The organism is Candidatus Nanopelagicales bacterium, assembly GCA_028687755.1.
Taxonomy (GTDB): domain Bacteria; phylum Actinomycetota; class Actinomycetes; order S36-B12; family S36-B12; genus UBA11398.
Genome location: JAQTZL010000007.1, coordinates 62,672 through 105,552 on the forward strand (window position 1 = coordinate 62,672; position 42,881 = coordinate 105,552).

The following is a 42,881-nucleotide window of genomic DNA, read 5'->3' on the forward strand; positions in this document are numbered from 1 at the left end:
CAACAAAACACAAAGTCATCAGCCGTGATGTGGCCTACCACGGAACTCCGCATGGAGCTTTATCTCTCACTGGCATTGCTGCTGCGAAGATTCCATTCGAACCACTTGTTCCAAGCTCTATTCGAGTACCCAATACGAATTTCTATAGAGCACCCGATCATGTCGCGCATGATCTCTTTGCCTTTGGTCAGTATGCAGCCAACCGCATCGCTGAAGCGATTGAGTTTGAAGGCCCTGACAGTGTTGCTGCCGTCATTCTCGAACCAGTTCAAAACTCAGGCGGATGTTTTGCTCCCCCACCAGGCTATCTCGAGCGTGTGCGCGAAATTTGCGATGAGTACGACGTGCTGCTCATAGCTGATGAAACGATTACTTCGTTTGGTCGCATTGGCGATTACTTCGCGATGAGCCGTTTTGGTGTTACTCCTGACATCATCACCTGCGCTAAGGGTTTAACCTCTGGCTATTCACCACTGGGCGCGATGATCGCACACGAGCGGCTCTTCGAACCGTTCAAGCATGGAACAAATACGTTCTTGCACGGCTTCACATGGGGAGGGCATCCAACATCGGCTGCCGTAGCAATGGCGAACCTAGATATTTTTGAACGCGAAGGCCTCAATCAACGTGTACGCGACAATGAGGATCTGTTCTTGAAGCACCTCGACACACTTCGAGATTTGCCTATCGTCGGTGACGTACGCGGCATGGGCTATTTCTACGGAATTGAACTCGTCAAAGACAAGACCACCAAGGAAACCTTTACTGAGGAAGAATCCGAGCGCCTCCTACGTGGATTTGTTTCCAAGGCCATGTTTGCAAATGGTCTTTACTGTCGCTCAGATGATCGTGGCGACCCAGTAGTTCAGGTGGCTCCTGCACTTATCGCTGGTGAAGAACAATTTGAAGAGATGACGCAGATTCTCCGCAGTGTGCTCACTGAAGCGTGGAGCATCATTTAACGCTCGTCAGTTTTCACACTCTTGAGTAGCGGCGTGATCGCATCAAGCACACGAACATCTTCAATGGTTCCTGGCACAGACTCAGGGCGACCATCCGCAATTGCCCGCATGGTGCGCCGCAAAATCTTGCCGGAACGCGTTTTAGGTAGGGCTTGCACCACGACTACCTCTTTGAGTGCGGCAACCGCACCAATTTCATGTCGAATTGATTGCACGATTTCCTGCTCAAGCACGCTTGGATCAATATCTGCTCCGGCCTTCAATACTACAAAGGCCCGTGGAATTTGACCCTTGAGTTGATCCTGAACACCGATGACGGCACATTCGGCCACTAACGGATGCGAGGCAACAACCGCTTCCATGGAACCGGTTGAAAGGCGATGACCTGCCACATTGATGACGTCGTCTGTTCGACCCAACACGAAGACATAACCATCTTCATCGATCATTCCGCCATCACCAGTGGTGTAGTAACCGTCGAAAGTGGTCAGATACGAATCGATATAGCGCTGATCGTCTCCCCATAAGGTGGGCAACGTGCCAGGAGGCATGGGAAGCATGATCACAATTGAGCCTTCAACTCCTGCGTCAACCTGATTGCCTTCACCATCTACTACGTGCACGTTAAATCCTGGTACTGCAACCGTTGGCGAACCTGCCTTGATCGGCATTGGCTCTAATCCACGTAGGTTTGCTGCGATTGGCCAACCAGTCTCTGTTTGCCACCAGTTATCGATAACAGGAACCTTCAAGTGCTCAGTGGCCCAGTAATAGGTATCTGGATCGAGCCGCTCGCCTGCTTGGAACAGTGCTTTTAACGAACTCAAGTCATACTTTGTGATGAATGCGCCTTCATGATCTTCGCGCTTAATTGCGCGGATGGCAGTGGGCGCACAGAACAATGCGTTGACCTTATATTCCTCGATCATTCGCCAAAAGGCTCCTGCGTCAGGCGTTCCCACAGGCTTGCCTTCGTACATCACGGTAGTTGCCCCCGCAATGAGTGGTGCATAAACGATGTAGGAGTGCCCAACGACCCAGCCCACATCGGAAGCTGCCCAAAAGACTTCACCGGGGCCAATGTCATACACATTTCCAAGTGACCATTGCATGGCAACGGCATGACCACCGTTATCGCGAACAACGCCCTTTGGTTTTCCTGTGGTTCCTGATGTGTACAGAATGTAGAGAGGATCAGTGGCGTGCACACTCACACACTCATGTGGATGAGCATCCTTCATCAGGGTTAACCAATCGTGATCACCATCATGTAACTCAGCTGTGAGTTCGGGGCGCTGGAAGACGACGGTGGCAAAAGGTTTGTGCTGACTTGACGCTATAGCCTCGTCAACCAAAGGCTTATAAGCAATCGTGCGGCTTGGCTCAATTCCGCAAGATGCGGCCACGATAACTTTTGGCGCGGCGTCATCAATGCGCGCCGCCAATTCTGCTGGTGCAAATCCGCCAAACACCACTGAATGCACTGCACCAAGGCGGGCAGTGGCCAGCATTGCTACAACGGCTTCAGGAATCATCGGCATGTAAATGACGACGCGGTCACCCTTGCTCACACCAAGTGCTGACAAGACCCCGGCAAATCGACTGACATCGTCTTGTAACTCTGAGTAGGAAACCCTGCGCTTGGTGTTAGTTACGGGGCTGTCATAAATAATTGCATCGCGATCACCGTGGCCGGCCAGAACATGACGATCTACAGCGTTGAAACAAGTATTGAGCTCACCGTCGGGAAACCAGCGATATAACGGCGCCTGAGAGGAGTCAAGTGCGTGCTTTGGGAAGACATCCCAACTGATTCCACGCGCAGCCGAAAGCCAAAAATACTCCGGATCCGTTTCGGCAAGTCGATATGCAGCTTCATAGGAACCCATGTACGAAGTCTATGACTGAGTACTTTCCGAATCAGGCTTGGAAGATTTGCGAGCAAGAATTGATTTTTGCGCCGTTGAGGACACCACTTTGAGCATCACCGCAATGAAACCGATATCTATGGCCATTTGCAGCATGCAGGCCAGGCGCGCGCCATCACTTACCGGAGTGATGTCACCAAAACCGACTGTGGCCAAGACAGTGAGTGCGAAGTAGAAGGCTGTGAAATGATCCAGAGGCTCGGTAAATGAAGCTGCATTTGATGCAGACTGCATTACATACACAGCGGCGAATACCGCCAAGAAGGCTGCAGCAATCAGCACCATTGCCTCAATCGCGCGGAGGCTTGGGAATCGCGCATGTTGAATTTTGTGAATTTGGCGTCGAAAAATATAGATGTAGACAACGATGCCAATGCATAAAACAACAATGGGTAAAGCAATAGAGCCATCTACTTGTTCAGGCACTAAGGACAGTGCCCACAGGATCACTGCTATTCCAAGAGCCGCACGAACTATCGAACCGAAAATGATTCCAAACAGTTGCCATTTCGAGATATGAGCAAACGCTGGTGTTTGGGTCATGATCTATGCCTCTCAGACAGAACTATTCAACCGTTGCGGCAGCAAGTTGACCGCAAGCGCCATCAATCTCGCGCCCGCGAGTGTCGCGCACAGTTACCCGGACGCCACGATTTCGCAGAATTCGAACAAAGGCCGCTTCATCTCGGGGAAGCGACGCAGTCCATTGTGAACCAGGTGTTGGGTTTAACGGGATGAGATTCACGTGGACGAGTTCACCTTCAAGCAGGCGCGCTAACTTCTCTGCTCGGAAGGCTTGATCGTTGACGCCCTTGATCAGCGCATATTCAATGCTGAGTCGACGATGGGTCTTGTCAACATATTCCCAACATGCATCAAGTACTTCGGCGATCGGATAGCGAGTATTGATGGGTACCAAGGTGTCGCGTAATTCATCGTCTGGCGCATGCAATGACAACGCGAGTGTTACAGCCATGCCTTCGTTGGCCAAGTCACGGATACGAGGCACCAAACCTACGGTTGACACGGTGATACCTCGAGCGCCAATTCCCATACCTGCGGGCGCAGGATCATTAATGCGATGTAATGAATCAACAACTGACTTGTAGTTTGCTAGTGGCTCGCCCATACCCATAAACACAATATTCGAGACTCGTCCAGGTCCCCCAGCAATTTCATCCCGCTCGAGTGCTCGTGCGCCAGCAAGGACTTGCTCGACAATCTCACCAGTTGAAAGGTTGCGCTGAAGTCCACCTTGGCCTGTTGCGCAGAATGGGCAATTCATCCCGCAGCCCGCTTGACTTGAAATACACATAGTCACGCGATCTGGGTATCGCATCAACACACTCTCGATGAGAGCACCATCATGAAGACGCCACAGCGTTTTTACTGTTTGACCTTCATCGCATGCAATCGTGCGAACAGGGGTCAAAAGAGTCGGCAGTAGAGCATCAGTAACTGTGGAGCGTGCATCAGCAGGTAAATCGGTCCACTCTTCTGGTTTATCAGACAACCGATTCAACCATTGACGGGAAACCTGGTCAGCACGAAAACCTGGGAGGCCTAACTCCTTGAATGCCTCTTTGCGCTCTGCAAGATCAAGATCCATGAGGTGCTTGGCTGGCTTACCGCGACGAGGTGCTTCAAGAACTAACTCGCCGGGCAGTGGTGGGGTTGTCATACCGATCCTAAGAACAACGTAAATAACGCCCACGAGGTGAAGGCGTTGGGAATAAGGGAATCAAGGCGATCCATGATGCCACCATGACCTGGTAATAATCGACCCATGTCTTTGATGCCCATATCGCGTTTCACTGCTGACTCGGCAAAGTCGCCTGCGGTTGCAGTAATCGTCAGCACGATGCCAGCAATCGCACCTTGCCACCAGCTCGCATCCAATAGCCACACAAAGCCCGCGACACCCAGTGCAATCTGCAGAACAAAGGAACCAGCAAGACCTTCCCAAGATTTCTTGGGACTAATTGACGGAGCGATGGGGTGCTTGCCGAAGAACACACCCGCTACATATCCGCCAACATCATTTCCAACCGTTAATGCAACAAACACTAAAACGCGCAGTGGCCCATTGTCAGCCGACAAGGTCAACATCAGGAAGCTGGCCATAAACGGAAGGTAAGCCGCGACAAACAAACTTGCCGTTACGTCCTTCACATACCCTTCGCTGCCCCGAGGAATGCGTACAAAGATCACTGCCAGAACAGTGATACCCATGACCACTGTCTGACCGGTGAGGCCAAACCAAAATGCAGCCAGTGGCATCACTGCAGCAGCCAGAGCAACGGTCACGCGTTCTAAACGAATGCCAGCTTGTTTAAACGCATTGCTGAATTCAAGAACCGCTATCACCATCGCGATCGAAACAAGTACGCCGAAAGTCCAGCGATAGGTGAATAGCGTGAGACAAATTAAGGCGATCAACCCAACGCCAGTGGCAATTGCGGCAGGCAAGTTCCGTCCGGCCCGCGGCTTGCGGACTGGAGCCGACGAGCCGACCGGGTCAGACACCATTACACCTCGAGCAGTTCTGTTTCTTTGTGCTTCAAGATTTCATCGATGTGCTCGACATGCTTATGAGTGACTTCGTCGAGATGCTTCTCTGCGCGACGAACATCGTCTTCTCCAACATGACCATCTTTTTGAAGTTTGTCGAGCTGATCCTTGGCCGAGCGACGCACATTGCGAATTGAGATGCGCGCGTCTTCGGCTTTGTTCTTGGCCACCTTGATGAATTCCTTGCGGCGATCTTCACTCAACTGTGGCAACGACACGCGAATCACATTGCCATCTGACGTTGGGTTAATGCCGAGATCACTGTCGCGCAGAGCTTTTTCGATTTCAGCAAACGCACCTTTGTCGTAAGGCGTGATGATGATCATTCGCGCCTCTGGAATTGCAATTGAAGCTAGTTGCGCCACTGGCGTGTAAGCACCGTAGTAATCCACCACAACCTTGTTGAACATAGATGAATTTGCGCGGCCGGTGCGCACGGTCGCAAAGTCTTCACGGGCAGCAGAAATAGCCTTATCCATACGCTCTTCAGCATCCATCAGGATCTCGTCAATTTGCTCGCTCATGTAATGCTCCTAGATTCAAACGTTGGATAAAAAAATTAGTAAGTCGAGACCAAAGTGCCGATGGTTTCACCGCGAACAGCACGGGCGATGTTGCCTTCAACGAGCAGGTTAAACACAACGAGCGGCAAATCGTTATCGCGGCACAAACTGATAGCGGTTGCGTCTGCAACTTTGAGGTTTTGGGTCAACACATCATCATGCGTCAAGGTTTCATAACGTTTGGCATTTGGATTCGTGCGTGGATCGTCGTCGTACACCCCGTCAACGCCCTTAGCCATCAGCACCACTTCAGCGCCAACCTCAAGTGCACGCTGAGCTGCAGTGGTGTCGGTTGAGAAGTACGGCTGACCTAGGCCGGCGCCGAAGATTACGACGCGTCCTTTTGAAAGGTGGCGCATGGCCTTACGTGGAATATACGGCTCAGCTACCTGACCCATCGTGATGGCAGTTTGTACGCGCGTTTCAATTCCTGCTTTTTCACAGAAATCTTGAAGGGCGAGACAGTTCATCACTGTGCCGAGCATGCCCATGTAGTCAGCGCGGGCACGATCCATGCCACGTTCAGAAAGCTGGGCGCCGCGGAAGTAGTTGCCGCCACCAATCACTACGGCAACTTCAGTGCCGGTATTAACCACGTCAGCGATTTGTCGAGCAATTGAAGCGACCACATCGGGGTCAACCCCAAGGCCTCCGCCACCAGCGAAGGCTTCACCTGAAAGTTTGAGGAGAACCCGGCTCCAACCACCCACAGGGACCGAGGGCCAGGTCGAGATAGTTCCATCAAGGGACGGTTGGACGGCTCCTGAACCTGAAGTGTGAGCCATCGCTGTTGTCCCTTCCCTATCCCGACCTGACCTTACCGGGCTTTTATTGACCAATCTCGATTCGAGCGAATCCGGTGACCTCTGTGCCTGCTTCTTTCAGCACTGCTGCCACGGTCTTCTTCTGCTCAACCACGCTTGCCTGCTCCAGCAGGACATTGTCCTTGAAGAAGCTGTTCACGCGGCCTTCGATGATCTTTGGCATCGCAGCCTCTGGCTTGCCTTCTTCCTTGGCAGTTGCCTCAGCAATGCGACGCTCTGTTTCAACGGTTTCCGCTGGAACTTCTTCGCGAGTCAAGTACGAAGGACGCATTGCAGCGATCTGCATTGCGGTAGCACGAGCAGCATCTTCGCTACCCGTGTAGGAAACGAGAACGCCAACCTGAGCTGGAAGGTCAGCTGAACGACGATGCATGTAAACGGTGACGGGAGCTGGAAGAACAGCAACGCGGCCAATCTCCAACTTTTCACCAATCACGCCAGCCATCTCACCAATTGCATCAGCTGCAACGCGGCCATCAGCAATCTTGACTGCCTTTGCGCCTTCAGCATCGGTGACGTTGTTTGCAACCACTGCTTGTGCAATTGCGTTTGCAAGGGTGAGGAAGTCTTCGTTCTTTGCTACGAAGTCAGTCTCGCAAAGAAGTTCAACAAGCACGTTGTCGATGTTGACGACAAGGCCGTTTGATGCTTCGCGTTCTGCTCCACGCTTTGCTGCCTTTGCAGCACCTGAAACGCGCAGGATTTCAACAGCTGCGTCGAAGTCGCCATTAGCTTCTTCTAGAGCCTTCTTGCATTCCATCATGCCAGCGGCAGTGTGGTCGCGAAGCTTCTTTACGTCAGCGGCAGTGATATTCGCCATGAGGTGTAAGTCCTTATGTTGTGTGGTCAGTTCATGTTTCAGTGGCTGCTCGAAGATTCGAGCAGCCACTGAAATGAGTTATGCGGTTGGTGCCTGCGTTGCAGCCTCAGCTGCGTCTACGGCTGCTGCAGCTTCGGTAGCTGCTGCTTCTGCGCCAGCAAGAAGTTCGCGCTCCCACTCAGCAAGAGGCTCTACTGCAGCCTCGGTGTTACCGCTGGCGCGATTAGCGCGAGCCAACAGGCCTTCTGCGACTGCGTCGGCAATGACGCGAGTCAACAAAGCAACTGAGCGGATTGCATCGTCGTTCCCTGGGATTGGGTAATCAACTTCGTCTGGATCACAGTTGGTGTCGAGCATTGCGATAACTGGGATACCAAGCTTGTGCGCTTCGCCAACAGCGATGTGCTCCTTCTTGGTGTCAACAACCCAAAGTGCTGATGGGGTCTTGCCCATTTCACGGATGCCACCAAGGGTCTTTGAGAGCTTGTCCTTCTCGCGACGCATCATGAGAAGTTCCTTCTTGGTGAAACCTGAGCCAGCAACCTTGTGCAGGTCCATGGTCTCAAGTTCCTTCAAGCGCTGAATTCGCTTTGACACGGTTTGGAAGTTGGTGAGCATGCCACCCAACCAACGCTCGTTGACATATGGCATGCCCACGCGAGTTGCTTGTTCAGCAATTGCATCGTGACCCTGCTTCTTGGTGCCAACGAACATGATGGTTCCACCGTGAGCAACGGTTTCCTTCACGTATTCGTAAGCAGCATCAATGAAGCCAAGTGACTGCTGCAAGTCAATAATGTAGATGCCATTACGTTCAGTCAGAATGAAACGCTTCATCTTTGGATTCCAACGACGGGTCTGATGCCCGAAGTGAACGCCGCTATCAAGTAGCTGGCGCATGGTTACAACTGCCATGACGGCACTCCTTTAGCGCGCAAGCTTTCGCTTACGCATCGGTTCTTGGCTCAAGCCGGTTGGCTTTTGCCCCTGACGATCCACCGACCTGCACCTACCGAAGTAGGACCGAGCAGGACGTCTGCACCACTGGGTGCAGCACGGGATCGTGCGAATTCCTCATTGCTGAGGTGGATTCATTCTAGGGCCTGGTGCCCCATGCTCCATCCACAGGCTGGAGTGCCCCTGGGTTGCCATCCACAGATTGGGTTTCGAGGTGGATTGAGGCCCAATTCAGGCGCAGGATCAACAGATGAATCTCATCGCGGTGGCACTGGCGACTGCCACCTGGCTAGCACCCATCCCTGACGCCTTGGTTGAGCAGGATTTCGATCCCCCAACCAAGGCGTGGGGTGCTGGTCATCGTGGGGTGGATTTTGAAGCCGATCCAGGCACCGAGGTCTTGGCCATCGGCGCTGGCACCGTCACCTTCGTCGGGGAAATTGCCGGAAAGTCCGTGGTGGTCGTGGAGCACGCAACCCTTGGCCTTCGTTCCACCTATGAGCCGGTGATCGCAATCGTTGAAGTTGGTCAGGTGGTCGCGGCCGGCGATCCTCTTGGCGAAACAGCGGAAATTGGCGGACATTGCGCAGGCCACTGCTTGCACCTAGGACTCAAAGGGCCGGGCAAGAGTGATTACCGCAACCCCTTGTCGGTCATCCACCGCGGCCTCGCGGTCTTGAAGGCACCCACGGTCTAGTTGTCAGCAGCTCTTGGATGCGCCTGATCAAAAGCCGTGCGTAAGCGATCAACGGACACGTGGGTATAGCGCTGAGTGGTTGCTAATGACGCATGCCCGAGTAATTCTTGAACTGCCCGCAAATCCGCTCCACCTTCAAGAACGTGAGTTGCAGCCGAATGGCGCAGACCATGCGGAGCCAATGTGGGCACATCTGCCGAACCGGTGAGTCGCACGACAACCATCCGGGCAGTACGAGGATCTAGCCGAGCACCACGCACGCCTATAAAGAACGCGTCACCAGATTGTTCTTGCACCAAGTTTTTTCGCGCTGAATTCCACGCAACGAGTGCTACTTGGGCTGGAATTCCAAAAGGTACAACGCGTTCTTTTCGTCCTTTGCCCAATACACGCAACGTGCGCGAACTCCACTGCACATCCTTGAGATCAAGTGAACACAGTTCAGAAACGCGAATTCCCGTTCCGTACAGCAATTCCAGAATTGCGCGATCGCGCACGGCCACTGGGTCACCCTCGGCGCTTAGCTCTGCTGCGAGATCCATTACTCGCGCTGCTTGAGCAACGTCTAACACCGTTGGCAGCTTCTGCTGCACCTGTGGACTTTTCAATCGTCGTCCAGGATCAATCTCAATGAGCCCTCGACGTTCACACCAAGAGGTGAATGCGCGAACCGATGCTGCTCTACGTGCGATGGTGCTGCGAGCATGGCCAGCCGCATGCTGCTCACCAAGCCAACTACGTAAGAGCGATAAGTCAATCTGGCTGACGTGTTCGCACTGATGCTTAGTCGCATAGCTCAACATGTCAGTCACGTCGGATGAATACGCCCTGACTGTGTGCTCACTGCGATCACGCTCCAACGTCAGGAAGCGCACGAAGCCCTGCAATGCATCAGCTAATGCTGGCGCTATCGATTGATCTTCGGACTCCATGTGCCCATGGTGGCAAACGAATGGGCGTAGAGCGGCTCAGGCGCGCACAAGCCGCCACACTTGCGCGTCTTGGTACACGAATCCCCCCACTTCAAGGAAACTCAAGGCGCTCAATACCTCGCGCAGTGAAAGCCCGGTAGCAATCATGAGGTCTTCAGCTGATTTGCCTTTTCGTATCGGAACGGCATCTAGGACCTGTTGTTGCTCGAATGAAAGTCCATCCATTGGGCGCTGTTCAGTTTCTTGCACGATCAGTGCCGTCTGTTGATCGCCAAGCATCGCTGCGACTTCACTCCAGTCGGACGCCAGTATTGCTTTGCCGTCATTGATGAGTTGATGGCAACCTGCCGACATTGGCGAGGTGATCGCACCGGGGACAGCAAACAGCGGGCGATTCACTTCGTTGACGAAATTTGCTGTGGACGTGGTGCCCGAACGTAAACCAGCTTCAACCACAACTGTGCCGCGACTCAAGGCAGCAATAATGCGATTGCGCGATAAGAAACGTTGACGCAATGCGGGCGACCCTGGTGGTGATTCAGAGATCAACAAACCACTATCGGCTATTGAAGCCAACAGCGATTCATGGGCACGTGGATATGACACATCAACCCCGCACGCCAAGACGCAAAGCGTGATGCCTTCAACAGAGAGCACTCCCTGATGCGCCGCACCATCAATACCCAGCGCGCCACCGGAAATCACCACCCATCCTTGATCACTGAAGCGCGCACTCCAGTCTCGAGCAATGAAATTTCCGTAGGGAGTACACAGGCGTGCACCAACAATGGAGATTGAACGCAGTGCAGCTAATCGCAAGTCGGGAGTGCCAACAACCCATAATGCGAAGGGGCGCTCATGTTTGAGGTCGTCGAGTTGGGTCGGCCATTCACTTGAATCGCGAAACACTAAACGTGCGCTAGTTCTATCAAGTTCACGTAATGCGGCAGAGAAAGAAAAAGCTCGAAGCCTTGCTTGCAATCCTTCGGTGTCGCGCTTAGGAACTAATCCTCGGCGTATTGCCTCAATACTTTCTATCGGCCCCACACGATCAATGAATAATTGGAGCTTCTCATCATGGGGTTCGATCACATGCGCCAGTACCAAGAGCGCTTCGTTGATGTCCATCAGTCAAAACTTTCCCCGCGCAGGGATAGCGCAAGTGCAATGTGCTCAGCTTGAATCTCTTCCACTCCATCAAGATCCGCGAGCGTCCAGGACATTCGTAAAACTCGGTCACTACCCCTCGGGTTAAGTCCAGCATTTTCAGCATCAGTCAGCAAATCCATCGCCTTGCCAGAAGGCGCATAACGCGTGCGCAAAGCATTGCCATGAGCTTGTGCATTCAGCACCCACGATTCACCACTCCATCGTTTAGCTGAACGTTCACGAGCCATCCGCACCCGTTGAGCGATTACTTCACTACTTTCAACCTCACGCACACGCATATGTGCCTTTGTTGGCCTTGAAAGCGTCAATCGAATATCGATGCGATCCATAAGCGGCCCTGACAACTTTTGCATGTATCTACGTTTCGACGCAGAGTCACATTTACAGTTGCTCCCTGTTCCTGTGGCTTTGCCACATGGACACGGATTGGCTGCAAGGAGTAGTTGAAACTGTGCGGGTGCGACGACGACTTGGCCTACGCGCATCAATGAAAGCGTGCCCAACTCCAACGGTTGCCTCATACCTTCAAGACAAGGCCGCGCAAATTCTGGAGCTTCATCGAGAAAGAGCACACCGTGATTAGCCAAACTCAACGCACCTGGCTGTAACACCCCGCCGCGCACCGATCCGACCATCGCTCCCGCTGAAATGGAATGGTGCGGAGCGACTAACGGTGGTCGCCGAATTAAACCTTGACCCTGACCTATGCGCCCAGCAAGCGAATGCAATGACGTGACATCGAGCGCTTGCTGATGCGTGAGATCAGGAAGAATGCTGACGAATCGTTGAGCCAGCATGGTTTTACCAACGCCGGGCTCACCAATCATCGCAAGGTGGTGACCACCTGCAGCAGCAACTTCAAGAGCGAACCGTGATTGTTCATGCCCGCGCACTTCATCAAAATTGCCGAGCTGATTTAGGACAGTGCAGCTGTCTGCAACGTGTACGTGAACGCCAACATCTTTGCCCGCAAGCACCTGAGCAACATGTTGCAGATTTCGCACGGCAACGACTTCGAGCCCTTCGATCTCACATAATTCCCGAGCATTTTCCACACTGGCCATGATGCGTGTGACACCGTGTCGATGAGCAGCGATACCCACAGCTAGCGCACCTGAGACAGGTTTGATGACGCCGTCAAGCCCCAGCTCCCCTACGAACGAGCTCTCTAGACCCCCTGCGGGTAACTGACCTGAAGCTACGAGAATCCCCACGGCAATCGGGAGATCTAAGGAAGTTCCCGTTTTAGGTAGATCGGCAGGGCTCAGACCAATAGTGATTCGCGAATTTGGCCATGTGAATCCTGAATTAACAATCGCGGATCGCGCGCGCCAGCGCGACTCAGCAACAGAGGCTTGCGCCAGCCCGACAACACCAACCGTAGGCAATCCTTGTGCGACGTCAACCTCAACTCGCACCATCACTCCACTGACGCCTGAGGGGACTGCACCCCACACTTGAGCCAGGCTCATGACAAATTCCGTAGATGCTCAACTACTGGGCCACCCCAGGCAGGTTGCGTGACACTCACTAAATCGATTCGTACATCAGGGATGTACACATGGTGCGCCTCCAGCCATCGATAGGCCAAACCACGAAGCCGCCGTAACTTACGAGGAGTGATGGCTTCTGCCGGCGTACCGATCTGATTGGAGCTGCGGGTTTTCACTTCACAAATAACTAAAGTGCCTGCATCTCTGGCCACGATGTCGATCTCGCCTGCGTTGCATCGCCAATTGCGTTCCAAGATGTGCATGCCTGCCTGCAGTAAGAACTGCTCAGCAAGGTCTTCGCCATATTTGCCTAAAGCTTGATTTCGTCGCATGTCGACCTCCCACAACCAATGTGGGATAAAGGCACCCGAGTTGCCAACGACTCAAGTCAATCTGTGGACAGGATCCACAAACATCTAAGGCTGGGGATAACTAGTGTTCACCCAGTCCAGGAAGCTTCCAACTACGGCGATGTTCTGCGCAGGCTCCATGCTCACCTAGCGCCGCAATATGACCTGGTGATGCGTATCCCTTGTTGTCTTCCCAACCATAGGCAGGATGCTCACTGGACAACTTCACCATGATCGAGTCTCGCTCAACTTTTGCCAGCACACTGGCTGCAGCAACGGATACACACGTTCGATCAGCTTTCACCTTTGTGATGACAGGCGGAACATCGCTCAACACATCACTGCCTAATTCGAGAAAAGACGACTGCTCGGGTGGCGTAAACCAATCATGACTGCCATCAAGCAGCACAACATCGGGTTCCACTGTTAATTGACGAAAGGCTCGATGACCAGCCAATCGCAAAGCGCCAATAATCCCGAAGTCATCAATTTCTTGAGGGCTTGCATGACCAACTGCGCACTCAACAGCCCACTGCCGAATCTTGGGAATGAACGCATTGCGCACTGCCGGAGATAACTCTTTGCTGTCGCGAACACCTTGAAGTGAATTGCGTACTGAACTATCAATAACGACGATGCCAACGCTCACCGGTCCAGCAAGCGAACCTCGGCCAACTTCATCTATTGCAGCAAGGCGGGTGTACCCATCTTTCAAAAGTCCACGTTCGACACGAAGAGTTGGGCCAGTCATCGAAAGCGCTATTGAGTCGAGATCGTAGTTTGGTTATTCAATGCGGGATTGCCAAAAGTTTCCGGAATCGGCAACGTGGTGAATCGATTGATTGGCCACAGCACGACAAATGCGCGACCTACAACGTTGTCAACTGGTACACCACCGCTGTTGACTTCAAGGTGATAACGCGAGTCACGCGAATTTCCACGGTTGTCGCCCATCACAAAGATTGAATCCTTGGGAACGGTGACATCGAACGGAATCTGATTGGTCGGCTGAACAACATACGGTTCATCTAGCGGCACGTCATTCAACACAATTCGTTGTTGAGCGTCGCAGCACACCACGTGATCTCCAGCGATACCGATCGCACGCTTAACAAGATCACTGCCACTATCACTAGGGACTAGACCAATGAAGGTCATCAAGGTGTTGATCGTTCCCCGCAGACCCGTTGGGCCAGGTTCAGGAGCCCCGAGCCAGCCACCTGGATCGCGGAACACCACAACCTCGCCCCGCGAAATTGCGCCGAAGTGCGTCGTGATCTTGGAAGCAACGATGCGGTCGTTGGGCATCAATGTGTTTTCCATTGATTCACTCGGCACATAAAACGCCTGAACCAGAAATGCGCGCACAAGAGCCGACAAGACAAGAGCGCTCACCACGATGACGCCAAATTCACGAACACCGGCAAGGAATCCAGACTTCTTAGATTCCCTGGGTGCTACTACATCATCAATCTGCTCGTCGGTGCTCACTGAGCCACCTTTGCATACGAATCAGGGATTGCCACGCTGCCCCAGTGAGCCGGTGGCCACACAACGGCCATCACTCGACCTACAACCTTTGACGTTGACACCATTCCACCACCCGGATCACCGAGGTGGGCACGCGAATCAGCACTGTTTGACCGGTGGTCACCCATCACCCAAAGCTTGCTTTCAGGAACGACGGCATCGAAGGCGACAGCACTGGGCACATCACCTGGAAACAGATAAGGCTCCTCTAGTGGCTTTCCATTAATGAGCAACCTGCCTTGAACGTCACAACACTGCACATGGTCGCCAGCAACACCCACAACACGCTTCACAAAATCGCTGCCATCGGGTGACACCACACCCAGTGCCTGACCAAGATTGACGAACAAAGCCGAAAGTGGATCGCGAGTTGGAACTGAACTTGCCGGCACGAATGAATCTGTTCCGTCAAAGACCACAACATCGCCCCGCTCAATTGGGCGCGAGTGATAAACCAAACGATTCACAACAACGCGATCACCAATATTGAGCGTGTTCTCCATCGATCCCGATGGAATTGAAAATGGTTTCGCAATAAATGCGGAAACAAGTAATACCAATGCAACCGCACCCAACAGGGTCAGTGGCAGATCCCACCGAGAATGTTTGGGCACAGCGCGAGGACTAGTCCTCTGACTTGGTAGGTGCGTTGTCGCGCTTCTCGCGGATCTTGGCCTTCTTGCCACGAAGATCGCGGAGGTAGTAAAGCTTGGCGCGACGCACATCGCCACGGCTCACCACTTCGATCTTTTCAATGATCGGAGTGTGCAGTGGGAACTTACGCTCAACACCGGTGCCGTATGACACCTTGCGGACCGTGAAAGTCTCGCCGATTCCTGAACCAGAAATGCCGATCACAACGCCCTGGAAAAGCTGGACACGAGTCTTATTGCCTTCAACGACCTTGACGTGCACCTTGAGGGTGTCGCCGGCGCGAAATGCTGGGATGTCGGTGCGCAGGCTGGCTGCGTCAACAATGTCGAGCGTCTTCATGATCATTCACTTCCTGCAGGAGCCACAGGTCTCCCACGGTGGGGTTAGAGGAAATTGCTACCCATGCATCCGAGTCCCCTGTGGCAGAGCACCGGCGCGGTGGGCTCCAGAAGTGTGCCACAACTGGGCTCCAGACCCCAACTCGCCTCACGGCTTGGCCCCTTGCAAGGCTAGGGCCCATCACTCATTGAGGGGAATGCCATGAGCCTGCATCCACGAGCTGGTCAGATCGCCCAAAACGGCGACTTAGCCCTGATCCCCAATTTGATCACGGCGTATTACACGATGCACCCCAATGTCACAGATCCATCCCAGCAAGTCGCCTTTGGCACCTCCGGTCATCGCGGCAGCGCCTTGGCCTCGTCATTCAATGAAGACCACATTGCTGCAATTGCCCAGGCTATTTGCGACCACCGAGCCACCAAAGGCATCGCAGGCCCTCTCTACATGGGCAGTGACCCTCACGCCCTCAGTGCTCCAGCATGGTCGACAGCTATTGGGGTGTTCGCCGCCAATGGCGTGAAGGTGACGGTAGATGCTGAATTCAATTCCGGAATGGGTCACACCCCAACGCCAGCTATTTCCTTGGCGATCCTGATGCACAACAAAGCGCTATCTGCCAATGACCCCGCTCGAGCTGATGGCGTCGTGATCACCCCATCACATAACCCTCCAAAGGACGGTGGCTTCAAATACAACCCACCTCATGGCGGGCCTGCAGGTTCTGACATCACCACCGACATCCAAAACCGCGCTAATGCCTACCTTGCTACTGGGTTGCAAGGTGTGAAAACCATGCATGTGCGATCAGCAATCGCTGCTTCTACTACTGGATTTATTAACTATCGCGAGTTGTATGTCAACGAACTCAAGAATGTCATCGACATGGATGCCATCCGTGGAGCAAATATCCGCATTGCAGCTGATCCACTCGGCGGCGCAAGCGTTGATTACTGGCCACTCATTGCGTCGACTTACGGCATCGACATCACCATTGTGCATCCATACGTTGACCCAACGTGGTCGTTTATGACTTTGGATTGGGATGGGCAGATTCGCATGGACTGTTCCTCGCCACATGCCATGGCTTCACTTATTGATAATCGCTCGAAGTTCGACATTGCAACAGGCAACGACGCCGATTCAGATCGACACGGCATTGTCACACCTGATGGCCTGATGAATCCAAATCATTACCTGGCAGTGAGCATCGACTATTTGTTTAATCATCGCGATGCTTGGTCACCAAATTCTGGTATCGGAAAAACTGTCGTGAGCTCGAGCATGATTGATCGCGTTGCAACGTCACTTGGCCGGCCACTCTTAGAAGTACCCGTTGGATTTAAGTGGTTCGTTGATGGACTTGTTGACGGCAGCCTTGGCTTTGGAGGAGAAGAAAGTGCTGGCGCATCCTTCCTGCGCCGAAATGGCGACGTTTGGACCACAGACAAAGATGGAATTATTGCCGCACTGCTCGCATCAGAAATGCTCGCTGTCACCGGCGTTTCACCTTCACAGCGCTATCTGGAATTAACTGAACAATTTGGCAATCCGGTCTATGAGCGCATCGATGCCCCTGCTACTCGCGAACAAAAAGCCACCCTTGGCAAGTTGGCACCAACCGATGTCACCGCGACAGAGCTTGCAGGTGAAGCAATCACTTCCATTCTGACAAATGCGCCAGGCAATGGTGCAGCAATCGGCGGGCTCAAGGTCACGACAGAGAACGGCTGGTTTGCTGCACGACCGTCAGGCACTGAAGATGTGTACAAGATCTACGCAGAATCATTTCTTGGGGCCGAACATCTCTCTGCGATCCAAAGCCAAGCCCAGACCTTGGTGAACAACACAATCGATTAAAGGTCTGGTCGCATTTCATCCGTGCGTGCCTGCGCTTGTTCACGGCGCCAATGGGCGATTTTTCCGTGATGACCACTCATCAGGACTTCAGGTACTTGAATTCCACGCCACTGTTGGGGTTTGGTGAAAACGGGACCTTCGACAAGTGCGCCATCGTCTGTTAGCGAGAATGAATCGTCGAGCGCACTGATCTGATTTCCCAGCACTCCTGGAATAAGTCGCCCAACTGCTTCAACGATCACCATCGCAGCAACTTCACCACCGGCGAGTACGTAGTCACCGATGGTTACTTCAGCAACACCATTCCAGTCATCTCGAGTTGCGTAGTGCTGCATCACTCGTGAATCAATGCCCTCGTATCGACCACATGCAAAAACTAACCATGGCTCTTGGCTCCAGCTCTGCGCCAACGGTTGGGTAAACCGTGCACCCGAAGGTGTCGGTACTACCAGCTTTGGATTCTCCTCGCCGGTGGCGCGAATCTCATCCAGGGCCAATCCCCAAGGCTCGGCCAACATCACCATCCCCGGGCCACCGCCATAGGGCGTGTCATCAACCGTGTTATGACGGTCATTGGTCCACTCCCGCAGGTCATGCAGTCGTAAATCGATGAGACCCGTCTCAACTGCTTTGCCGATCAATGAAAGTTTGAGTGGAGCGAGGTATTCAGGAAAAATTGAAACAATGTCGATACGCATAACTACTTCGCGATTTCAGTTTCGAGATCTTCAAGTAATCCAGGTGGTGGATCTACCACGATGCGCTTTGCTACCACGTCAACTGTCGGCACAAACTGCCCGATGAATGGAATCAACACTTCCGAAGTGTCTGCTCGCGTGACACTCAACATGTCTTGGCTTGGTAAGTGCACCACTTCAGTTACTAATCCAACGACGCTGCCATCAAGTAATTCAACCTGGCAACCCTCAAGTTGATCGTCATAAAACTCATCGGGATCTTCAGGAAGTTCTGTTGGATCACGATCGATTTCCAGCAAGGTGTTTCGCAGAGATTCAGCCCACGTTCGGTCGTGGATGCCTTCGAACTTGATCAACAACCGGCCGGAATGCCAATGGACCGCTTCAACCGTTAAGAGTTGAAGCGGTCCATCAATAACAAACTGTGCGCCAGGAGCGAATCGCAGATCTGGTTCGTCAGTACGAGGTTCAACGGTTACTTGACCGCGAATCCCGTGTGGCTTACCGATGCGTCCGACAACAACGCGCATGGTCAGTTAGCGCTCAGCTACGTCGAGGAAGTCGATACGCACACCTCGGCCGCCATTGAGGGCAGCCAAGACATTGCGAAGCGCGGTTGCTGTGCGACCGCCACGACCAATGACGCGTCCCATGTCTTCTGGATTCACACTTACATTGAGTGTGGTTCCGCGACGTTGGGACTTTTCTGAAACGTTGACATCCTCAGGATGATCAACGATGCCACGCACGAGGTGGCCTAAGGCCTCTTCGAGCATTAGGCCGAAGTCTCTTCTGCAGCAACTTCTTCAGCTACAACTTCAGCTGTTGTTTCAGCAACTTCTGCCTCAACAACTGCTTCGACTACAGCCTCTGCGACTGCCTCTTCTGCAACAACCTCAGCTGTGACTACTTCAGCCACAACTTCAACGGGTGTTTCCAACTTTGGCTTCTTCACGAGCTTTGGCTCGTTCGCTGCTTCTGCAACCGCGGCTTCGTACACCGAAAGCTTGTTGACCTTTGGAGGAGCAACCTGAAGGGTTCCTTCGCTACCTGGAAGGCCCTTGAACTTCTGCCAGTCACCGGTGACCTTGAGGATGGCTTCTACTGCTGGGGTTGGAAGTGCTCCAACACCGAGCCAGTACTGCACACGCTCACTCTTCACCTGAATGATGCTTGGGTTTTGCAGTGGCTGGTAGATGCCGATCTCTTCGATTGCGCGACCGTTACGTGCGGTGCGTGAGTCAGCAACAACAATGCGGTACTGCGGTGCATGGGTCTTACCCAAGCGCTTCAACTTGATCTTTACGGCCACGGCGGGCTTATCTCCTGTTGTGTAAGGCGGTACAAGTTCACATCTGCGTGGGGACACGTCAGTGAACGAAAACCTTGCGGACTGCTGAGCCTTGGGTTGAGAGGGTCCCTCGGTTCAACAAGTGCTGGCATAGTCTGCCAGATCCTTGGCCCAACCCCGACCACGGCTACCCATACGGGCAGTTACTGGCCTAGGAGCTTCTTCAGCTCTGGTGGCAACGATCCCAAATCTGGTGGGGTCAATTCGCCCGAATCGCCCTCAATAGGACCCAAGCCAGCCCGCTTTGCAGGATTTCCGCTGCGACCTTTGGCGCCCTTGGCTGCTTTTTGCTGCTTGGGCATTTTGCCTTTGGACTTCTTGCCACCGCCCATGCCAAAACCTGGCATTCCTGGCATGGCTGGCATCCCGCCCTTGCCCATCTGCTTCATCATTACTTGAGCTTGGGCAAATCGCTCCATCAACGAGTTGACCTCATGGACCTGTGTTCCAGAGCCTTTGGCAATGCGAGCTCGACGCGAACCATTGAGCACCTTTGGATCCTGGCGTTCTGCCGGCGTCATCGACTGAATGATCGCAGCGACTCGATCGAGATCCTTATCGTTGACCTGATCGAGTTGAGCCTTCATCTCGCCCATACCCGGCAGCATGCCTAGAACCTTGCCCAGCGACCCCATCTTTTTGACTGCCTGCATCTGTTCAAGGAAATCGTCAAGGGTGAAGCTCTCCCCCTTGGCAACCTTGGCAGCCATGCGCTCGGTCTGCTCGGCATCAAAGGCGCGTTCAGCTTGCTCAATAAGGGTGAGTACGTCTCCCATATCCAGAATGCGACTTGCCATGCGCTCTGGATGGAAGGTTTCAAAATCTTCAAGTTTTTCGCCGGTAGAGGCGAACATGATTGGCGCACCGGTGACGTTCTTAACTGACAGAGCCGCACCGCCGCGCGCATCACCGTCAAGCTTGGTGAGCACCACTCCGTCGAAGCCGACACTGTTCATGAACTCTTGCGCAACGCGAACTGCGTCTTGTCCGATCATTGCGTCGACGACGAACAACACTTCATCAGGATTAGCAGCAGCTTTCACCTGACGCAATTGCTCCATCAATTCAGCGTCAATAGCCAGACGGCCTGCGGTGTCAACGATGACTACATCATGAAGTTTTTGTTCTGCGAAGACTCGCGCGTCACGGGTGACTTTGACCGGATCGCCTACGCCACTGCCCGGCTCGGGTGCGAACACAGGAACACCCGCGCGTTCCCCAATGACCTTGAGCTGATCAACGGCGTTTGGCCGCTGCAAGTCCGCGGCCACCAACATTGGCGTGTGGCCTTCACGCTTTAACTGCACTGCTAATTTTCCAGCAAGTGTGGTCTTGCCAGCACCTTGAAGCCCAGCCAACAAAATCACGGTTGGAGGATTCTTTGCGAAGCGAATCGTTCGCGTTTCACCGCCAAGGATCGCCACTAACTCTTCGTGAACAATCTTGACAACTTCTTGCGCAGGGTTTAGCGCGCCAGATGCGGATGCTTCAAGTGCACGGGTTTTTACAGACGCACAGAATTCACGAACGACTGGAAGAGCGACGTCAGCTTCCAACAGCGCAATGCGAATTTCGCGAACGGTTGCATCAACATCAGCTTCAGATAGGCGACCTTTACCGCGCAGACCTTTGAAAGTCGCCGATAGTCGGTCAGATAGGTTGCCAAACACAGGACTCAGGGTAACGGCTGCAGCAATTCGCCCATCACGGTCACCTTGACCGCGGCCGCATGCTGCTCACTCAGAGGATTTCCTTGGCGATCTACGAGGAAAAAGACGTCAACCGCGTCAGAACCCAGCGTAGAAACCCTCGCCCCCGTAATGGCGGCATCCGTAGAGGCTATTGCCCGAGTAACGCGGTACAACAGGCCTGGGGCATCGTGTGCGCGCACCTCAAGAATTGAGGTGTGCTCTGAGGCATTTTCGATTATGTCCACGACAGGAGCGGCGGCTTGCACTGTTGGTCGATATGCCTCATCGCGCTTGCGTAGGCGTTCGGCAATGTCGAATTTTCCGTCGATGGCTTTACGTAACTGCTCTGTGAGTCGGTCCATCTGAGGTAACTCACCAAATATCGGGTGCACATTCCATACCTGCACGGCACGATCGCCAACGGTCATCACTTTGGCTGCCCGTACTTCAAGCTGATGAACAGCGAGAACGCCAGCAACCGTCGCTAACAGACCGATGCGATCAGGTGCCACCAAAGTCAGCTCATGACCATCGGCTACTTCATTCATCACAACCCAAACACCTGGCTGATCGATTGCAATTCGTTGGTCATCTGTCAGTTGGGGTTGTTCCGGAAGCGGGCGACCCGCAATCGCAGCATGCGTGCGTTTCACGAGATCTTTGATCAAACTTTGTCGCCACGTGCTCCACATCGCTGACCCAGTAGCAATTGAATCCGCTTCAGTTAATGCCGCTAAAAGATCCAAAGTCTGCGAATCCATGATTCGTTCGGTCACGAATGCAACGGTTGCCGGATCATCAAGATCACGCCGAGTTGCTGTTTCAGCAAGAAGTAAGTGATGCCGTACCAATGTCACCACTATCGCTATGTCATCTGATTGAAATCCCATACCCTGCAATACACCTTGGACTAGCTGCGCACCCACATCACTGTGGTCACCATCGCGCGCCTTACCAAAATCATGAAACAGAGCAGCCAAAAGTAAGAGATCTGGTCGATCAACTTTGCGCGTGAGCGCACTTGCCTGAATCACGCATTCAACCAAGTGTCGATCTACTGTGTATTTGTGCAAGGCATTGCGTTGCGGAGCTGACCGAAGCACGCTCCAGCCCGGAATCAGGGAACTGATTGCATCAACTTGATCGAGCGCTTCCCACACTGGCAAGGTGGCCGAACCTGCGCCAAGCAATGAAAGAAAGTCATCACGCGCTGATTGATTCCATGGCAACGCCAGCAACGGACCTTCATGTGCGAGACGTGAAACTGCATGGGGCGCCAGAGGTATGCCTGCCTGTGCTGCAGCCGCAGCAGCTCGCAAGAGGAGTCCTGGGTCCTTTTCTGGTCGCGCTTCGATTGCAAGTACGGCTTCACCTGATTCAATGACCACACCGTCGGTGAGTGGAACTCGCTCAGCACTACCCTTCTTGAACACTCGCAATCCAGGTCGACTCGTACGCATCGTTAATCGCTGCACTCGATGCCAGGTGGTATCCGATGTATACGCGATTATTCGTGCAGCGGTGTAGACCTGCCGCAAGAGCTCATCTGCATCACTGAGCCCCATGACTTCGGCAACCGCATCTTGTTCTTGCAACAACAAACGATCACTATTTCGTTGCGTGACTTGGTGCAAGGCATCACGTACATCTTGAAGGAACGTAATTCCTTCTTGCCACTGCATCTGTGTGACATCGGTAATCCATGATGCGGAAAGAGCGCGTAGAACTGTTGCTTCTCGAAGGCCGCCATACGCCTCTTTGAGGTCTGGCTCAAGCATGTTGGCCAACTCACCGAACCGTTCTCGGCGTTGATCGACGAGCGCTCGTAGATCACCAACACGTTTAGCGGCCGTTGCCCGCCAGTCTGCATAAATCGCCTTCTTCAGTTGCTCGGCGATGACTGGGTCCCCGGCAACTACGCGCATATCAAGGAGTCCAAGAATTACTTTGATGTCTTCACTTGCAAGCCTGCGGGCCTCTGCCACCGTGCGCACACTGTGATCAAGAGACAAACCTGAATCCCAAATCGGATACCAAAGTTCTTGTGCAATCGCTGCTGCTCGACGGGGATCGATCCGATGCAAGAGCACCAAATCCAAATCAGAGCCCGGAGCAAGATCTTTACGTCCGTGGCCACCTACAGCCACTAAACACACACCGTCAGCGAGCGGGTGTGAAGCGGAAAAAACTTCTGCTAGCCAAGAGTCTGTGAGATCAGTTAATTCCGTGCGACGCCCTGGACCAAATGGCCCAGGGCGTCGCACGATGGCATTTCGTGCACTGATGAACTCTTCGCTATTGAATGGTTCATCGGCGTTTTTCATTTGCCTATTGAATTACAGAGCGTCCGCGCCGCGTTCGCCGGTACGTACTCGCACAACGGACTCGACTGAGGAAACCCAGACCTTGCCGTCACCAATACGTCCAGTTTGCGCTGCGCCAACAATGGCATCGACCACTCGGTCTGCATCAGCATCGTCAACAACGACTTCAATGCGGACCTTTGGAACGAGGTCGACGGTGTATTCCGCACCGCGGTAAACCTCGGTGTGACCACGCTGGCGACCAAACCCACTTGCCTCTGAGACTGTGAGGCCGTGGATCCCGGCTGCTTCGAGTGCGACTTTTACATCTTCAAGCTTGAACGGCTTGATGATCGCTGTAATGAGCTTCATGATTAGTTCTCCTCACCGCGTGCTGCCAAGTGACCATGACCCATGCCCGCAAAGACACCGCCACCGCCGCTATCGCCGAACTCGTATGCCGATTCAGCATGTTCTGCCAAGTCAACGCCCGTGATTTCATCTTCTTCTGTGACGCGGAAGCCCAGGGTGAACTTAATTGCGTAACCGAGGATGAATGCCACGATGAGTGAGTAGGCAAGTACTGCGAACGCACCAACCGCCTGCTTGCCGAGCTGGTCAGCTCCGCCGCCGTAGAACAAGCCATTGACTGCTGCTGGAGCTGCGTCGGTGGCCAGGAACCCAATAAGCAGTGTTCCAACAATGCCACCAACAAGGTGGACTCCGACTACGTCGAGCGAGTCATCGAACTTGAAGAGGTACTTCAAGCCAACCGCCAAAGCACACACAACGCCGGCGATGATGCCGATGATGATTGCACCGATCGGGGTTACCGCTGAACAAGCAGGAGTGATTGCAACCAAGCCTGCAACGATGCCTGATGCGGCACCAAGTGAAGTTGCGTGTCCGTCACGAATCTTTTCAACAACCAACCAGCCAATGGCTGCTGCGCACGTTGCGATGAAGGTGTTGTAGAACACCACTGCTGAAGTGTTGTTCGCTGCGAGTGCTGATCCTGCGTTGAATCCAAACCAACCGAACCAAAGCAGGCCTGCACCGATCATTACCAATGTGAGGTTATGAGGCTTCATTGGCTGCTTTGGCCAACCGATTCGGCGACCCAAGACGATTGCAAGAGCAAGTGCCGCAGCTCCTGCGTTGATGTGCACCGCGGTGCCACCGGCGAAGTCGATCACGCCAAGCTTGAAGATCCAGCCACTTGATGCCCAAACCCAGTGAGCTACTGGGAAGTACACGAGTGTTGCCCAAAGTGCAGCAAAGAGCATCCAAGGCCAAAAACGAGCGCGGTCTGCAATTGCGCCAGCGATCAGACCAACAGTGATGCATGCGAACATCGCTTGGAAGGCTACGAACGCCATCGCGGGATAGGTCGCTTCTGGGTTATCAGTGATGAGTGACGTCAACCCAATGTTGTCAGAGACGTTGCCTAGCCACTCGTTATCCGTGGTACCAGCCGCATCCGTACCGAATGCCATGCCGTAACCAAAGAATGTCCATAGGACGCCAACGATGAACAACGCGCCCATGACCATCATGAGCATGTTCAGCACTGACTTTTGCCGAACCATGCCTCCATAAAAGAAAGCGAGGCCGGGGATCATTAACAACACCAAAGCCGCTGAGGTCAGCAGCCAGGCGGTGTTGCCTGTATCTAACGCCGATTTCATTTCCAGTCTCCTTTCGAACCACGGAATGTGGCCGGTCGCGTATGTCGACAAGGAGCAGACTGACGTGCAGAGGTTTCCCGGAGTGGCGCGAATGATTACCGTCGCGTCACGAAATCACGACTTAAGTAACGTCTGTGTTAACGAATTGAAGAATCTGGCTCAAACGCGAGTATTTGCAAGCGTGGAATACACCATCGTCGACCACATATCAGCCAAGCGGTGCCGCTGATCATCGTCCATCTGCTCAGGGGACATAGCTGTTGCACCCAAAATCATGCCTAGAGCGATAACGCCGAGCGTCTCGGCTTCCTTACGGTTAAGTACCACACCATCAAAATTCAAAATTGCTTCGGCCATCGCAGTAACCAATTCATAGCGGGCTTGATCAATGCGTTCCGCGATACCTGGATTCATCCGAGCGTGTGCAAGTGCTTCCAGACGCGCCCAACGTACTTGGTCGCGTTCCGCACTAAAAATATCTTTGGCTTGCTCTCGAATTGCAATTCGTAACAACTCAAGATCTGTAGGAAAGTGTGCAATCGCGGCTAGGTCAGTTGCAACCAGACCTTTAAAGATACGCGCATACGCTTCCGCAACCAAATCTTCACGATCGATGAAGTATTTGTAAATGAGCGCCGCGCTGACATCGGCTTCCTTGCAAATATCGGCGATGCGCACCTCATTGCCCGCGTTGAGGCAGGCTTCTGTTGCTATCAGCAGCCGTTCACGACCGGCTGGGCGTACTGCTGCTCCGGTCTTACCCATGAATAATCGCCTCCACAAACTCAACCGCGTCAAAGGGGGCTAGGTCATCAGGGCCTTCGCCCAGACCAACCAACTTGACCGGTACTCCGAGTTCGCGCTGCACCGCGACCACAATTCCACCTCGAGCGGTGCCATCCAATTTGGTCAACACAACCCCAGTGACATCAACCACTTCAGCAAATACCCGCGCTTGAACCAAACCATTTTGGCCAGTGGTTGCATCGAGTACTAATAATACTTCGTCAACAGGCGATTGCTTTTCGATGACTCGCTTCACCTTGCCAAGTTCATCCATCAGGCCAGTTTTAGTATGCAATCGACCTGCAGTATCGATCACTGCGGTGTCGAGCTCGGCTTCTATGGCTGTCGTAACCGCATCAAAAGCCACTGCGGCCGGATCTCCCCCTTCAGGTCCACGCACGACAGGAGCACCCACAAGATCACCCCAAGTTTGCAACTGCTCAGCTGCTGCAGCGCGGAAGGTATCGGCTGCAGCCAACAATACCGTTTGATCCTCAGCAATGAGCAAACGCGCTAACTTGCCGGTGGTGGTGGTCTTGCCGGTTCCATTCACGCCAACAACCAGAACCACCGCTGGCCGACCTTCCACCTTGGTGTTCAGGGTGCGATCGAGATTTGGATTGACCAGCTCAAGCAGACTTGTACGTAGCAATTCAGTGAGTCGCTCTTGGGAAGGATGACCCTCCACTTGCACTGCTGTACGCAAAGTTTCCAACAGTTCCATCGTGGGTGCAACGCCAAGATCCGCAGCCAGCAGCGTCTCTTCGATTTCGTCCCAGGTGTCTGCATCGAGATTATCGCGGCCGAGTAAGCCAAGAAGGCCTTTACCAATTGCGTTATTGGAGCGAGCAAGGCGTGCGCGCAGACGATGCATGCGACCGACCGCAGAATCTGGGATTTCAAACCCAAGTACGGCTTCTTCATTTGCTGGAGCTTGCGTTTCAACGACAAGGTCAGGAACAACATTTAGTGCATCAGAAATGACGATCTGATCAATTGTTTGACGAGGTGTATCCCGGGGAATTGAATCATCATCACCAACACCAGGTGCGTAATCGATTCCTGGACGAGGTTGCTGCTTGTGGGTCGAATTCTTGCGAGCAACAAAGATGCCGACTACCGCAATCAGAACAACGATGACCGCTAACGCGATCCAGACTTGAGCACTCATGATGCAGTTGCAGACTCACGCAAACGTTGGCCAATCACCTGTGTCACACCATCGCCACGCATCGAGACGCCGTAGAGCGCGTCCGCGATTTCCATCGTGCGCTTTTGGTGAGTAATGACGATGAGCTGCGAACTATCGCGCAGTTCTTCAATGATGTCGATCAAGCGACCAAGGTTGACATCGTCGAGCGCTGCTTCAACTTCGTCAAGCACATAGAACGGTGAGGGGCGAGCCTTGAACAGTGCCACCAAGAACGCGACTGCGGTTAGCGAGCGTTCACCACCTGAGAGCAGCGACAAGCGCTTCACCTTCTTGCCAGGTGGGCGTGCTTCCACATCCACACCCGTGGTGAGCATGTTGCTTGGATCCGTGAGAATCAAGCGGCCTTCGCCGCCGGGGAATAGGCGACTAAAGACACCTTCGAATTCGCGTTCAATTTCGGTGTACGCCTCGGTAAAGACCTGCTCAACTCGAGCATCAACCTCTTTGACGATGTCCAAGAGGTCATCGCGTGTGCGGCGCAAGTCATCGAGCTGCTCAGAGAGGAAACGATGACGCTCTTCCATCGCGTTGAACTCTTCAAGCGCAAGTGGGTTGACCTTGCCCAATAAGGCCAAGCCGCGCTCAGCTTCTTTGAGTCTCTTTTCTTGTTCAACGCGAACGAATGGGTATGGCTGTGGCTCAGGAGCATCCTCGGGAACTTCATCGCCGGGAACAACCAAGCTCGGTGGAACCATCTGATCTGGACCATATTCAGCAGTGAGCACATCGGCTTCAATGCCAAATTCTTCCATCGCACGATCAACCACTTGCTCAATACGCATGCGTTGTTCAGCACGCGCGACCTCATCGCGATGGACCGAATCCTTGAGGAGATCAAACTCTGCAGCGAGTTCGCGAATTTTGGCGCGAACTCCTACCAATGATTCATCGCGTTCCTTGCGCTGCTTCTCAGCCAGAGCGCGGTCTGCGCTTGCTTGAGCAACTGAACTCTCAATACGTGAGAGCGCAGCTTTCGCCCCGCTCAGCACTGCTTGAGCAGTCACAAGATCGCGCGCACGTTGTTCACGGCGCTGTATTGCTGCCACTCGCGCTTCCCGTTCAGCATTTGCTGCGCGCTCTAACTGCTCAGCACGAATACCAACGGCTGTTACTCGCTCTTCACCTGTACGCAATGACAACCGTGCATCCACCTCGGCTTGGCGAGCCGCCTTGGCTGCCTCCGCAAAGACTTCACGCTGATCGTCGCCAACTTCGACTTCAGGTTCTTCTTGGGCTGCAGCCAACCGCTGTTGCAATTGCTCATGGTTAGTTACATCGGTGCCGTGGGCTACTTCAGCAGCGGTCAAGGTTGCAGTAAGCCGATCAGCTTCAGCGCCAGCAGCACGCGCAACCTGACCCAACTGACCCAACTGTTCAGCAACTGCTGCCATGCGAGCATCTGATTCGTGCAATCCACTCAGTGCCTGCTCAACTGCAGCAGCAGCGGTTTCTTGAACCTGCTTGGCTGCAACCATGTCGAATCGCGCGCGTTCAGCACTATGAACTGCCTGCTGAAGCGCCGCATCAGTTTCGTCGTAAGCAGCCTGGACTTCCAACAAACTCAACGTGCTCTGTGAGCCACCATGGACAACGTCACGCGAGAACACATCGCCAGCAGGTGTGACAAACACCAAATCTGAATGTTGTTGCGATTGCTCCGCAGCGATATCAACTGATTCAACAAGAACTGCGCCAACTAATAAGCGATCAACAACAGAGGTCAGCGCTTCATCACAACGAACACGATCACGAAGCCACACTCCTGCAGGAGCGACGTTTCGATCCGACGCAGGCGCGTTGAATCCATCATTGGCAACAACGAGAGCTGCACGACCAGCGTCTTGTTGCTTCAACAACACCAAAGAACTCACTGCTGCTTGAACTCCACGAACCACAACAGCATCAGCAAGGTCGCCCAGCACTGCGGCTACCGCTGCTTCTGCCCCATGTTCGATCTGAAGTTGCTTGGCCAGTGGGCCGACAAATCCAGGAACTTGATCGGCAGCGGCAACAAGTGCTCCACCTGCATCTTTACGAGTCAAGGACATTGACAATGCTTCGAGACGAGCGCTCAGGGCAGCGCGTTCACGCTCACTGGTCGATTCGATGCCACGCAAACGCTCCACTTCTGCATCGGCAGCAATAAGTGCCGCCTCAGCGCGATCATGATGTTCATCGAGGCCAACTTCACCTTCATCAAGCCCAGCAACCTGCACCTCAATAGCCTGGAAGTCGGCCTGAGCCTTTTCTCCACGTGATGTCGCTTCACGAATTGATTCTCGTAGGCGTTCGAGTTCGTGGGTACGTGCTTCAACTCGAGAAGCTGCCGCATGAACTTGTCCAGTAAGACGAACCAGAGCCTCGCGGCGTTCTGCTGCTGCCTTTTGTACAGCGGCAACGCGACGCTCTTCTGCTGTGAAAGCTTCTTCTGCCTGCTGACGAGCTGCTGTGGCACCCGAAAGACCATCGCGGGAAGCTTCAACTTCACGGCTTAGTTCGAATTCTTTTGCACGAAGGCTACGAGCTTCAGCATCGAGTTGCTCTGGATCGCGCCCCGGGTTTTCATCCTCAGCTTCTGGCTGCAAGTTACGCACGCGCTCAGTACTGAGTTGCACTAAACCTACGAAGCGTTCACGCAATCCGCTCAGCGAGAACCAGGTTTCCTGGGCCGCTTCTAAGCGTGGTGCCTGCTCAAGAGTTTGCGCCTCAGTTGTGGTTTCTTTTTCGCGCAAAGAAGCCAACGCTGTTTCGACTTCATTTTGACGCGAACGCAAAGCTGACTCATCCGCGACTTCAGCAGCAAGGGCTTGACGCATTTGCACAAGGTCATCTGCCATCAAACGCAACCGAGCATCGCGTGCGTCCGTTTGAATCACGACTGCGCGACGAGCAACTTCCGCCTGACGGCCAAGTGGCTTCAACTGACGGCGCAACTCGGTGGTGAGGTCATTCAAACGCGTGAGATTGGCTTCCATGGAATCCAACTTGCGCAACGCTTTTTCCTTGCGGCGGCGGTGCTTCAGCACACCTGCAGCTTCTTCAATAAGACCGCGACGTTCTTCAGGGGTGGCACGCAGCACGGTGTCGAGCTGGCCTTGACCAACAATGACGTGCATTTCGCGACCAATACCTGAGTCACTCAGGAGCTCTTGGACATCAAGCAAGCGGCATGGAGCACCATTGATGGAGTATTCAGAACCGCCGTTGCGGAACAGGGTTCGCGCGATCGTGACTTCGGTGTAATCAATAGGCAAAGCGCCATCTGAGTTATCGATCGTCAAGGAAACCTCAGCACGCCCAAGCGGAGCACGGCCGGCAGTTCCGGAGAAGATGACGTCTTCCATCTTGCCGCCACGAAGACTCTTGGCACCCTGCTCACCCATGACCCAAGCCAAGGCATCGACCACATTGGACTTGCCTGAGCCGTTTGGACCCACCACACAGGTGACGCCAGGCTCGAAATGCATGGTTGTGGAAGACGCGAAGGACTTGAAGCCCTTCAGGGTCATGCTCTTGAGATGCACAATTCTCCGGGTCGCTGGGGCGGGGGAAGTGCGCCATTGACAGTGAGGTGACTCTACCGCTCGGCTACCTTGGTTGGTCGCTGACACCTCGGGCAAGAAAAGCTCGACCGGTTCATAAATTTTTCCCTCACGATTGAGGCTGCGCAGCGTGGGCACGGGAATCCCTCTTGGCCGTAGGCATTCAAGGCACGACTGAAGTAGCCCGATTCACCATTGACGTTTACATAAAGGGAGTCAAAACTGGTGCCGCCCTGCGCCAAGGCCTGCTTCATCACCTCCGTGGCCTGATCCAGCAGGTGGGTGAGCTTGGCCTTGGACAGGCTGCTGGCCAGTGTCGTTCCGTGGATTTTGGCCCTCCAGAGGGCCTCGTCGGCATAAATATTGCCAATCCCAGAAACCAACGCTTGGTCCAGCAGCACCCGCTTGATGGCAATGTCCTTGCGTCGGATCGCACTCACAACGCCGTCATGATCAAAATCAGGGTCAAGCGGATCACGAGCTATATGCGCAACCTGAACAGGAACGTTGCCTCCGCCTGAGTCCGGCACCAAAGCATCGGTGTGCATGCCGCCAAAGGTGCGCTGGTCAACAAAACGCAACTGCGGACCCTCGTCGGCAAAAGTGATGCGCACGCGCATGTGCTTTTCTGATTGAGCTGTCGCTGGCTGCATCAATAGTTGCCCACTCATCCCCAAATGCACGACCAGCGCCGTTGGCTCTCCCAGCAGGGGCAGCCACAAATATTTACCGCGTCGCGAAGCACAACGAAAACTTTGACCAATGAGTTCACCAGCTAACTCATCGACCTGCCTACGCACCGCACGCGGATGCAACACCTCAACGCCGGAAATTTCACGTTGCGTGGCCCATGAATCAACGCCTCGTCGAACAACTTCGACCTCGGGTAGCTCAGGCATGATGAACGAGCGCGCGATAGGCCGCTTCTGCTGCCTGCTGTTCAGCAATCTTTTTTGAGCGCCCAACACCGGTTCCCAGAACCTGACCGCCAACGATCACACGAGCTGCAAATTCTTTTTCATGGTCGGGCCCTGAGTCTTCAACGAGATACTCCGGCAATCCTTGATCAGCTGCTGCAGCCGCTTCTTGCAGCGAAGTTTTCCAATCAAGTCCCGCACCTAGATCCGCTGACGCAGTGATCAAAGGATCAAAGATGCGATGAACGAAATTACCTGCGCCATCGAGACCTTGAGTCAGGTACATCGCGCCAATAACGGCTTCCATGCTGTCGGCAAGGATTGATGACTTGTCATCACCGCCTGTTGTGACTTCACCTCGACCTAACAAAATGAACGATCCCAAACCGATCGCACGAGCAACATCGGCCAAAGCGCGAGCATTGACAACAGCAGCACGAATTTTTGCGAGCTGACCTTCCGCCAGATCAGGGAATCGTCGGTACAACTCATCAGTGACAACGATTCCTAACACTGAGTCGCCGAGGAATTCCAAGCGTTCATTGTGTGGAATACCGCCTTGTTCATAAGCATAAGAACGGTGAATCAACGCAAGATGCAAGAGTTCATCAGAGACGTTGACGCCAAGCTCTTCCCGCAAATTCGCTAACTGTTCTTTGCGCTCAATTGAAATGGCCTCACTCATACCGCACTCTCCCCCAGGACTGAAACAAGTTCGCCTACCGTGGTCGATGCGCTCAACTGCGGATCGGTGAGAGCAACACCTGTTGATTCTTTCAAGGCCATTGCGATGAGAGGTGCGTAATCGTTCCAGTTACCTAATGATGAAAGTGGCGTATCTGCACGCAGTAACACGTCTCTGCCAAACACGCGATTAAACGCTTCTTGTACTGCGATAAGCATTACAGATCTGCCATTGCAGTGCGAATGTTGCCAATAAGGTCATGCTCTACTGCGCGACGCGCAAGTTCAACACAACCAATAACTTGGGCCGCTGTACCAGCTCCGTGTCCAACAACGGTGACACCTTCAACTCCCAGCAGGAGTCCGCCGGCAAAGTCACCTGCGGCAGCGGATCTAATCACTCCGCGAGCTGGCCCTGAATCACCGTACGCAACACCGATTTGGTGTGCAGCCCATGCGGCAGCACCTTCAATACTCTTCAGCACGATATTTCCAGTGAACCCATCAGTGACGATGACTTCAGCGCGATTTCCGCGCGTGACATCAAAACCTTCAACAGGGCCGACATAGGTCAATCCGTGGGCTGGCAATATCGATGCAAGATGCGCATCTGTTTCAACGCGTAGCTCGTCACCTTTGCCAGATTCTGAACCGATAGTCAGCAGACCAACGCGTGGATGCTCAATACCTACAGCAACAGCAAAGGCATGACCAGCGATAGAGAACTGTTCAAGGGCTCCAACGGAACCGGTGGTGGTTGCTCCAACATCAAGGAGCACTACCGGGGACGCTAAAGCAGGAACGAGAACTGCAAGGGCTGGACGTTGCATCCCTTGAATTCGTCCGAGAGTCAAAACCGCGGAAGCAACGGACGCTCCGGTGTGACCAACCGAAACCCAAGCGTCAGCGATGCCATCGCGGACCGCTCGGGCAGCCACCACAACAGTGGTCTCCGCACTCTCGCGTTGCGCGTCTTCACGCACTACTTCAAGTGGACTTGCATCCATGCTGACCCCGCAGGTGGCAGGCAGCAGAGTCACGCGATTGACGTCGACACCGCGCGCATTTAATTGATCGCGCGCCAGATCGACAGGACCTACAAGGACAAGCCGAAGGCCTGTATTTGCGGCATTGGACAGCAGCGTGGCTGCCGCATCCGCAACGACTCCAGGAGCCCCATCTCCGCCAAGGAGATCTAGGGCAACTGTGGTCATGTGGGTATTAGACGTCCAGGACGCGGCGCTTGGCGTACGTGCCACATGTTGGGCATGCAGTGTGTGCAAGACGCTTTGACTGGCAGCGTGTGCAGGTCACGAGGTTGGGAACAGTGGTTTTCCACTGTGAACGACGGTGACGGGTGTTGGCTCGCGAAGTCTTGCGCTTTGGTACTGGCACGGTCTTTCCTCTTTCGGTTGTTACGTTCTCTTACGGGCACCGGCGGTCGGCTAGCCCTCTTGTGGGTCTACGAGGCCGGCAAGAGCCGACCATCGTGGATCAACGGCTTGGTGCTCATGGCCTGGATGATCGTCAAGCTTGATTCCACATTCGGAACACAAACCTGCACAACTCTCCGAGCACAGCGGCGCCATCGGCAGCGCTAACACCACAGAGTCCCGCAACGTCGGCTCGAGATCGATTAAATCTCCATCGAGCGTTGGCAACGGATCCTCGTCACCCTCGGGCTCCTCGACAACCGCGCCCCGGGAATCCGTGGCGGGATAGGCGAACAGCTCGCTGATGTCGACCGCTTCCTCCCAGGTCAGTGGATCCAGACAACGCGAGCATTCCGCGCTAATTTCTAGCTCCACCTCACCGCTCACCAAGACGCCTTCCATCACTGCTTCGAGACGAAGGTCCATCTCGATCGGTGAATCTGGCGTGACCTTGGCCATCGCAACGCCCATATCCCCAGGTGCGGGAACCGTCCGGGTGAACTCGACCATTGATCCAGGCCTGCGTTGCAGACCGAGTGCGTGCGTGTCGAGCACAAGCGCACTGCGTGGATCCAGGCTGGTCACTGCTCCCCTTTTGGGATTAATCAGCGGCTTGGTTGCCGTTGACCATCAGGGCCTCGCGAGAGGCTGACGGGCAAGAGTACCCGGTCGGGCCCCATTGCCCCAAGTTCGGTGGAGTTGAGCGGCGTTACTGCTGGTCGTCGTAGAAGCCACCACCGAAGTCGGCCTCGACTTGGGCCTCAGGTGCCAGTTCTTGATACATCTGGCCGCGAAGGCGTTCACGACCCCGATCCACAGTTTGGAGTGTCTTTTGGAGGGTGATTTCGAAGGTGGCCAGCTTGGCATCGATGTAATCGTCAGTTTCCCGACGCATCGTTGCTGTTTCTTCATCTACTGCTCCGCGGATTGCCTCAGCTTCAGCCACGGCAGCCAGGTACACCTCGTGCTCAGCGACCATGCGATCAGCTTCGCCACGAGCACGCTCAAGGATGCGATCAGCCTCGCGGCGTCCGTCTTGAACAACAGCTTCACGATCAGCAAGGAGCTCATCGGCGCGATAGACCGACTCAGGCAGGAGCTGACGAACCTCTTCAATGAGGTCGAGCACTTGCTGACGATTCACGATGCAAGATGCCGAAAGTGGCATGGCTTTGGCATCTTCAATGACAACGGCGAGTTCTTCTAACCGGTCCTGCAGATCCACGACCACTCCCTACACATACGCACAACAGTTGCCCAAGGGCACCTCACCTGCTGTGTTCAGCACCTACCGTCTCACGAAGTGGCGAAAACTCCCGTTATTTCTTGTTCTCGGCAATGCGCGTCAGGAGGCGTTCTTGAACTGAACCTGGCAGGAGCCCATTGATGTCGCCTCCATAGGTAGCGACTTCCTTGATCAAACTTGAGGAGAGGTAGCTGTAAACAGGATTCGTGGATACGAACAGGGTTTCAATTTCTGTCAGCCGATAATTCATTTGAGCCATCTGAAGTTCGTAATCGAAGTCAGTTACTGCTCGCAGGCCCTTCACAATGGCTTGCACATCATTGGCCTTGCAGTAATCCACGAGCAGCCCCATGAACGAATCAACGCGAATATTGGGGTACGGCGCTACAACCTCACGCAACATCTCCATGCGTTCATCGATGGTGAAGGTGCCACTTTTGTTCTTGTTGATGGCAACCACGATCACCACTTCGTCAGCCAATTTTGAAGCACGTGCGAACACATCAAGGTGCCCATTGGTCACGGGATCAAACGACCCTGGGCAAACTGCTCTACGCACCGCTCATTCTCCATTCGTGGAAGTAGAGCGACCGTACCAAAGAGTAGTGTCGCCATACCTGCGTTGCGATAAATCGAACCAACCTTCAGGAAATGGTTCGGCCTGGTCAGAGCTGGGCCGCTCAACCACGACGAGCGCATCCCGCGCGATCCAGCCGGACCCGGCAAGATCACTCAACAACTTGGCAATTGAGGTGGCCGAAACGTCATACGGCGGATCTGCAAATACCAAATTGAATGAGACTGGCGGGTTTCTGTGCAATAGATCGTTCACACCGGCTGCGAGTAACGAAACCGAAGGCAGAGCAACATGCTCAATATTGCGGCGAATGACATCTGCCGCGGCACGATTCTTTTCAACAAGCAGCACTGTGTGCGCTCCTCGGCTTGCCGCCTCAATACCCAATGCGCCTGTTCCCGCATATAAGTCCAGCACCGCTATAGAACTCCACAATTCGTCGTTCGCCAATAACTCACTATTCAATGAGTTGAACAACGACTCTCGTACGCGATCTGACGTTGGCCGTGTCCCCTTGGCGGGAACTGACAGCCGCCTACCTTTGGCCAAACCAGCAATGATGCGCGTCATGCCTTCTCCATAAATTCCGCTTGGTCCTGTGCAACCAATTCAATGAGCGCTGCTTGCAAGGCGGGATAGGCAACTAAATCAGGATCTTGGTCAACAAGCCGTGTAGCCGCTTGCCTTGCAAGTTCAATGACGTCAACATCAGAAACCACTTGAAGCAACTTCAAGGAACTGCGATGGCCAGACTGCGAGGCGCCAAGCACATCGCCTTCGCGACGTTGTTCAAGATCTAAACGCGCCAATTCAAAACCATCAGTCGTTGAAGCCACAGCGTCTAAGCGTTTACGTGCAGGCGAACCGACGGGGGCATTGGTCATTAACAAACACAGCCCGGGCAGGGATCCTCGGCCAACACGCCCGCGCAATTGGTGCAATTGAGAAATGCCGAATCGGTCAGCATCAAGAACAACCATCACTGTGGCGCTTGGGACGTCAACGCCGACTTCAATGACTGTTGTTGAGACAAGAACATCTAGCCCTGGTTCAGCCTGTGCTGATGCAAAAGCAGACATCGCTGCATCCTTTTCATCTGGTGACATTCGCCCATGCAGGATCCCGATGCGTAATCCTGCTAACGGACCTGACGCAAGTATCTCTGCAGTGTCTAAGACTGATGCCAACGCAGTTTTTGCATCGGTTTGTGTCGCATCGACTTCAATTTCAAGGAAATCTTCATCTGCGCCGTCATCGCCAATGCGAGGACACACGATAAAGACCCGATGCCCTGCGGCAACTTCCTCGCGCACCCGTTCCCATGCACGATCCACGTGAGCAGGCTTTTCTTTCATAGGCACCACATGCGTGGTGACTCCAGCACGACCCTCTGGAAGACCTTCAAGTGTTGAAATGTCGAGGTCACCAAACACTGTCATCGCCACCGTGCGCGGAATTGGTGTTGCAGTCATGACCAATACATGCGGTCGGGTTCCATCAACGGCTTTTGACGATAACGCTGCACGCTGTTCAACACCAAAGCGATGTTGCTCGTCAACTACGACGAGCCCAAGATCTCGGAATTGCACGGTGTCCGTTAAGAGTGCATGCGTGCCCACAACGATTCCCGCATCACCCGAAATGATGTTGAGGAGATCCTTGCGACGTTGGGCAACCTTCATTGAACCGGTCACTAATGCAACTTGCGTGCCCCGCTCATGGCCACCGAGCATGCCGCCTTCTGCCATTTCACCGAGCAAATTCTTGATCGATCGAAAATGCTGGGCTGCTAACACCTCAGTAGGTGCAAGGAGAGCCGCCTGCCCACCTGAATCAACCACACTTAACATCGCACGCAGTGCCACCAACGTTTTGCCGCTACCGACATCACCTTGTAACAAGCGATGCATTGGATGATCGCCGGCAAGATCGCGAGCGATGTCTTCACCCACTGCGAGTTGCCCTGGCGTCAGGGTAAACGGCAACCGCGCTTCAAACTCTTGAATCAATGGTCCATCGCGCGTAATGCGAGCTCTCGCTGGCAGATGAGCAATTTCAGCACGACGCTGGGCCAGGAGTGTTTGCAAGAGGAAGGCTTCTTCAAATTTCAACCGACGTCTGGCTTCTTGGATTTCCTCATCCGAGGTCGGCCGGTGGATTGCGAGCACTGCAGAGCGATGATCCAGCAGACCAAGGTCAGCAACGACTGACGCTGGAAGTGGATCAGGAAGTTCGCCCAGCGTGTCGAGCACCACGCTCATTGCTCGAGCGATTTGCAGGGATGACACCGTTGCGGTGGCCGGATACACGGGAATGAATGCTCCAGCGAACATGGCGATCCGCTCTGGATCCTCGTCTACATCTTCTGGAAAGAATTCAAATGTGGGATGAGCCAACTGGCGCTTGCCTCGATACGAGGAAACTTCACCAGCAAACAGGCCTCGCCTGCCTGGTCGAAACATGCCTTCGCGCCATCGCTGATTGAAGAACGTCAAGGAGAGCTTGGTCTGACCATCAGAAATCACAACTTCCACGATGGTGCCCCGGCGCTGCTGCATGGGGCGCGTGGTCACGCTGACCACTTCAGCCAAAATGGTGACCGCTTCCCCATCAATCAGGGTGTTCATGTCGGTCAGTTCCCCGCGGGCGGCATAGCGGCGTGGGTAATGACTGATGAGCTCGCCTACCGTGGTGATCCCGAAGGCCTTCTTCAGCGCACCGGCAGACTTGCCTCCAAGGACCCGATCAAGGGGCATGTTGGTGTCGGAATATGACACTTTTGGCCTCCTCTATCTCCCCATGGAACCCTGATTTGGGTTGCTTGCCCCGATTCAGGTAACCTACGTGGGCTGCAAGTAGGACTAGCAGCATCCAACACCAGGCTTGGACTCGCTCGCGCGATCGGCGCGAGTGGACAAGTTACAACTATGAAGGAGTGCACCGTGGCTGCCAACTGCGACGTCTGCGGCAAGGGCCCAAGCTTCGGGCATTCAATTTCTCACTCACACCGTCGCACCAAGCGCCGCTGGAATCCAAACATTCAGCGTGTACGCACGCTCGTGGGTAAGACCCCGAAGCGTCAAAACGTGTGCACTTCTTGCCTCAAAGCTGGCAAGGTCGTTCGCGGCTAATCGCAACACCCACATTCTTATCAACCCAGGTCATTGACCTGGGTTGATTTGTTTTGTGTAGCAATACGTTAGGAAGTGAAATGTTGATGTCCACCAGCTGACGTCACAAAATGTCCATCAACTGTGACACCGGCGCCCTGCGTGCCGACAGGTTCAACAACACCAATCGCCACAAAACCTGCTGGAACTTTGGATCCTTTTTTGATCGTTGCAAGCAGCGCGTGATCATCACCACCAGTAAGCAGCCATTCGCGGGGGTCCATGTTGTAGGCACTTGCCGCCGATGCAATCTCATCAGGCACATCAATCAACGAAGAATCAATTGCCAACACCACACCCGATGCCGCTGCAATGTGTCGCGCATCGGCGATGAGCCCATCACTGACATCGACCATTGCTGTTGCGCCGTTCTTCGCCGCCAGCGGACCTGCCGCATACGGTGGGATTGGATAGCGATGTGCATCAACAAGTTTCTTGGGCGAACGAAAACCACGGCTTAACACTGCAAGCCCAGCGGCAGCCCAACCGATACGGCCGGCAATGGCAATGGTGTCACCGACTTTTGCGCCCGACCGCACAATTGGAGCACGACCTTCAAGGTCGCCCATTGCCGTGACCGTGATCATGATCGCATCGGCGCTTGTGACATCTCCTCCAACAAGAGCAGCTCCAGCACCCTCGATTTCGGCACGCAGCCCTGCAGTACACGAAAGTGCCCACGCAGTTGGCAGATCACTTGGTGCCGCAAACGCAACCACGACGCCTGTCGGAATCGCACCCATTGCCGCAATGTCTGCAAGGCTCGCTGCAGCAGCCTTGCGTCCAACGTCAACAGGCGTGGACCAATCTTTACGAAAGTGACGACCTTCAACCATGACATCAGTCGACACCACGACGCTGCCACTGTGCGCCTGCACTACTGCCGCATCGTCTCCGGGGCCAAGCAAGACCACGGGATTTGCTGGGAGATCAAGTGTCACTCGATCGATCAATCCGAATTCACCGACTTCTGCCAGCGTTGCATCGTTGCTCATAGCTAACGTAAGCCTGTTCCGCGACTAAGCGCATCATTGATCAACGTATCGATGAGATCGCCATATTCAATGCCACTTGCTTGCCACATTCGTGGGTACATAGAAATTGGCGTGAAGCCGGGCATGGTGTTGGCCTCATTAATAATCAACGTGTTTTGCGCATCAAGGAAGAAATCTATGCGCGCAAGCCCTTCACAACCCAAGGCATCAAATGCTCGAATTGCCATCGCTTGAAGTTCACGCTCTGTGTCTACGTCAAGAACTGCTGGCACCACCAGTTCTGCTGAATCCTCAAGGTATTTGGCTTCAAAGTCATAAAACTCATGTTTTCCACCAACAACAATTTCAGCAACGCGGCTCGCGCTCAGCGTTCCTTGCGCACCCGACAGCACGCCGCATTCAAGTTCGCGCGCTTGCTCGACGCCAGCTTCAACAATGACGCGTGGATCATGCACACGCGCTTCTTCAATGGCCGCCACGAGCTCGAGTTGACTCTTCACCTTGGAAATTCCGCGTGAAGATCCGGCACGTGCAGGCTTCACGAACACTGGATATCCAAGTTCGTTCACTGCAGCAATGGATGCATCTCGATCATTACGCCATTGGTAATCGGTGATCGCTACAAACTTTCCGACCTCTAGGCCAGCATGCGCCAACAAAATCTTCATCGTGATCTTGTCCATGCCTGCAGCTGAAGCAAGTACGCCTGAGCCCACATAAGGAATGGCAGCTAATTCCAAGAGTCCTTGAATAGTTCCGTCTTCACCCCAAGGCCCATGCAGCACTGGGAACACCACATCAATGACTGCAAGTTCGCTACTTAAAGCCGAAAAGTCCGGTCCAAGAACTAATGATTCCCCGCTCTCAGGAACCTGCGGTAACGCGTCTTTTGCCATAGAAAAGGAAGCGTGCGCATCCATCTTCAGCCAACGCCCGGAAGGTGAAATTCCAATTGCAGTTACGTCATACTTTTTGGGATCCAATGCCCGCATGACGCCACTGGCACTCACGCAGGAAACACTGTGCTCACTGCTACGCCCACCAAAGATGACCGCTACGCGGATCTTGGTCACTCGCTGGCTCCTACAACACCTTCGTGTTCATGCTTGGTATCACGTGCCATGAACGCTGCAGCCATCGTGTGCACCGATGCGCCATGGTGAAGCACATTGACAACCTGTTCAGTGATTGGCATGTCAACTCCATGCGCATGAGCCAACGCAAGAATTGGTTCGCAACTCTTATAAGCCTCGCATGTTTGTTTCATTGCCTTGATGGTTTCTTCAACTGACTTACCTCGACCTAAACTTTCACCAAAACTTCGGTTACGCGATAACGGCGATTGGCAGGTCGCAACAAGATCGCCAACACCAGCTAGCCCTTGAAACGTGAGTGGATCTGCACCGAGAGCAACGCCTAAACGAGCGATTTCGGCTAATCCGCGCGTCATGAGGGAAGCCTGTGAATTTTCACCAAGTCCCATGCCCACCGCCATGCCATTGGCTACGGCGATCACGTTTTTCATCGCCCCACCAATTTCGGTACCAATGACATCCGTTGTCCAATACGGACGGAAATATTCAGTAGTGCACGCATCCTGTAGAAGCAATGCGCTGGCCTCATCAACACAGGCGACCGTGGTTGCAGAAGGCTGACGTTGTGCAATCTCACGAGCAAGGTTTGGGCCAGACACCACAGCGATGCGTTCAGCGACCGCTCCAGTTTCTTCAGCAATGACCTCGCTCATGCGCTTCATCGTGCCAAGCTCAACGCCCTTGATCAGGCTTACCAGGATTGCTCGCGCTGGGATGAATGCTCGCCATTGGGCGAGATTGGCGCGCAACACTTGTGCTGGCAACGCAATTACCACGATGTCTGCGCCATTGAGAGCAGCGGCGGGGTCGGTGGTAGCCCGAACCGCGTCAGGCAGAACCAAATCTGGGTGGTAAGCCTCATTGCAGTGTTCTTCATTGATTTGGCGGGCAACTTCCAAATCCCGGGTCCAAATAACCACATCACTGCCAGCATCGGCCATCACAGTGGAAAACACAGTTCCCCATGATCCTGAGCCCATCACAGCAACCCGGCTCATAGCCTGCCTCCTGGATACCCGATGGTGAACACTGGCCAAGACTAATGCCCCCATGCGGTTGGATAGCGGCATGCAGTGGTCAGCGATTGTGCCCGTCAAGGCCAGCATTTCCGCTAAATCTCGGCTTCAAACCAACGCAGCATGGCGGGCGGAGTTCTCTCGGGCCTTTTTAGGTGATGCGCTTCAGGCTCTGGTTTCTTGCCCGGAAATTGACCGAGTGCTCGTGGTCACCGATGATGCTCAGCTTCACAACCACCTGGATTCCTCCATTGAACTCATGCTGATCACATCCGAGGGGCTCAATGAAGACATCACCACCGGGCTAGCGACTCTTGGCACACAACCGTGCGTTGTGGTGACCGGTGACCTGCCATGTTTGAGTGCCTCAGCGATGAGCGCAGTGCTTGAGCTCGCCTCAACCCAAGAACACAGTTTCGTTTCTGATTCACAGGGCGTGGGGACCACGATGCTGTTGTCCCATGACGCTTCAACATGCACGCCCAAATTCGGGAATCGATCACACGCGAAGCATGCGCAAGCGGGCTACACGGAAATCGTGAGTGAAAACCATGAGCTCAATGCACTCCTTACCCGCGCACGCAGAGATGTCGACACTGCTATTGACCTGTGGGATGCAAGGCGTCTGGGTGTTGGAGCGCATACCTCGGCTCTGCTAGACGACCTCTAACCGGCACAACAAAGGGCCCCACCGAAATGATGAACTGAACCCCGAAAGTTGGAGTTCATTGCGGGAGTGGGCTCAGGCTACTTGAAGGGATTGGGTCCGGTATTCGACCGGGCTCAATCCCTTCAGTCGTTCCTGGATGCGGTCGTGGTTCCACCAG

Annotated in this window: 45 protein-coding genes (1 of these 45 cut by a window edge); 5 read left to right on the forward strand and 40 right to left on the reverse strand. The window is 54.0% G+C overall.

Going from position 1 to position 42,881, the window contains the following annotated elements:
- On the forward strand, window positions 1-962 hold the 3' portion of the coding sequence (locus tag PHN51_09370; GenBank protein ID MDD2818985.1) for an aspartate aminotransferase family protein. 418 nt of this gene lie to the left of the window's left edge; the window shows 962 of its 1,380 coding nt (coding positions 419-1,380); its start codon lies off the left edge, out of view; it ends in the stop codon at window positions 960-962.
- Here PHN51_09370 and PHN51_09375 read toward each other — a convergent pair.
- From PHN51_09375 to rpsB, 8 genes are all read right to left on the reverse strand, one after another.
- On the reverse strand, window positions 959-2,851 hold the full coding sequence (locus PHN51_09375; GenBank protein MDD2818986.1) for a propionyl-CoA synthetase: 1,893 nt from the start codon (window positions 2,849-2,851) through the stop codon (window positions 959-961). The genes PHN51_09370 and PHN51_09375 overlap by 4 nt on opposite strands.
- Before the next feature lie 9 nt (window positions 2,852-2,860).
- Window positions 2,861-3,433 (reverse strand): potassium channel family protein, encoded by a 573-nt coding sequence (locus PHN51_09380; protein MDD2818987.1) that lies wholly within the window; start codon window positions 3,431-3,433, stop codon window positions 2,861-2,863.
- A 22-nt stretch (window positions 3,434-3,455) separates the two neighbouring features.
- Window positions 3,456-4,571 carry a 23S rRNA (adenine(2503)-C(2))-methyltransferase RlmN gene (rlmN, locus tag PHN51_09385; protein ID MDD2818988.1) on the reverse strand — a complete coding sequence of 372 codons (1,116 nt, stop codon included), beginning with the start codon at window positions 4,569-4,571 and terminating at the stop codon, window positions 3,456-3,458.
- On the reverse strand, window positions 4,568-5,416 hold the full coding sequence (locus PHN51_09390; GenBank protein MDD2818989.1) for a phosphatidate cytidylyltransferase: 849 nt from the start codon (window positions 5,414-5,416) through the stop codon (window positions 4,568-4,570). Before PHN51_09390 ends, rlmN begins: the two co-directional genes overlap by 4 nt.
- A gap of 2 nt (window positions 5,417-5,418) precedes the next feature.
- On the reverse strand, window positions 5,419-5,985 hold the full coding sequence (gene frr / locus PHN51_09395; protein MDD2818990.1) for a ribosome recycling factor: 567 nt from the start codon (window positions 5,983-5,985) through the stop codon (window positions 5,419-5,421).
- Between the two features lie 35 nt (window positions 5,986-6,020).
- Window positions 6,021-6,809: a UMP kinase gene (gene pyrH, locus PHN51_09400; protein ID MDD2818991.1), complete on the reverse strand. Its 789-nt coding sequence runs from the start codon at window positions 6,807-6,809 to the stop codon at window positions 6,021-6,023.
- Window positions 6,810-6,852: 43 nt separating this feature from the next.
- Complete coding sequence (gene tsf / locus PHN51_09405; GenBank protein ID MDD2818992.1) at window positions 6,853-7,668, reverse strand: translation elongation factor Ts; 816 nt, start codon at window positions 7,666-7,668, stop codon at window positions 6,853-6,855.
- A 78-nt stretch (window positions 7,669-7,746) separates the two neighbouring features.
- Complete coding sequence (gene rpsB / locus PHN51_09410) at window positions 7,747-8,583, reverse strand: 30S ribosomal protein S2 (GenBank protein ID MDD2818993.1); 837 nt, start codon at window positions 8,581-8,583, stop codon at window positions 7,747-7,749.
- Between the two features lie 292 nt (window positions 8,584-8,875).
- Here rpsB and PHN51_09415 point away from each other — a divergent pair, with 292 nt between their 5' ends.
- Complete coding sequence (locus tag PHN51_09415; GenBank protein MDD2818994.1) at window positions 8,876-9,322, forward strand: M23 family metallopeptidase; 447 nt, start codon at window positions 8,876-8,878, stop codon at window positions 9,320-9,322.
- On the opposite strand, the gene PHN51_09420 is transcribed toward PHN51_09415, so the two are convergent.
- The 8 genes from PHN51_09420 to rplS all read right to left on the reverse strand — a co-directional run bounded on the left by PHN51_09420 (window position 9,319) and on the right by rplS (window position 15,790).
- Entirely contained in the window at window positions 9,319-10,254 is a 936-nt protein-coding gene (locus PHN51_09420) for a tyrosine recombinase XerC (GenBank protein ID MDD2818995.1), read from the reverse strand. The two genes, PHN51_09415 and PHN51_09420, sit on opposite strands and share 4 nt — an antisense overlap.
- A gap of 36 nt (window positions 10,255-10,290) precedes the next feature.
- The gene (gene dprA, locus PHN51_09425; protein MDD2818996.1) at window positions 10,291-11,382 is read right to left on the reverse strand and encodes a DNA-processing protein DprA; all 1,092 of its coding nucleotides are present in this window, start codon (window positions 11,380-11,382) and stop codon (window positions 10,291-10,293) included.
- Window positions 11,382-12,896 (reverse strand): YifB family Mg chelatase-like AAA ATPase, encoded by a 1,515-nt coding sequence (locus PHN51_09430; GenBank protein MDD2818997.1) that lies wholly within the window; start codon window positions 12,894-12,896, stop codon window positions 11,382-11,384. Before PHN51_09430 ends, dprA begins: the two co-directional genes overlap by 1 nt.
- Window positions 12,893-13,249: a YraN family protein gene (locus PHN51_09435; protein MDD2818998.1), complete on the reverse strand. Its 357-nt coding sequence runs from the start codon at window positions 13,247-13,249 to the stop codon at window positions 12,893-12,895. Before PHN51_09435 ends, PHN51_09430 begins: the two co-directional genes overlap by 4 nt.
- Before the next feature lie 100 nt (window positions 13,250-13,349).
- The gene (locus PHN51_09440; protein ID MDD2818999.1) at window positions 13,350-14,018 is read right to left on the reverse strand and encodes a ribonuclease HII; all 669 of its coding nucleotides are present in this window, start codon (window positions 14,016-14,018) and stop codon (window positions 13,350-13,352) included.
- Window positions 14,019-14,026: 8 nt separating this feature from the next.
- Window positions 14,027-14,758, reverse strand: coding sequence for a signal peptidase I (gene lepB / locus PHN51_09445; GenBank protein ID MDD2819000.1), 732 nt, complete (start codon window positions 14,756-14,758; stop codon window positions 14,027-14,029).
- Window positions 14,755-15,411 carry a signal peptidase I gene (lepB, locus tag PHN51_09450; protein ID MDD2819001.1) on the reverse strand — a complete coding sequence of 219 codons (657 nt, stop codon included), beginning with the start codon at window positions 15,409-15,411 and terminating at the stop codon, window positions 14,755-14,757. The genes lepB (PHN51_09445) and lepB (PHN51_09450) overlap by 4 nt, the downstream gene beginning before the upstream one ends.
- A gap of 10 nt (window positions 15,412-15,421) precedes the next feature.
- Window positions 15,422-15,790, reverse strand: a complete 369-nt coding sequence (rplS, locus tag PHN51_09455; protein MDD2819002.1) for a 50S ribosomal protein L19 — start codon at window positions 15,788-15,790, stop codon at window positions 15,422-15,424.
- A 201-nt stretch (window positions 15,791-15,991) separates the two neighbouring features.
- Here rplS and pgm point away from each other — a divergent pair, with 201 nt between their 5' ends.
- Window positions 15,992-17,650 carry a phosphoglucomutase (alpha-D-glucose-1,6-bisphosphate-dependent) gene (gene pgm, locus PHN51_09460; protein ID MDD2819003.1) on the forward strand — a complete coding sequence of 553 codons (1,659 nt, stop codon included), beginning with the start codon at window positions 15,992-15,994 and terminating at the stop codon, window positions 17,648-17,650.
- Here the strand turns inward: pgm and trmD are convergent.
- The 21 genes from trmD to recG all read right to left on the reverse strand — a co-directional run bounded on the left by trmD (window position 17,647) and on the right by recG (window position 38,556).
- Window positions 17,647-18,348, reverse strand: coding sequence for a tRNA (guanosine(37)-N1)-methyltransferase TrmD (trmD, locus tag PHN51_09465; GenBank protein ID MDD2819004.1), 702 nt, complete (start codon window positions 18,346-18,348; stop codon window positions 17,647-17,649). The two genes, pgm and trmD, sit on opposite strands and share 4 nt — an antisense overlap.
- 2 nt (window positions 18,349-18,350) lie before the next feature.
- Window positions 18,351-18,878 carry a ribosome maturation factor RimM gene (gene rimM / locus PHN51_09470; protein ID MDD2819005.1) on the reverse strand — a complete coding sequence of 176 codons (528 nt, stop codon included), beginning with the start codon at window positions 18,876-18,878 and terminating at the stop codon, window positions 18,351-18,353.
- A 6-nt stretch (window positions 18,879-18,884) separates the two neighbouring features.
- On the reverse strand, window positions 18,885-19,124 hold the full coding sequence (locus PHN51_09475; protein MDD2819006.1) for an RNA-binding protein: 240 nt from the start codon (window positions 19,122-19,124) through the stop codon (window positions 18,885-18,887).
- Window positions 19,124-19,660, reverse strand: coding sequence for a 30S ribosomal protein S16 (rpsP, locus tag PHN51_09480; protein ID MDD2819007.1), 537 nt, complete (start codon window positions 19,658-19,660; stop codon window positions 19,124-19,126). Before rpsP ends, PHN51_09475 begins: the two co-directional genes overlap by 1 nt.
- A gap of 182 nt (window positions 19,661-19,842) precedes the next feature.
- On the reverse strand, window positions 19,843-21,369 hold the full coding sequence (ffh, locus tag PHN51_09485; GenBank protein ID MDD2819008.1) for a signal recognition particle protein: 1,527 nt from the start codon (window positions 21,367-21,369) through the stop codon (window positions 19,843-19,845).
- A gap of 5 nt (window positions 21,370-21,374) precedes the next feature.
- The gene (locus PHN51_09490) at window positions 21,375-23,714 is read right to left on the reverse strand and encodes a [protein-PII] uridylyltransferase (GenBank protein MDD2819009.1); all 2,340 of its coding nucleotides are present in this window, start codon (window positions 23,712-23,714) and stop codon (window positions 21,375-21,377) included.
- A gap of 12 nt (window positions 23,715-23,726) precedes the next feature.
- Window positions 23,727-24,065, reverse strand: coding sequence for a P-II family nitrogen regulator (locus PHN51_09495; GenBank protein ID MDD2819010.1), 339 nt, complete (start codon window positions 24,063-24,065; stop codon window positions 23,727-23,729).
- Window positions 24,066-24,067: 2 nt separating this feature from the next.
- Window positions 24,068-25,381, reverse strand: coding sequence for an ammonium transporter (locus tag PHN51_09500; protein ID MDD2819011.1), 1,314 nt, complete (start codon window positions 25,379-25,381; stop codon window positions 24,068-24,070).
- Between the two features lie 159 nt (window positions 25,382-25,540).
- Entirely contained in the window at window positions 25,541-26,146 is a 606-nt protein-coding gene (locus PHN51_09505; protein MDD2819012.1) for a TetR/AcrR family transcriptional regulator, read from the reverse strand.
- A complete protein-coding gene (gene ftsY / locus PHN51_09510; GenBank protein MDD2819013.1) occupies window positions 26,139-27,338 on the reverse strand; it encodes a signal recognition particle-docking protein FtsY in 1,200 nt (399 codons plus the stop codon). The genes PHN51_09505 and ftsY overlap by 8 nt, the downstream gene beginning before the upstream one ends.
- Entirely contained in the window at window positions 27,335-30,889 is a 3,555-nt protein-coding gene (smc, locus tag PHN51_09515) for a chromosome segregation protein SMC (GenBank protein MDD2819014.1), read from the reverse strand. The genes ftsY and smc overlap by 4 nt, the downstream gene beginning before the upstream one ends.
- Window positions 30,890-30,957: 68 nt before the next feature.
- Complete coding sequence (mutM, locus tag PHN51_09520; protein MDD2819015.1) at window positions 30,958-31,821, reverse strand: bifunctional DNA-formamidopyrimidine glycosylase/DNA-(apurinic or apyrimidinic site) lyase; 864 nt, start codon at window positions 31,819-31,821, stop codon at window positions 30,958-30,960.
- Entirely contained in the window at window positions 31,814-32,524 is a 711-nt protein-coding gene (rnc, locus tag PHN51_09525) for a ribonuclease III (GenBank protein ID MDD2819016.1), read from the reverse strand. The genes mutM and rnc overlap by 8 nt, the downstream gene beginning before the upstream one ends.
- Window positions 32,521-32,742 carry a hypothetical protein gene (locus tag PHN51_09530; GenBank protein MDD2819017.1) on the reverse strand — a complete coding sequence of 74 codons (222 nt, stop codon included), beginning with the start codon at window positions 32,740-32,742 and terminating at the stop codon, window positions 32,521-32,523. The genes rnc and PHN51_09530 overlap by 4 nt, the downstream gene beginning before the upstream one ends.
- Window positions 32,742-33,737 (reverse strand): hypothetical protein, encoded by a 996-nt coding sequence (locus PHN51_09535; GenBank protein MDD2819018.1) that lies wholly within the window; start codon window positions 33,735-33,737, stop codon window positions 32,742-32,744. Before PHN51_09535 ends, PHN51_09530 begins: the two co-directional genes overlap by 1 nt.
- 7 nt (window positions 33,738-33,744) lie before the next feature.
- Entirely contained in the window at window positions 33,745-33,918 is a 174-nt protein-coding gene (gene rpmF, locus PHN51_09540; GenBank protein ID MDD2819019.1) for a 50S ribosomal protein L32, read from the reverse strand.
- Window positions 33,919-33,968: 50 nt separating this feature from the next.
- A complete protein-coding gene (locus PHN51_09545) occupies window positions 33,969-34,541 on the reverse strand; it encodes a DUF177 domain-containing protein (GenBank protein MDD2819020.1) in 573 nt (190 codons plus the stop codon).
- A 124-nt stretch (window positions 34,542-34,665) separates the two neighbouring features.
- Entirely contained in the window at window positions 34,666-35,181 is a 516-nt protein-coding gene (locus PHN51_09550) for a hypothetical protein (protein ID MDD2819021.1), read from the reverse strand.
- Between the two features lie 94 nt (window positions 35,182-35,275).
- The gene (coaD, locus tag PHN51_09555; GenBank protein ID MDD2819022.1) at window positions 35,276-35,761 is read right to left on the reverse strand and encodes a pantetheine-phosphate adenylyltransferase; all 486 of its coding nucleotides are present in this window, start codon (window positions 35,759-35,761) and stop codon (window positions 35,276-35,278) included.
- Window positions 35,762-35,764: 3 nt separating this feature from the next.
- Window positions 35,765-36,349 (reverse strand): 16S rRNA (guanine(966)-N(2))-methyltransferase RsmD, encoded by a 585-nt coding sequence (gene rsmD / locus PHN51_09560; GenBank protein MDD2819023.1) that lies wholly within the window; start codon window positions 36,347-36,349, stop codon window positions 35,765-35,767.
- Window positions 36,346-38,556: an ATP-dependent DNA helicase RecG gene (gene recG, locus PHN51_09565; GenBank protein ID MDD2819024.1), complete on the reverse strand. Its 2,211-nt coding sequence runs from the start codon at window positions 38,554-38,556 to the stop codon at window positions 36,346-36,348. Before recG ends, rsmD begins: the two co-directional genes overlap by 4 nt.
- Before the next feature lie 165 nt (window positions 38,557-38,721).
- Between recG and rpmB the strand changes: the two genes are divergently transcribed.
- A complete protein-coding gene (gene rpmB, locus PHN51_09570) occupies window positions 38,722-38,910 on the forward strand; it encodes a 50S ribosomal protein L28 (protein ID MDD2819025.1) in 189 nt (62 codons plus the stop codon).
- Window positions 38,911-38,978: 68 nt separating this feature from the next.
- Here the strand turns inward: rpmB and PHN51_09575 are convergent, their stop codons facing one another.
- From PHN51_09575 to PHN51_09585, 3 genes are read right to left on the reverse strand one after another with little or no spacing between them, the layout of a single operon-like run.
- Window positions 38,979-39,944 (reverse strand): thiamine-phosphate kinase, encoded by a 966-nt coding sequence (locus tag PHN51_09575; GenBank protein MDD2819026.1) that lies wholly within the window; start codon window positions 39,942-39,944, stop codon window positions 38,979-38,981.
- 2 nt (window positions 39,945-39,946) lie between these two features.
- The gene (locus PHN51_09580) at window positions 39,947-41,017 is read right to left on the reverse strand and encodes a D-alanine--D-alanine ligase (GenBank protein ID MDD2819027.1); all 1,071 of its coding nucleotides are present in this window, start codon (window positions 41,015-41,017) and stop codon (window positions 39,947-39,949) included.
- Window positions 41,014-42,036 (reverse strand): NAD(P)-dependent glycerol-3-phosphate dehydrogenase, encoded by a 1,023-nt coding sequence (locus tag PHN51_09585; GenBank protein MDD2819028.1) that lies wholly within the window; start codon window positions 42,034-42,036, stop codon window positions 41,014-41,016. The genes PHN51_09580 and PHN51_09585 overlap by 4 nt, the downstream gene beginning before the upstream one ends.
- A 52-nt stretch (window positions 42,037-42,088) precedes the next feature.
- Between PHN51_09585 and cofC the strand changes: the two genes are divergently transcribed.
- Window positions 42,089-42,724 carry a 2-phospho-L-lactate guanylyltransferase gene (cofC, locus tag PHN51_09590; protein ID MDD2819029.1) on the forward strand — a complete coding sequence of 212 codons (636 nt, stop codon included), beginning with the start codon at window positions 42,089-42,091 and terminating at the stop codon, window positions 42,722-42,724.
- Window positions 42,725-42,881: the final 157 nt, after the last annotated feature.

What these genes read in the sequence shown, in the direction of transcription:
- PHN51_09585 (MDD2819028.1), bottom strand. Translation starts at nt 42,036, where the DNA reads ATGAGCCGGGTTGCTGTGATGGGCTCAGGATCATGGGGAACTGTGTTT.
- tsf (MDD2818992.1), bottom strand. Translation starts at nt 7,668, where the DNA reads ATGGCGAATATCACTGCCGCTGACGTAAAGAAGCTTCGCGACCACACT.
- PHN51_09475 (MDD2819006.1), bottom strand. Translation starts at nt 19,124, where the DNA reads ATGCTCGAAGAGGCCTTAGGCCACCTCGTGCGTGGCATCGTTGATCAT.
- PHN51_09430 (MDD2818997.1), bottom strand. Translation starts at nt 12,896, where the DNA reads ATGAGCCTGGCTCAAGTGTGGGGTGCAGTCCCCTCAGGCGTCAGTGGA.
- PHN51_09380 (MDD2818987.1), bottom strand. Translation starts at nt 3,433, where the DNA reads ATGACCCAAACACCAGCGTTTGCTCATATCTCGAAATGGCAACTGTTT.
- cofC (MDD2819029.1), top strand. Translation starts at nt 42,089, where the DNA reads ATGCGGTTGGATAGCGGCATGCAGTGGTCAGCGATTGTGCCCGTCAAG.
- pyrH (MDD2818991.1), bottom strand. Translation starts at nt 6,809, where the DNA reads ATGGCTCACACTTCAGGTTCAGGAGCCGTCCAACCGTCCCTTGATGGA.
- rimM (MDD2819005.1), bottom strand. Translation starts at nt 18,878, where the DNA reads ATGCGCGTTGTTGTCGGACGCATCGGTAAGCCACACGGGATTCGCGGT.
- ftsY (MDD2819013.1), bottom strand. Translation starts at nt 27,338, where the DNA reads ATGAGTGCTCAAGTCTGGATCGCGTTAGCGGTCATCGTTGTTCTGATT.
- PHN51_09505 (MDD2819012.1), bottom strand. Translation starts at nt 26,146, where the DNA reads ATGGGTAAGACCGGAGCAGCAGTACGCCCAGCCGGTCGTGAACGGCTG.
- mutM (MDD2819015.1), bottom strand. Translation starts at nt 31,821, where the DNA reads ATGCCTGAGCTACCCGAGGTCGAAGTTGTTCGACGAGGCGTTGATTCA.
- PHN51_09415 (MDD2818994.1), top strand. Translation starts at nt 8,876, where the DNA reads ATGAATCTCATCGCGGTGGCACTGGCGACTGCCACCTGGCTAGCACCC.
- PHN51_09375 (MDD2818986.1), bottom strand. Translation starts at nt 2,851, where the DNA reads ATGGGTTCCTATGAAGCTGCATATCGACTTGCCGAAACGGATCCGGAG.
- PHN51_09420 (MDD2818995.1), bottom strand. Translation starts at nt 10,254, where the DNA reads ATGGAGTCCGAAGATCAATCGATAGCGCCAGCATTAGCTGATGCATTG.
- rplS (MDD2819002.1), bottom strand. Translation starts at nt 15,790, where the DNA reads ATGAAGACGCTCGACATTGTTGACGCAGCCAGCCTGCGCACCGACATC.
- rpsB (MDD2818993.1), bottom strand. Translation starts at nt 8,583, where the DNA reads ATGGCAGTTGTAACCATGCGCCAGCTACTTGATAGCGGCGTTCACTTC.
- pgm (MDD2819003.1), top strand. Translation starts at nt 15,992, where the DNA reads ATGAGCCTGCATCCACGAGCTGGTCAGATCGCCCAAAACGGCGACTTA.
- PHN51_09535 (MDD2819018.1), bottom strand. Translation starts at nt 33,737, where the DNA reads ATGACCACAGTTGCCCTAGATCTCCTTGGCGGAGATGGGGCTCCTGGA.
- PHN51_09495 (MDD2819010.1), bottom strand. Translation starts at nt 24,065, where the DNA reads ATGAAGCTCATTACAGCGATCATCAAGCCGTTCAAGCTTGAAGATGTA.
- rlmN (MDD2818988.1), bottom strand. Translation starts at nt 4,571, where the DNA reads ATGACAACCCCACCACTGCCCGGCGAGTTAGTTCTTGAAGCACCTCGT.
- PHN51_09530 (MDD2819017.1), bottom strand. Translation starts at nt 32,742, where the DNA reads ATGCTTATCGCAGTACAAGAAGCGTTTAATCGCGTGTTTGGCAGAGAC.
- dprA (MDD2818996.1), bottom strand. Translation starts at nt 11,382, where the DNA reads ATGGACATCAACGAAGCGCTCTTGGTACTGGCGCATGTGATCGAACCC.
- PHN51_09575 (MDD2819026.1), bottom strand. Translation starts at nt 39,944, where the DNA reads ATGAGCAACGATGCAACGCTGGCAGAAGTCGGTGAATTCGGATTGATC.
- rnc (MDD2819016.1), bottom strand. Translation starts at nt 32,524, where the DNA reads ATGAGTGAGGCCATTTCAATTGAGCGCAAAGAACAGTTAGCGAATTTG.
- frr (MDD2818990.1), bottom strand. Translation starts at nt 5,985, where the DNA reads ATGAGCGAGCAAATTGACGAGATCCTGATGGATGCTGAAGAGCGTATG.
- smc (MDD2819014.1), bottom strand. Translation starts at nt 30,889, where the DNA reads ATGACCCTGAAGGGCTTCAAGTCCTTCGCGTCTTCCACAACCATGCAT.
- PHN51_09435 (MDD2818998.1), bottom strand. Translation starts at nt 13,249, where the DNA reads ATGCGACGAAATCAAGCTTTAGGCAAATATGGCGAAGACCTTGCTGAG.
- PHN51_09490 (MDD2819009.1), bottom strand. Translation starts at nt 23,714, where the DNA reads ATGAAAAACGCCGATGAACCATTCAATAGCGAAGAGTTCATCAGTGCA.
- PHN51_09500 (MDD2819011.1), bottom strand. Translation starts at nt 25,381, where the DNA reads ATGAAATCGGCGTTAGATACAGGCAACACCGCCTGGCTGCTGACCTCA.
- rsmD (MDD2819023.1), bottom strand. Translation starts at nt 36,349, where the DNA reads ATGACGCGCATCATTGCTGGTTTGGCCAAAGGTAGGCGGCTGTCAGTT.
- PHN51_09440 (MDD2818999.1), bottom strand. Translation starts at nt 14,018, where the DNA reads ATGACTGGCCCAACTCTTCGTGTCGAACGTGGACTTTTGAAAGATGGG.
- trmD (MDD2819004.1), bottom strand. Translation starts at nt 18,348, where the DNA reads ATGCGTATCGACATTGTTTCAATTTTTCCTGAATACCTCGCTCCACTC.